At 57.7% G+C, this 57,671-nt stretch carries 49 protein-coding genes and 2 pseudogenes (2 of these 51 cut by a window edge); 30 read left to right on the plus strand and 21 right to left on the minus strand.

Going from position 1 to position 57,671, the window contains the following annotated elements; all coding sequences use genetic code 11:
* Window positions 1–92, minus strand: partial view of an SGNH/GDSL hydrolase family protein gene (locus tag HDE79_RS06790; protein WP_184601205.1) — the 5' portion only. The gene continues 1,261 nt to the left of window position 1, outside the view; only the first 92 of its 1,353 coding nucleotides appear in the window; it begins with the start codon at window positions 90–92; its stop codon lies beyond the left edge, outside the window.
* A 122-nt stretch (window positions 93–214) separates the two neighbouring features.
* On the opposite strand from HDE79_RS06790, the gene HDE79_RS06795 reads away from it, so the two are divergent.
* The 4 genes and pseudogenes from HDE79_RS06795 (at window position 215) to HDE79_RS06810 (ending at window position 2,745) form a co-directional block, all read left to right on the plus strand.
* Window positions 215–571 (plus strand): hypothetical protein, encoded by a 357-nt coding sequence (locus HDE79_RS06795; RefSeq protein WP_184601206.1) that lies wholly within the window; start codon window positions 215–217, stop codon window positions 569–571.
* A 134-nt stretch (window positions 572–705) separates the two neighbouring features.
* Complete coding sequence (locus HDE79_RS06800) at window positions 706–1,611, plus strand: hypothetical protein (RefSeq protein ID WP_184601207.1); 906 nt, start codon at window positions 706–708, stop codon at window positions 1,609–1,611.
* Between the two features lie 403 nt (window positions 1,612–2,014).
* Window positions 2,015–2,383 (plus strand): annotated as a pseudogene (locus HDE79_RS06805) (polymer-forming cytoskeletal protein); the annotation flags it as partial.
* Complete coding sequence (locus tag HDE79_RS06810) at window positions 2,380–2,745, plus strand: hypothetical protein (protein ID WP_184601209.1); 366 nt, start codon at window positions 2,380–2,382, stop codon at window positions 2,743–2,745. The pseudogene HDE79_RS06805 and the gene HDE79_RS06810, both read left to right, overlap by 4 nt.
* A 75-nt stretch (window positions 2,746–2,820) precedes the next feature.
* Here HDE79_RS06810 and HDE79_RS06815 read toward each other — a convergent pair whose 3' ends face one another.
* Together HDE79_RS06815 and HDE79_RS06820 are read right to left on the minus strand one after the other, a co-directional pair.
* Window positions 2,821–3,522 (minus strand): hypothetical protein, encoded by a 702-nt coding sequence (locus tag HDE79_RS06815; protein ID WP_184601210.1) that lies wholly within the window; start codon window positions 3,520–3,522, stop codon window positions 2,821–2,823.
* A gap of 31 nt (window positions 3,523–3,553) precedes the next feature.
* Window positions 3,554–4,300, minus strand: a complete 747-nt coding sequence (locus tag HDE79_RS06820) for a YceI family protein (protein WP_255488316.1) — start codon at window positions 4,298–4,300, stop codon at window positions 3,554–3,556.
* Window positions 4,301–4,427: 127 nt separating this feature from the next.
* On the opposite strand from HDE79_RS06820, the gene HDE79_RS06825 reads away from it, so the two are divergent.
* Together HDE79_RS06825 and HDE79_RS06830 are read left to right on the plus strand one after the other, a co-directional pair.
* The gene (locus HDE79_RS06825; RefSeq protein WP_221440069.1) at window positions 4,428–5,384 is read left to right on the plus strand and encodes a winged helix-turn-helix domain-containing protein; all 957 of its coding nucleotides are present in this window, start codon (window positions 4,428–4,430) and stop codon (window positions 5,382–5,384) included.
* Between the two features lie 142 nt (window positions 5,385–5,526).
* The gene (locus HDE79_RS06830; RefSeq protein ID WP_184601211.1) at window positions 5,527–6,282 is read left to right on the plus strand and encodes a M90 family metallopeptidase; all 756 of its coding nucleotides are present in this window, start codon (window positions 5,527–5,529) and stop codon (window positions 6,280–6,282) included.
* Window positions 6,283–6,457: 175 nt separating this feature from the next.
* On the opposite strand, the gene HDE79_RS06835 is transcribed toward HDE79_RS06830, so the two are convergent.
* The 3 genes from HDE79_RS06835 to HDE79_RS06845 all read right to left on the minus strand — a co-directional run bounded on the left by HDE79_RS06835 (window position 6,458) and on the right by HDE79_RS06845 (window position 8,940).
* Window positions 6,458–7,003 carry an SGNH/GDSL hydrolase family protein gene (locus HDE79_RS06835; protein WP_221440070.1) on the minus strand — a complete coding sequence of 182 codons (546 nt, stop codon included), beginning with the start codon at window positions 7,001–7,003 and terminating at the stop codon, window positions 6,458–6,460.
* Between the two features lie 332 nt (window positions 7,004–7,335).
* Window positions 7,336–7,863, minus strand: a complete 528-nt coding sequence (locus HDE79_RS06840) for a hypothetical protein (RefSeq protein ID WP_184601213.1) — start codon at window positions 7,861–7,863, stop codon at window positions 7,336–7,338.
* Between the two features lie 216 nt (window positions 7,864–8,079).
* Window positions 8,080–8,940 (minus strand): alpha/beta fold hydrolase, encoded by an 861-nt coding sequence (locus HDE79_RS06845; RefSeq protein ID WP_184601214.1) that lies wholly within the window; start codon window positions 8,938–8,940, stop codon window positions 8,080–8,082.
* 329 nt (window positions 8,941–9,269) lie between these two features.
* Between HDE79_RS06845 and HDE79_RS06850 the strand changes: the two genes are divergently transcribed.
* On the plus strand, window positions 9,270–11,213 hold the full coding sequence (locus HDE79_RS06850) for a CocE/NonD family hydrolase (RefSeq protein ID WP_184601215.1): 1,944 nt from the start codon (window positions 9,270–9,272) through the stop codon (window positions 11,211–11,213).
* 111 nt (window positions 11,214–11,324) lie between these two features.
* Here HDE79_RS06850 and HDE79_RS06855 read toward each other — a convergent pair whose 3' ends face one another.
* On the minus strand, window positions 11,325–12,851 hold the full coding sequence (locus HDE79_RS06855) for an alpha-L-arabinofuranosidase C-terminal domain-containing protein (RefSeq protein WP_184601609.1): 1,527 nt from the start codon (window positions 12,849–12,851) through the stop codon (window positions 11,325–11,327).
* Between the two features lie 535 nt (window positions 12,852–13,386).
* Here HDE79_RS06855 and HDE79_RS06860 point away from each other — a divergent pair.
* The gene (locus tag HDE79_RS06860) at window positions 13,387–14,781 is read left to right on the plus strand and encodes a hypothetical protein (protein WP_184601216.1); all 1,395 of its coding nucleotides are present in this window, start codon (window positions 13,387–13,389) and stop codon (window positions 14,779–14,781) included.
* 373 nt (window positions 14,782–15,154) lie between these two features.
* On the opposite strand, the gene HDE79_RS06865 is transcribed toward HDE79_RS06860, so the two are convergent.
* Together HDE79_RS06865 and HDE79_RS06870 are read right to left on the minus strand one after the other, a co-directional pair.
* On the minus strand, window positions 15,155–16,807 hold the full coding sequence (locus HDE79_RS06865; protein ID WP_184601217.1) for a M20/M25/M40 family metallo-hydrolase: 1,653 nt from the start codon (window positions 16,805–16,807) through the stop codon (window positions 15,155–15,157).
* 131 nt (window positions 16,808–16,938) lie between these two features.
* On the minus strand, window positions 16,939–17,133 hold the full coding sequence (locus HDE79_RS06870; protein ID WP_184601218.1) for a hypothetical protein: 195 nt from the start codon (window positions 17,131–17,133) through the stop codon (window positions 16,939–16,941).
* A 427-nt stretch (window positions 17,134–17,560) separates the two neighbouring features.
* On the opposite strand from HDE79_RS06870, the gene HDE79_RS06875 reads away from it, so the two are divergent.
* Complete coding sequence (locus HDE79_RS06875; protein WP_343205921.1) at window positions 17,561–18,520, plus strand: hypothetical protein; 960 nt, start codon at window positions 17,561–17,563, stop codon at window positions 18,518–18,520.
* Window positions 18,521–18,990: 470 nt separating this feature from the next.
* Entirely contained in the window at window positions 18,991–20,520 is a 1,530-nt protein-coding gene (locus tag HDE79_RS06880) for a hypothetical protein (RefSeq protein WP_184601219.1), read from the plus strand.
* 303 nt (window positions 20,521–20,823) lie between these two features.
* Here the strand turns inward: HDE79_RS06880 and HDE79_RS21795 are convergent.
* Window positions 20,824–20,946, minus strand: a pseudogene (locus tag HDE79_RS21795) (IS5/IS1182 family transposase); the annotation flags it as partial.
* Window positions 20,947–21,046: 100 nt separating this feature from the next.
* Here HDE79_RS21795 and HDE79_RS06885 point away from each other — a divergent pair.
* Together HDE79_RS06885 and HDE79_RS06890 are read left to right on the plus strand one after the other, a co-directional pair.
* Window positions 21,047–21,382, plus strand: coding sequence for a transposase (locus HDE79_RS06885; protein ID WP_343205922.1), 336 nt, complete (start codon window positions 21,047–21,049; stop codon window positions 21,380–21,382).
* Between the two features lie 582 nt (window positions 21,383–21,964).
* Window positions 21,965–23,671 carry a hypothetical protein gene (locus HDE79_RS06890; RefSeq protein WP_184601220.1) on the plus strand — a complete coding sequence of 569 codons (1,707 nt, stop codon included), beginning with the start codon at window positions 21,965–21,967 and terminating at the stop codon, window positions 23,669–23,671.
* A 142-nt stretch (window positions 23,672–23,813) separates the two neighbouring features.
* Here HDE79_RS06890 and HDE79_RS06895 read toward each other — a convergent pair whose 3' ends face one another.
* Window positions 23,814–24,839, minus strand: coding sequence for a LysR family transcriptional regulator (locus HDE79_RS06895; RefSeq protein WP_184601221.1), 1,026 nt, complete (start codon window positions 24,837–24,839; stop codon window positions 23,814–23,816).
* Between the two features lie 301 nt (window positions 24,840–25,140).
* On the opposite strand from HDE79_RS06895, the gene HDE79_RS06900 reads away from it, so the two are divergent.
* The 6 genes from HDE79_RS06900 (at window position 25,141) to HDE79_RS06925 (ending at window position 31,200) form a co-directional block, all read left to right on the plus strand.
* Window positions 25,141–27,081 carry a thiamine pyrophosphate-dependent enzyme gene (locus HDE79_RS06900; protein ID WP_184601222.1) on the plus strand — a complete coding sequence of 647 codons (1,941 nt, stop codon included), beginning with the start codon at window positions 25,141–25,143 and terminating at the stop codon, window positions 27,079–27,081.
* Between the two features lie 11 nt (window positions 27,082–27,092).
* A complete protein-coding gene (locus HDE79_RS06905; RefSeq protein WP_221440071.1) occupies window positions 27,093–27,749 on the plus strand; it encodes a c-type cytochrome in 657 nt (218 codons plus the stop codon).
* Window positions 27,750–27,833: 84 nt separating this feature from the next.
* Window positions 27,834–28,070, plus strand: coding sequence for a hypothetical protein (locus tag HDE79_RS06910; protein WP_184601223.1), 237 nt, complete (start codon window positions 27,834–27,836; stop codon window positions 28,068–28,070).
* Window positions 28,071–28,262: 192 nt separating this feature from the next.
* Window positions 28,263–30,254: a CocE/NonD family hydrolase gene (locus tag HDE79_RS06915; protein ID WP_221440072.1), complete on the plus strand. Its 1,992-nt coding sequence runs from the start codon at window positions 28,263–28,265 to the stop codon at window positions 30,252–30,254.
* A gap of 51 nt (window positions 30,255–30,305) precedes the next feature.
* Window positions 30,306–30,731, plus strand: a complete 426-nt coding sequence (locus tag HDE79_RS06920) for a hypothetical protein (protein ID WP_184601224.1) — start codon at window positions 30,306–30,308, stop codon at window positions 30,729–30,731.
* Window positions 30,712–31,200, plus strand: a complete 489-nt coding sequence (locus tag HDE79_RS06925) for a hypothetical protein (RefSeq protein WP_184601225.1) — start codon at window positions 30,712–30,714, stop codon at window positions 31,198–31,200. The genes HDE79_RS06920 and HDE79_RS06925 overlap by 20 nt, the downstream gene beginning before the upstream one ends.
* 85 nt (window positions 31,201–31,285) lie before the next feature.
* Here the strand turns inward: HDE79_RS06925 and HDE79_RS06930 are convergent, their stop codons facing one another.
* Both HDE79_RS06930 and HDE79_RS06935 read right to left on the minus strand, forming a co-directional pair.
* Entirely contained in the window at window positions 31,286–31,510 is a 225-nt protein-coding gene (locus HDE79_RS06930) for a hypothetical protein (protein ID WP_184601226.1), read from the minus strand.
* A gap of 364 nt (window positions 31,511–31,874) precedes the next feature.
* The gene (locus HDE79_RS06935) at window positions 31,875–32,519 is read right to left on the minus strand and encodes a TetR/AcrR family transcriptional regulator (protein WP_184601227.1); all 645 of its coding nucleotides are present in this window, start codon (window positions 32,517–32,519) and stop codon (window positions 31,875–31,877) included.
* Between the two features lie 134 nt (window positions 32,520–32,653).
* On the opposite strand from HDE79_RS06935, the gene HDE79_RS06940 reads away from it, so the two are divergent.
* Window positions 32,654–33,769 (plus strand): FAD-dependent monooxygenase, encoded by a 1,116-nt coding sequence (locus HDE79_RS06940; RefSeq protein ID WP_184601613.1) that lies wholly within the window; start codon window positions 32,654–32,656, stop codon window positions 33,767–33,769.
* Window positions 33,770–34,302: 533 nt separating this feature from the next.
* Here HDE79_RS06940 and HDE79_RS06945 read toward each other — a convergent pair.
* The 3 genes from HDE79_RS06945 to HDE79_RS06955 are packed head-to-tail and all read right to left on the minus strand — an operon-like array spanning window position 34,303 to window position 39,367.
* Window positions 34,303–35,649 (minus strand): tryptophan 7-halogenase, encoded by a 1,347-nt coding sequence (locus HDE79_RS06945; protein WP_184601228.1) that lies wholly within the window; start codon window positions 35,647–35,649, stop codon window positions 34,303–34,305.
* A gap of 13 nt (window positions 35,650–35,662) precedes the next feature.
* Entirely contained in the window at window positions 35,663–37,618 is a 1,956-nt protein-coding gene (locus tag HDE79_RS06950) for a LodA/GoxA family CTQ-dependent oxidase (protein WP_184601229.1), read from the minus strand.
* 21 nt (window positions 37,619–37,639) lie between these two features.
* Window positions 37,640–39,367 (minus strand): hypothetical protein, encoded by a 1,728-nt coding sequence (locus tag HDE79_RS06955; RefSeq protein WP_184601230.1) that lies wholly within the window; start codon window positions 39,365–39,367, stop codon window positions 37,640–37,642.
* 715 nt (window positions 39,368–40,082) lie between these two features.
* Here HDE79_RS06955 and HDE79_RS06960 point away from each other — a divergent pair.
* Window positions 40,083–42,197 carry an amidohydrolase family protein gene (locus tag HDE79_RS06960; RefSeq protein ID WP_184601231.1) on the plus strand — a complete coding sequence of 705 codons (2,115 nt, stop codon included), beginning with the start codon at window positions 40,083–40,085 and terminating at the stop codon, window positions 42,195–42,197.
* 65 nt (window positions 42,198–42,262) lie between these two features.
* Window positions 42,263–42,385 (plus strand): hypothetical protein, encoded by a 123-nt coding sequence (locus HDE79_RS21925; RefSeq protein ID WP_255488317.1) that lies wholly within the window; start codon window positions 42,263–42,265, stop codon window positions 42,383–42,385.
* A 25-nt stretch (window positions 42,386–42,410) separates the two neighbouring features.
* Here the strand turns inward: HDE79_RS21925 and HDE79_RS06965 are convergent, their stop codons facing one another.
* Complete coding sequence (locus tag HDE79_RS06965) at window positions 42,411–42,626, minus strand: hypothetical protein (protein ID WP_184601232.1); 216 nt, start codon at window positions 42,624–42,626, stop codon at window positions 42,411–42,413.
* Window positions 42,627–42,878: 252 nt separating this feature from the next.
* On the opposite strand from HDE79_RS06965, the gene HDE79_RS06970 reads away from it, so the two are divergent.
* The 8 genes from HDE79_RS06970 to HDE79_RS07005 all read left to right on the plus strand — a co-directional run bounded on the left by HDE79_RS06970 (window position 42,879) and on the right by HDE79_RS07005 (window position 51,267).
* The gene (locus tag HDE79_RS06970; protein ID WP_184601233.1) at window positions 42,879–43,157 is read left to right on the plus strand and encodes a helix-turn-helix transcriptional regulator; all 279 of its coding nucleotides are present in this window, start codon (window positions 42,879–42,881) and stop codon (window positions 43,155–43,157) included.
* 50 nt (window positions 43,158–43,207) lie between these two features.
* Window positions 43,208–44,035 (plus strand): restriction endonuclease, encoded by an 828-nt coding sequence (locus tag HDE79_RS06975; RefSeq protein ID WP_343205923.1) that lies wholly within the window; start codon window positions 43,208–43,210, stop codon window positions 44,033–44,035.
* Between the two features lie 85 nt (window positions 44,036–44,120).
* Window positions 44,121–44,411 carry a hypothetical protein gene (locus HDE79_RS06980; protein WP_184601235.1) on the plus strand — a complete coding sequence of 97 codons (291 nt, stop codon included), beginning with the start codon at window positions 44,121–44,123 and terminating at the stop codon, window positions 44,409–44,411.
* Between the two features lie 458 nt (window positions 44,412–44,869).
* Window positions 44,870–46,204 carry a metallophosphoesterase gene (locus tag HDE79_RS06985; protein ID WP_184601236.1) on the plus strand — a complete coding sequence of 445 codons (1,335 nt, stop codon included), beginning with the start codon at window positions 44,870–44,872 and terminating at the stop codon, window positions 46,202–46,204.
* Between the two features lie 24 nt (window positions 46,205–46,228).
* Complete coding sequence (locus tag HDE79_RS06990) at window positions 46,229–47,296, plus strand: GTPase-associated system all-helical protein GASH (RefSeq protein WP_184601237.1); 1,068 nt, start codon at window positions 46,229–46,231, stop codon at window positions 47,294–47,296.
* 5 nt (window positions 47,297–47,301) lie between these two features.
* The gene (locus HDE79_RS06995; RefSeq protein WP_184601238.1) at window positions 47,302–48,339 is read left to right on the plus strand and encodes a hypothetical protein; all 1,038 of its coding nucleotides are present in this window, start codon (window positions 47,302–47,304) and stop codon (window positions 48,337–48,339) included.
* Window position 48,340: 1 nt separating this feature from the next.
* Entirely contained in the window at window positions 48,341–49,198 is an 858-nt protein-coding gene (locus HDE79_RS07000; RefSeq protein ID WP_184601239.1) for an ATP-binding protein, read from the plus strand.
* Window positions 49,199–49,791: 593 nt separating this feature from the next.
* A complete protein-coding gene (locus HDE79_RS07005) occupies window positions 49,792–51,267 on the plus strand; it encodes a hypothetical protein (protein WP_184601240.1) in 1,476 nt (491 codons plus the stop codon).
* A gap of 150 nt (window positions 51,268–51,417) precedes the next feature.
* Here the strand turns inward: HDE79_RS07005 and HDE79_RS07010 are convergent, their stop codons facing one another.
* Window positions 51,418–52,671, minus strand: a complete 1,254-nt coding sequence (locus HDE79_RS07010) for an MFS transporter (RefSeq protein WP_184601241.1) — start codon at window positions 52,669–52,671, stop codon at window positions 51,418–51,420.
* A gap of 110 nt (window positions 52,672–52,781) precedes the next feature.
* On the opposite strand from HDE79_RS07010, the gene HDE79_RS07015 reads away from it, so the two are divergent.
* Window positions 52,782–53,696 (plus strand): LysR family transcriptional regulator, encoded by a 915-nt coding sequence (locus tag HDE79_RS07015; protein WP_184601242.1) that lies wholly within the window; start codon window positions 52,782–52,784, stop codon window positions 53,694–53,696.
* A gap of 191 nt (window positions 53,697–53,887) precedes the next feature.
* Here HDE79_RS07015 and HDE79_RS07020 read toward each other — a convergent pair whose 3' ends face one another.
* From HDE79_RS07020 to HDE79_RS07030, 3 genes are all read right to left on the minus strand, one after another.
* The gene (locus HDE79_RS07020) at window positions 53,888–54,856 is read right to left on the minus strand and encodes a hypothetical protein (RefSeq protein WP_184601243.1); all 969 of its coding nucleotides are present in this window, start codon (window positions 54,854–54,856) and stop codon (window positions 53,888–53,890) included.
* Between the two features lie 123 nt (window positions 54,857–54,979).
* Window positions 54,980–55,141 (minus strand): hypothetical protein, encoded by a 162-nt coding sequence (locus HDE79_RS07025; RefSeq protein WP_184601244.1) that lies wholly within the window; start codon window positions 55,139–55,141, stop codon window positions 54,980–54,982.
* Between the two features lie 140 nt (window positions 55,142–55,281).
* Window positions 55,282–57,671: the 3' portion of a methylmalonyl-CoA mutase family protein gene (locus HDE79_RS07030; RefSeq protein ID WP_184601245.1), read on the minus strand. 1,093 nt of this gene lie beyond the right edge of the window; the window shows 2,390 of its 3,483 coding nt (coding positions 1,094–3,483); its start codon lies beyond the right edge, outside the window; the stop codon is at window positions 55,282–55,284.

Raw genomic sequence — 57,671 nt, forward strand, 5'->3', positions numbered from 1 at the left:
CCTACCGACAAGCCGGTCACGAGTAGTACCAACGCAAGTCGCTTTAGCGCACGCAGCGTCCGGTGATAAAAGTGTTCTCCAGCTTGTTTCATCTGCGGCAACTCTTTCATTCGGGCCAGCTCACTCTGACATCTTTTCCGCTTCGCGTTTAAGACGCCGGCAACCGTTTGGCCATCAAAATCCAATTGCTTCTAGCAATTTCGGAGTGCAGGAGATGTTTCGCCGACTTATATATGCAACGTTTTTAAGCGCCGCTGTTCTTTCAGTGACTTCTTGTGCAGATGAATCTACTGAGAGAGAGCGCATTGTCGAAGCGACGCCGATCGGCGTGAGTTTTGCGAAAGTGCTCAGCTTTTGTAAAAGCAAATATGCGCAATGTAGTAGTTCTGAAACTGCAGGATATTGGAACCAAAAAACTAACAAGAGCGTCGGTGTTAAATCAATATCGTCTGTAACGGATCAGCACAGGTATCTGGTTTTTTTTCAAGCGATGACATCAGTTTATTGGGGCTTTGACAGGGATGGAAAACTGATCGACGTTTGGGTGCGCAAAGTTACAGACGCAATTTGACTTTAAGGCGGCGTCCCTCCGATCAAAGCGGGTCAGAGCCACTTCCGGCATAACCTGCAAGGGCTTTGACCCGCTTAGCTTGCTATGATCGGCCAGCACGGCGCGGGGGCGCCGATCATCAGGGAAGTGAAACCATGACGACACGATCCAAGGGACCGTTGGCCGGTTTTGGCTGGCTGAAGCGCGGCATCAGCGTGAGCTACCGCCATCCAAAACCGCTGTTCGGGGGTGCGGCCTTCCTGCTGCTGGCATGTCTGATGCCGTCACTGGTCACGCTACTGATGGAATTCTATTTGCTGCAGACGGGCACACAACCGAGCCCAGCCACCTTCGGTGGGATCATGGCCGTCTCCATGCTGCTCGGTCTACTGCTCGTGCCGCTCTACGCAGGCTATCTGCAAGTGATCGATGCGGCAGAGCATGGGCGACCGGCACGCGCACGCGCACGCGACATCTTCAAGCCCTATCGACAAGGCGAAGCATTGCGCGTGATCGGCTATGGACTGGCGCTCATTGTTGTCTACATCGCCATTTTGGCAATCGTCATCGCAGCGACGGGAGGCGGCATCGTCAGCTGGTACATGCAAGTGCTGACGGCACAGGCCAGCCATCAGCCGCCGCCAGCGTTGCCCCACGGCTTCGGAATCGCAATCGCACTGTTCGTGGTGCTTGGCATCTTCATGATGGGTTTCTACGCGATCAGCCTTGGCCAGGTCGCGCTGCGCCAGCGCAGCGTGTTCGGTGCCATCGGCGATGGCCTGATCGGCGCGCTGAAGAACCTGCTGCCGCTGCTGGTGTTTGCAGTGAGCCTCGTCCTTGTCTGGATCGTCGCAGCTATCGCCATCGTGATCGTTGCTGCCCTGCTCGCGCTGATTGGCAAGCTTGTCGCGACATGGCTGGTATTCGTGCTGATCGTTCCGCTTTACATCGCCTTCTTGCTCATGATGTTTACGGTGATGTTCGGAGTGATGTATCACCTATGGCGCGATGTGTGCGGCGACGACATCGTGGCCGGCATGGCTCTACCGATCGCCGCTTGATCCGCATTATCCGTTCCCATACGAAGGCGGCCACGGCCGCCTTCGCTATTTGCGCCCAATGCAAGGTGACATGCAAGAAAAAGCGGGCCGATTGAGATGGCCCGGTTAGCTTCTTTTTCCCTCATAAGGATACGAATCGGCCAGTACAACCTGAACCTCTCTGATTTGCGGCGGTTCCCATCGCGGTCGTTTGGGGGTACGGTCACCCTCCGTCTGACCGAAACCGGAGTCCCCCATGGCCCTGTGGAAAGAACCCGTCAAGACCACCACCACCGAAACGCCCGAAGCTACGGACCTGACGCACCGCGCCATCCCGGAGGCAAGACCCGAAGCGGAAACGCCGGTGCAGCCCGCATTCCGTTCAACGCCCACAGCCGCGCCCACACCGAACAAGCCCAAAACCGAATCGCTGATCGCGCCCGATATCACCATCGAGGGCAAAATCGAAGGTGCCGGCCATGTGCGCATCGCCGGCAACTTCAAGGGCGACGTCAACGTCCGCGGCGATCTCACCATCGAGCCCAGCGCCAAGGTGACTGGCAGCGTGCGTGCCGAGAAGGTCACCATCGCGGGCGAACTGATCGGCAACATCGAATCCGCAGTGCATGTGGAATTGCTGCAAACCGGCGCGCTCACCGGCGACCTGAAGGCCGGATCGCTCAGTGTGGCGGCAGGTTCGCGCATGCGTGGCCAGGCGGAGTTCGGCTGGGACGACGCCGCCGATGGCAACAGCGCACACAAGACCCTCGGACACGACGGCAAAACTTCGTGAGCAATGCGTCATCGGGCACGGCCGGGGCAACACGCATCTGCCCGCATTGCCGGGAGACCATCCTGGAAAGTGCGGGCGTGTGTCCCGCGTGCCGCCACAAACTGCGCTTCAGCGAACCCACCAATGCGACTGCGGCACCAGCGTCCACACCACTGCGCGTAGAAGGCAGCTTCCGCAACCCCGCCGACAGCGGTGCGTGGGAATACTCGATGGTGCTGACCATCCGCAACGAACGCGGCGAGGAAATCGCACGCAAGCTGGTCGGCGTCGGTGCCATGCGGCCAGACGAACAACGCACCTTCACGTTAAGCGTCGAAATGAATGCCGCCGTCGCTGGCGGCAAGCGCAGCACATGGCATTGATGTCTGCATCGCACTCTTAGCCGCTAAAGCTTGTCAGAGGCCGTTCCGAGCAGCCATCAACGAGTTGTAACCGCGCTACCCGATAAGCCGGTGCGTAATCGTCAGCCATACCCGCGGCTGGCTCAGAAACAGATACAGAGCCATCGTTTGACCGAGGACGCTCGCGGGGAGCGCGAAGCGATAGACGGGGTGGATGCGCCCCATCGTGAGCAGATCGCGCACCATCCCAAGCAGGATAAAGCTGTCCGCACCAACATAGACCCACTCGATCGGCGCGGTGGCTGGCATGATGCGAGCGAACGCCGCACCGGTAAGCCCGCAGGTGGCGACAAGCATCAGACGACGGTGGAACTCCGGTTTCCTGCGCCAATGAATCGCCAGTCCGAAGGCCGTGGCGAACGCGAGCATGTCGTAGAAAGAAAGCGCAAGAAACGCCGCATCATCGTCGCCATGATGGCCCGCCAAGCACCCCATCGCGATGGCGGTTGCAACACCGGCCACTGGAATGGCAGCACCGAGCACCGCACCCCACCATCCCAGCGCACGATGAAGTCTTGCATTGCGCTGACTGACCAGCGCAGTCTGGAGGATGAAAAAAATCACCCAGCCGGTGAAGATGGCCGCGTGAACATAAAGAATCACGGGGCGCGCGGAGCGCGGGTGCAACAGGCGTGTATCGATCGTCGGGCCGAAGCCGGCAACCACGACCGCAGCAACCAGCAGCGACATGACGAAGTAGAAATATTGATTCAAGAACTTTTCGAGCGTGACCGCCATCGTGCTGCTCCTGCCTTGAGTGCCGGTGCGGCTATGGCTTCTTCGCTGCATCCTGGGCAACCGCGGCTTTTTCCGCCGCTGCCTTGGCAGCCTCTGCCGCCACTACTTTCAGGTGCTCTGTATTCGCCTTCGCTTCGACCGCCTGACTGATGATGTGTATCCGGATCTCGTCACCGACTTGGGGCACGTATTCACCCAGGCCGAAGTCGGAGCGCTTGAGCGTCGCCGTCGCGTTGAAGCCGATCGTAGGTATGTTGCTCCTCGGATTTATACCGATCTTGTTGACGGTGACGTCGAGCGTGACTGACTTGGTCACACCATGCAGACTGAGCTCGCCAGTAACCTTGAGTTGACCGGGTGCGGTGCCCTTCTCGACCTTGGTGCTCTTGAACGTCGCGGTCGGGAACTTGGCTATATCGAAAAAATCTTCCGATCGAAAATCGTCGTCGAGATCCGGCACGCCTGTGTTCAAGCTGGTCAGCGGAATGGTGACCTTCACGGACGACTTGGCCGGGTCCGCCTGATCGAATTCCAGCGTGCCTTCGCCCTGACTGAATTGTGCGGCCGGACTTGAGAAGCCCAGATGGTTCCAGCGAAATACCCCTTGCGTATAGTTCGGTTCAAGCATGTAAGTGGTGGCATAGAGCTGAGCGGATGCGAGAGCAAGCGCGGCGGCAAACACGAAACGACGGATCATGAAGGGCTCCTTGGCTGAAGGGATAGCGACACGCTCGCGCCGGATGAATTCAACCAGCAAGCGACGGGTTACTATGTCCATGCAACTGCTCCTAAGTCCTGAAACGGCGCTGAAATACTTTGAAAACTTCTGAAAAAATGCATCACCGGTCGAGGCTGCACGTTTGAACGAATCACATTTGAACGGGCCAAATTTGAATGGATCACCTTTGAATGGATCAGCCGTGGTACCGCTGCGCATCGGCGACTGGCGGGTTGACCCGGCAGCCGGCCAGATCACGCGGATGGAGCAGGCCGTGCGAGTGGAAGCGCGCACCATGCGTTTGCTGCAGTGCCTTGCCGCGCATCCAGGCGAAGTCGTCAGCATCGACGAGCTGCTGGATCAGGTCTGGTCGGGCGTGATCGTGACGCCGGATTCTGTCTATCAGGCCGTCACGTCACTGCGCCGCCTGCTCGGCGACGACCCCAAGCGGCCGACCTACATTGCGACGGTGCCGCGGCTCGGCTATCGGATGGTGGCCGCGGTCGGCCCGTGCATCGAGCCGTTGCCGGCCGAGCCGACGCCGGCTGATTTGCTGCACGTCGACTTACCATTGGTGCCACCGCCCGGCGCGCATCGACGATGGGGCGCTGGGTTTCGCGCTGGTGCCGTGCTCATTCTCGTGCTCGCCGTTTCGCTGGTCGGCGTCAAGCTCGCGAGCAGGCATGGCAACGTGCCGCCGCCGCAGTCCATCGCCGTGCTGCCTTTTCTCGACCTCACCACGCAGGCAATGAACGAGGAGTATTTCGCCGACGGCATGACCGAAGAACTCATCGATGACTTGAGCAAGATTCCGGGGCTGCGAGTGCCTGGCCCGACATCCTCGTTCTACTTCAAGGACAAGTCATTGCCGGTGGCTGATATCGCGAAAAAGTTGGGTGTTGCTTATGTACTGGATGGCAGTGTGCGTCAATCCGGCAGCACCTTTCGGGTTGCCGCACGGTTGATCCGCGCGGACAACGGCTATGTTGTCTGGACTGAAACCTACGATCGGCCGTTGAACGATCAACCCTCGAGCAAGCAACCTCGGAGCGACATCCTGGCGATCCAGAAAGACATTGCCGCCGAGATGACAAAATCCATGCGCGTGGCTGTCAATAACACCGCATCAGACAGCCACCCCTGAGCCACCGCTTGTGGAAAAGGTGTTGGAAAAGTTATCAGGGACAATTTGGACGCCTGACACCTTTTCCTCGTGTTTTCTTGCTTGAGAAAGTGCACCTTGACCCTGATGCTCTGGACTCTACGACTTCGTCCAGCATGTGGCCATGTTCAACAAAATCAGAAACTGGCGCGTACGGCGCATCGTCGCTCGGCACCCGATCGCCGAATCGCTCTGGCGAGACGCGTTGCAGCGCTGTGCCCCAGCGCGTCGGCTGGGCGCTTCCGATCAGGCTGCGCTGCGCGTGCTGGCAACGTTGTTCCTGGAGAGCAAGTCGCTGGAACCGACCAAGGGGTTGCAGCTTGACGACGCCGACCTTGTCTTGCTCGCGACGCATGCTTGCGTACCCATCCTGAAACTTGGCATGAATTGGTACGACGGTTGGCGCAGCATCATCGTGTACCCGGACGCGTTCATTCCACGTCGTCCAAAAATCGACGCCGCTGGGGTGGTTCATCAGAGCGACACCCTATTGGCCGGTGAGGCATGGGGGCGTGGCCCGGTGATCCTGTCGTGGGCAAATGTGCTGGATGCCGGCAAGAAACCGGGGCGCAACGTGATCATCCACGAAATGGCGCACAAGCTCGACATGCTCAACGGGGACGCCAACGGCTTTCCGCCATTGCATCGGCGCATGGATCGCCGCGTGTGGTCGCAGGTCTTCTCGAGCACCTGGGATCGCCTGAAGGAGGAACAGCGCAACGGAGCCGAGCTGCCGATTGACCCGTATGCGCTTGAAAGCCCGGCCGAGTTTTTTGCGGTGGCCAGTGAACAATTTTTCGAGACACCGGCAACACTGCAAGAGCATTTGCCAGACGTCTATCAACAGCTCGAGCAGTTTTACCGGCAGCACCCGTTCTGAGCGTTCAGTGACAAACAATGAACCTCTCAAGGTTCTACAGGTAGCGTGGCTGCTGGTTCCGGTGATAGTTGAACAGCATTCCGGTGCGGGCTGAACAACGTGCCGGTGTTGGGTACCCTGCAGCCGTTGCCCAATTTTGACCATCCGAAAGATTCGCTATGGGTCGAGAGCGGAATTACTTCAAATACTTTTCAATCGTGCCGACAACTTGCCGACCCTGCAAGCTGGAGCCTTCGGGGTCGAAATGAATGTCATCCAAGTAGAGATTCGGATAACGCAGCATCAGTGCGTATTGATCGTCAACGGCGATAAGATCGCGATTCACGATTTGCAGTGCCTCAGCATTCCTCACCTTGATACGCTTATTTGAAGGACCAAGCGGATCGTCCTTTTTTACCGGAGTCGTGGATGCCCAAATGAGGTGGGCGCCGGAAGCGATCTTTCGAAGCGTCGCAACATAGCTCGGGAAGAATGCTGCGTACTCCTTTTCGGTATAGGACCAGCCGTGCATCCCGTTATTGAAATGAATTACGCTGAATTTCACGCCCTCCAACGCAGCGCACTCGTTCAACTGTATATCCAGGCGCGGATCTCCCAGGCTGGTTGAAGCAGCAAATAAGTAGACATTGGCTCTACCGCTGAGCTCTCGCTGCACCTCGGGGAAGTAGTTGCGAGTAATGGAATCTCCGACCAAGAGAACGTTCGGCAGCTGATGATCCACTTGGGTAGGCCTAACCGCCCAAGTCCATTCGATGACTTCAGGTTGAGAAGTTGACTGCGCCTGGCAGCACGCCGAAATGCACAAAAGTGTGCACAGACTGAGCGCCACCCATATCTTGCAATGATTACGGATCATTTTTTCCTCATGCGTCCGATGGATTGAGAATCCGCGTCAGCTACGCGTTTACAGTGATTAGCCTCACCACTTTTTCAATCCTATACGCAGCTCATACTGAGAGGCAGCACTAGCCGCATTCCATACCCTAGCGACGGCGTCCAAACGCGCTTCCGACAGGACTCCATGGGATGTCCGCTCCGAGTTGAAAGCAGACCTTAGGCTATCTTGCTAGTCAGTCCCGAAGACAGCGGAAGAGTCGATGGCTTCCAAAACAAGAAGTACGCCGCCGGAACGAAGTAAAAGAGGAGCCAATGGCCGGAGAAGCCGCGTAATTCATTTGCTTTGAGCGCAGTGAACTCCGTCGGGGTAAGTTCACGAATTAGCGCGCCATGCTCCATGAGGAGGTATTTCCCATTCTCCACGGTGGGATTGCCGCCTTCGGAATGGAGCAAGAACAAAGCAAAGTTGACAATCGCGTATACAAAGATCGCGCCCCCGAGCACAGCAGCCCACGGAGGCAAGCCTTTCGCCATGCTGAGCAAGGATTGATTGCCAACGAAATCCTTCCGGCTGAAAAAAACGAAAGGGCCGAATACAACGAAAACTCCAGCATGGAGAAGCCAGACAGAGGGAATAGATGACGCAATATCCACACCCATCAACGCCTCAACGTGCACCGCGAGCGAGATCAAAAAACCCGCCAAGGCAGCAAAACCTAGCGCGTACCGAAATAATTGAGTCATCGCATGTTTCCAATCTTTCTGCCTGCCCGCACATTGACCGCGTGCACCACACATCTCACCAACGGGTGGTAAGACCCCTTTCCTCCACGTGACTCTAGCTTCGGCCGGTTACCGTTACAACGAGGTCCGTTCCGGTCGAAAACGGCCACTTAGCGCCAGCTTATCCAAAGACACCTGCACCATGGCTAGTCAGTCGGATCGCAATCGCTTCACAACCTATGATTTCTTACGCAGCCAATTGTCAAAGAAGTCGAGCACACGCACCTTGTAATCGGCCCCGACGTATCCGTACAGGTCAACGTGCCTGGCTCCATGCACTACCCACAACTCCTTTGGTCCTTTCGCTGCATGGAACATCGCGTAGGATTCGGCAATGGTTGTGTCCCGATCGCGGTCACCCACGATCAGCAGCTTGGGCATTGCCAAATGGCCGATATGGTCAATAGGGCGTAGCTGGTCGGGATAAATGTCCAGATGAAGGTGCAAAGTAGATAACAGGAGAGGCGCTAGCCATGGACCCATAGGTCCAAGGTGTATAGCCAGCCGATCCTCCGTTGCCTGCCTGATCGTTGGATAGACCTGTTCCAGTACAACAGCGTCTGCATCCACATCAGGTTCGGCGAGAATCGTCGCAGCACCGCCCATCGATGTACCAATGATGCCTACGCGTTCGCCCGGCAGATGTTGGTGGAGATATCGCAGCGATGCCTTCACGTCCCCCGCCTCGCGGTAGCCGAAAGTAATCGCTTTACCGGGACTTTCACCCGATGCTTGGAAGTCGATCAATAGCACCGCATAGCCAGCTGCATGCAGGAACCTAGCGCGATTGACCATGGCCCGCCGGTCCGCGCGAACACCATGAAGCAAGAGAACCGCACCTTGATTCTTGGTACCCGCGACAAACCAACCGTGGATGGGCTCACCCTCTGCATCAGGAAACATCACTGCCTGAGCGGCGAGGTCAGGGGGTGGCTGTCCAATGGGGCTTTGGCTGGGACCAACGAGAAGTGAACCGGCTATCCACACACCAACAAGCGCCATAAGTGCAATCAGCACCAAAAGAGGAAGCCATTTCACGCGTCGTACGTTATGGGCCATAAGCTATGTGAACCGACGATCCATGTTTCTGAGCCCATAATTTACATCGAGGATCGCATTCGATTGGGGACATTTGGCTGCCAAGATCATGTCCGCTTTGCGTCGAAAGTGCGCCTAACAAAAATGCCAGTACACCCGTTTGTCAGCAATCAGCCCCTTCGGGTGCCGGTCGGGATCAGCGCCCTGTGCACGCCTTATCGGAATCGATGTTCAACTCAACCGGAATTTGCGCGTGACACCGGAACGACTTCCGTAGAAAGTGCACTCTGACCCAAATTTTCTGACGCCCCCAACAGGATCCTCTGCACATGAAAAAAGCCGCCCTGGCCTCGGCGCTGGTTTCGCTCGCCTGCCTCATCTCAGTTGCCTTGCCCGCTGCGCCCGCATTGGGTTCCGATGGTTCGAAGGTCACGCCCGACATGATCCAGACCGCGTCGGACATTCCGGCCGACTGGAAGCAACCGCAGAGCAACTTCGACTACGTCAAGCGCGAGGTGATGATCCCGATGCGCGACGGTGTGAAGCTGCACACCGTGCTGCTAATCCCGAAGGGCGCGCACAACCTGCCGATGCTACTCGAGCGCACGCCATACAACACCGACACCTTCACACCCGACAACAGCCCGCACATGGCCGATGCGGTGTGGTCGGGCGACAAGGACTGGGCTGACGGCAGCACCATCCTGGTGTGGCAGGACATCCGCGGCAAATACGGCTCGGAAGGCAAATACATCATGACGCGCCCGCCGATGGGGCCGCTCAACCCGACCACCACCGACGACACCACCGACGCCTGGGACACCATCGACTGGCTGGTGAAGAACACCAAGGAATCGAATGGCAACGTCGGCATGATCGGCTCGTCCTACGACGGCTGGACGGTGGCCATGGCCCTGCTCCACCCGCACCCTGCGCTGAAGGCCGCCGCGCCGGAAAGCCCGATGATCGACGGCTGGATGGGTGACGACTGGTACCACTACGGCGCCCTGCGTCAGGTGAACCTCGACTACTTCAGCGGCCAGACGAGCAAGCAAGGTGAAGGCGAGAGCATCCCGCGCGACAACTACGACGACTACACCAATTTCCTCGATGCGGGTTCGGCCGGCGCCTATGCGGAGGCCAACGGCTTTCGGCAACTGCCTTGGTGGAACCGCTTCTCGGCACACCCGGCCTACGACGCCTTCTGGCAGAACCAGGCGCTGGACAAGCTGCTCGTCGCGCATCCCTCCGATGTGCCCACCATGTGGCTGCAAGGCCTGTGGGATCAGGAGGATATCTACGGTGCCGTGCATGCCTGGGAAGCGCTCAAGCAGGCCGGGCACGGCGCCAACAACCACCTCGTGATGGGCCCCTGGTGGCACAGCCAGATCAACCGTGACGGCTGGAACATGGGCCCGCTCAAGTGGCCGGGCAACACCACCGCGCAGTTTCGCCAGAACGTGATGATCCCGTGGTTCAACCACTACCTGCGCGGCACGCCGCTGCCCAAGCCACTGCCCGATGCGATGATCTATAACCCGACCGAGCAGCACTGGGACGGCTTCGCCGACTGGAAGGTGGCCAGCAATCAGTCGCTCACCCCACTCTACCTGCAGGCCGACATGGGCCTGGGCTTCGAACAGCCGAACGGCGACGGCGACAGCTACGTCGCCGACCCGGCCAAACCTGTGCCCTACCTGCCACGCCCGATTCCGCAGAAAAACGACCAGTGGCGCACTTGGCTGGTCCACGACCAGCGCTTCGTGACGAACCGGCCCGACGTGCTGTCCTACACCACGCCGGTACTGAGCAAGACCGTGCGACTGGAAGGCGCACCGATCGCCGACCTCTTCGCCCGCACCACCGGCACCGACGGTGACTTCGTGGTCAAACTTATAGACGTCTATCCTGGCACCGATCCGACCGACCCCACCATGGGCGGCTACGAGCTACCGGTGTCGCTCGACATCTTTCGCGGGCGCTATCGCAAGAGCTTCGCCGATCCGTCACCGATCCCGGCAAACCAAGTGCAGGAATACAAGTTCCGGCTGCCCACGGTGAACTATGTGTTCAAACCAGGCCACCGGATCATGGTGCAGATCCAGTCGAGCCTGTTCCCGCTCTACGACCGCAACCCGCAGACCTACGTGCCCAACATCCTGTTCGCCAAACCGTCGGACTACCGCAAGGCGACGGTGACGATCGAGCACGGACCCGATGGACGCAGTGCCGTACTGCTGCCCGTGGTGGAAGGATCGACCAGCAGCGACTGACTGGGCCTTGGCCCGGAAATGAAAGCCGCTGGACAAACGGAAAAGCCCGGTTCGCGAGCGCGCGGACCGGGCCCTGTGAAATCGAGATGCAGTGGGCGCAGCAAGACATGGTCAACGCAGCTGCAGCATCACGATCGACTTGGCCGGCAATACCACGCTCAGCTTGTCGCCCTGAACATGCGCATCGTTGAACGACACCGGCTTCACTGCATTGGGTTGATCAAACGTATTGTGTGAAGTGATCTTTGGCGCGGTCAGAATCTGCCCACCAACGCCCACCGCCTTCAGGCCATCCACCGTTATCTCAACGTTCGCGTCGCGCTCGGGGTCCAGATTGGTCAGCGCGACATAGACATGGCCGTCCTTTGCCCGCACCGCCGAACCATGTACCTCCGGTACAGCGTATCCATCGAGCGTGTAGCTGGGTGTGTCGAGCTGCAACGGCAACTCGGTAGCATCCTGATAAGGCCGATACATCGCAAACACGTGATACGTCGGCGTGAGCAGCATGCGAGCGCCGTCGGTGAGGATCATCGCCTGTAGCACGTTGATCATCTGCGCGATATTGGCCATCCGCACGCGATCGGCATGATGAGTGAAGATGTCGAGCGTCAACGACGCCACCAGGGCATCACGCAAGGTGTTCTGCTGCCGCAAAAACCCGGGATTGGTACCTGGCAGCGGCGCATACCAGGTTCCCCACTCGTCGACCACCAGGGCCACTTTCTTGTCCGGATCGTACTTGTCCATCACCGCACTGTGATGCGTGATCAGGTCATCCATGTGCAGTGCCAGCGACAGGGTTTCAATCCAGCCCTCGTCACCGAAATCGGTCGATGAAGCCAGCGGCGGCCAGCCACCCGGCACGGTGTAGTAATGCAGGCTCAGTCCATCCATGAACTTGGCTGCTTCGCGCATCATCACTTCGGTCCAGTGAACGTCGTCGTTATTGGCACCGGGCGCAATCCTCATGATGGTTTGCCCCGCGGGCACCTTCACGAAGGTCTGATAGCGTCGAAACAGATCCGCGGCATATTCCGCACGCATGTTCCCGCCACAGCCCCACAACTCGTTGCCCACACCGAAATAGGGAACCTCCCAGGGCTTCTCGTGACCATTGGCGGCGCGTTCGCGAGCCAGCGACGATTTGCCCGTAGCCGTCATGTACTCGACCCACTGCGCCATTTCTTCAGGCGCAGCATCACCCACGTTGCCGGCTACATAAGCCTGACTGCCGATGCGCTCGATGAAGTTCATGAATTCCTGCGTGCCGAAAGCATTCGACTCCACCACACCACCCCAATGAGTATTCACCCGCGTCGGTCGCTTGTCGCGCGGCCCAATGCCATCGCGCCAATGGTATTCATCCGCAAAACAACCGCCGGGCCAGCGCACATTGGGTACATGCAGGGCATTCAGCGCCGCGATCACATCGTTGCGATACCCATCGGCGTTAGGGATGCCCGAATCCGGGCCAACCCACAAACCATCATAGATACCGTTGCCCAGATGCTCGGAAAACTGACCGAAAATGTTGCGCGAGACCAGTGCGCCTGGTTCATCGACATGCAGTGTGCCATGCACCGATACGACACCCGCTTGCGCCAGCCCCGTCATCATCAACATCAACATCGCCATCGCCACGCGGACACGGCGCCAGCCGCGCGCAAACTTCTGCTGCATCGTGGATCTCTCCCATAGCGCCGGCGAGGCCATCGCCAAGCTTGAATTTTATTAATACTACAATAGTAAATAGGGGTGGCGAGCAAAAAGGTGTCAGGGACAATTTGAACGCATAGCCATGCAGCTGACATCCGTAACGCAATAGCGCCTGGCGCAGGCTGCAAGTAACGCTGGCGCTCTTCGTCGTCCAGAAAGCGCGGCAGCCGGTTGTTGCCCAATGCACCACATGCGGAGGAATGCCTGCAATATCGTGACGTGGAGGTCGGGCCATGCGCGACAGCATCGCTCGCGAGCCATGCGCACCACGATCAGTGCAAGCCGCGTGTCCGCCTCATCCCAAGAACCATCCTGACGTCGGAAATTGCCCCTGACACCTTTTCTCGCTATTTGTTAAAAACAATAGCCATGTCACAAAAGGTTAGCTGGCACCGTGGAAAATAGCCAAGGATTTTATACTTTTATATAAATAAAATTTACATTGGAGGCTTGCATGAAATCGCGTTCCTTATCGTGTATCAGCCTTATTTCATTACTTGCAGGCAACGCTTATGCGGGAACTATTAATGTGGATTTCACTAAGAATATAGGGACGGTCAATTCTCGGGCGTTCAGCATGGACTCCACCGAATATGGTTCACCGCATGACATCGTGCATGATCAAACTGTATACAACTTGATAGCTGCGTTGCATTTGGATGCAATGCGCATTGATTTACAGAATGGCGGCAATCCCGAGTTAGGCGCCGGTAGTACAAGTGGCCCCGGTGATCCGTGGGTACAGGCCATCGACAGTACTGGAGCGAAGCCGGTCATAAGGCTGCATACCATTGGTGAGGACGACAACGGCGCCGACAGCGGAGGCAGTGCGGCTGACGCACAGGCTATGGTAAGCCGTTATACGGCGAACTATGCCGCTCACGGCCTTTCAAAACCCGTGCAGTATTACATCATCGGCAATGAGACCAACGCGAACGATTCCAGCGGCTCTAATTTCATAGCCTTTGCTGCTGGAATGCGCAGCGCGTCGGGTGGCTTTACGCTGTATATAGGCGGCCCTGCGTGGGGTTGGTATGACGAAGACACCATGACGGGATACTTCGCCAATACCAAGGGCACTGCCGGAGGCCCCGATTTCCTTGACTACCATCAATACGGCAACGGCGGCGACACCGATATGTCCGCGAGCCAGCTGCAGCAGGAATTGAACGGCGGAGGCAGCGATAGCGATGGCGATGTGCTGCAATATGGCACCGTGTCGTATCAGGCGGAAATAGCCAAACTGCAAGGAGATACAGGGTTGCCCATAGAATGCGGCGAATGGAATCTCACTTGGGGGTCTGATCCGGCGCAAGGCCAGCCGTTTAATGCGATATGGGGCGCCAGTGTTATTGGCAATATCGTCAAGGCGGGCGGCATTTCCATGGAATACGGTGATAGTTCGGGCGGACTCATGGGGGTTGTCAGCCAGAACGATACACCGATGCCGCTGTATTACTCTTACTACATGTTTACCGGAGGCGCCCTTTTCCAGCATTTCGGGACGAACATGGTACTGACGAGTGTTACCGGGGATACCACTGTTAATGTGCAGGGTTCCAATGTTGTGCAGAACAACACCCTGGAAGTATTCGCGTCAAATAACCCGAAAAACATCGTGGTAATTAACAAAGACCCAAACAATACAGAGACGGGTACCGTTAACCTGACCGGCTATGGCTCAGGGACTATGAATGCGTGGCAGACCACGGGAGATGGGCTGCCGGCCCAAATCGCAACCAACGTTGCAATTACCGACGGGACGTTTACGTATAGCCTGCCTCCTTATTCGGTAACCACCTTCGTCCTTGGAAGCGGCACAACAAATGGGGCCGATCGCAATAGGTGAACCTGACAGCCTCAATTCCATGGGCAGTTTAATTAGTCATCCGCAGGAAACGGGGACGGAAGTAGCTAAATCATCCACCTTGCAGCAAAGACCAACGCAAGGCGACCGCGACGCTGACAAATGGAAAAAGCTAAACCCAGCGTTCGGCTTAACTGCCTTCCTCCCCTTTGTCTCAGCGTGTGGTCGCAGCAGCCGATTGCTGCCCGGCTGCACCACGTGCGGAGGAATGCTTGCGATATCGTGACGTGGAGGTCGGGCCATGCGCGACAGCATCGCTCGCGAGCCATGCGCACCACGATCAATGCAAGCCGTGTATCCGCCTCATCCCAAGAGCCATACTGATGTCAGAGATTGTCCCTGACACCTTTTCTGCTCAGTTTATTTTCTGGCCGCCGGGATGGGATTCGAAGCGCGGCGGCGTGGCCTCGTCGGCGAATTTCCAGGCGCTTAGATAGGCGAGCTTGAGGATTTTCGCCATCTTCGGATAGTCGATCTTTTCGGCAGTGTCGGTGGGGTGGTGGTAGTCCGGGTGGAAGCCGGTGAACCACCAGAACGCCGGCACGTTGTGCAGCACGAATGGGAACTGGTCGGAGCGGAAGAACACATTGAGGGCGTATTCGTGATCGAAGCGGTCGTCCAGCACCAAGCCCACCTGCTGATTCTGTTTGGCCACGGTGCGCTGGTAGTCGGGGCTGTAGGCGGCGCCGATCAGATTGAGGCGGTTACTGGTATCGGCTGGCACCTGGATCAGGCCATCGGTCTGCAGACTGGGCTTCTCATCACGGCCGATCATGTCGAAATTGATCATCGCACGCGTGGTGTCCAGTGGGCGCAGCGGATGGGCCGCCAGATAGTAGGCGCCGAGCAGTCCGCGCTCTTCGCCGGCGAATACCGCGAACAGGATCGAACGCTTGGGCTTGATCGGGTTGCTGGCGAAGGCATGGGCCAGAGTCACCACGCCCACCGTGCCCGAGGCATTGTCGTCGGCACCGTGCCAGATCTTGCCGTCGCTTTCACCGTCGTGATCGTGATGGGCACTGATGATGACGGTTTCCGGCGCCAGCTTGGGATCGCCACCCTCGACCAGGCCGACCACGTTCCAGGTAATACCTTCGCGCCGCGAACTGTTGTGCAAGTGCAAGCTGATCGCGGTATCCGTCAACGCCAGCGAGTGCGATTTGAGATCCTTGTCGATGGCGTTCTGCAAGACGGCCGGCGTACTGCCGCTGGTCGCCAGAAGCTGGCTGGACACCTCGGCGGAAATCACCATGCTGGGAATGTGCAACGCGTTGTCAACCAGCGCCTGGGCGGGGATCGGGTTGGCTGCATGTTCGGCCTGGTGGCCGATGCGAACGCGGATCTCCTGGGCAGAAGGATGGTTATGCGATGGCTCGGGGGCTATCAGCACAGCAACGGCACCGTGTTCCTGCGCATTGAGTACCTTGACGTAACCGGTGGCATAGCGGGTGTTGCCGGTGCCATTGAAGATCGAGCTGGGGTCGGTTTCCTGCGGCTCGTGATCGAACACCACCACCACTTTGCCCTTCACGTCGAGGCCAGCGTAATCGTCATAGCCAAGCTCCGGCGCTGTGATGCCGTAGCCAGCGAACACCACCGGTGCATCGACGACATCGCGATCCTCGGGGAACGCGCCCGAAACGTCAGGGGTCTTCCACTGCGTGCTTTGGCCTTGGCGCTTGAGCGTGAGGCGCGTGGCCTGGGCGTCGGGCCGGTATTCGATCAACGGCACCGCCTGCAGATAACTGGGGCGACCCTGGCCATCGGTAGCCGCCGGCGTGAGCCCGGCTTTGGCAAATTCCGAAGCGATCCACTGCACAGCGACATCGTCGCCGGGCTGCAACGAAAGCCGGCCATGCAGAGCGTCGGAGGCGAGAAAGCCGATGTCGGCCCGCAGGTCGATCTCGCGGATCTGTGCGAGTCCAGGCTGTTCGCCCGCAGGTACCGCGGCAAACGCCGTAGCGGATAGACACGCGGCAAGCGCGAAGGCGAAGAAGGTGCGAGGCATGGAATCTCCAGAAAGATGTGGACGTCTGGACGTCCAGAGGTAGGACCATGCAGACTGCCATGTTGCCAGCGCATGGACAACCCGAGACAATCGTCGCTCAGGTACTGACGACCCAGCCACGACATCATCCGCTACACCCCGCCATCTGATGAAGGCGTCACGAGCCCTAACCCGGTTATTTGCTCCTGTTTTCCAGCCACCTCGGTCTCCACCGCCTTCTGCGCAAGTTCCTTGATCTTGAGCACGCGCAACTGCTCTGACTTTTGAGTCCTTCGCGAGCCTCTCGCGGTCACCTCAAAGGCCAGATTTGGCTGGTGCTCGTGCATCGTCGCTATCCGCTTGGACCAAAATCCAAAATCGGACGGTCGGAGCGGACTTTCCCGCATGCGCGGCTGACAGGCGCAGACAGACGATGCGAAACGTAGACGGCACACCAAAGATGCCGATCAGGCGTCGATTAAATCCTGGTAACTCCAACCCGCCCCCTTTTTTGCAGCGAAAGTGCACCCATGTTTGTGTACCAGTTTCCGAATCAAGGGAACCCTGAATGAAAGAACCTGTCTACCGTGGTTAGCCGCGACACGCGCTGACGGTATGCGCAGGTTTCGTGTAAGTAATTGGCTTGAATAAGGCAGTGTCATCGAACGTTCCGGGCAGGTCCTACATCCGCAAGAGAAGGATCGCGCGCGCGGTCTGGCGTTACTCGACAGCGAAACGCGCGAGACCCTGGGTCGCAAGCGCTGGCGACAGCCAGTGCTGACGCGCCCGGTGCTGACGCTCGTGCTGGCGTTGGTATTGGTACTGCACGCACTGTTCGCGTTGGTGCTGTGGTACGAGATGCAACCCAGGTTGCCGCAGCTGGCGGTGGCGCCTGTCGATAGCGAGAGCGAGCAGGCACTGGTAATACGTCTGATCGATCATTCCAGCGAGCCGCGCGTCGCGCCGCCACCTGAGCCACCCTCGCCGCCCACGTTGGTGCCGCCTCGGCAGGTGGCGATTCCGCGCGTTCGCCCCGTGACGCACGAGAAGCCGCGAAGTGATGCGATGGTCGTGCAGGATCATGAAGCGGCACCTGCGCCAGCGGCCTCGGTAGCCACGCCGTCCGCTTCCAGTTTGTTCGCGAAAGACGGCTCGGTGCGGATGGCGCCCGCGGCGCCGACCACCTATGCAACAACCAACGCCAAGGCCGCACCGCCCAAGCCGGCGGACGATCGCCAGATCATGCAGCACGACTACAACCAGATGCACACCAAGACCACCCGCTTCGAGAAATATTTCCCACCGCCGAACGAGACGGCCGGCGGTAAGGTGAGTCGTCATATAGGCGATGCGATCCAGGCGATCGCCGCAAGCATCTGCGATCCGAAGAAACCTGGTTTCAACCCGCTATGCGGCACGCCGCCCATACCGCCCTCACCCAAGGACGGCGACGAGCGCCTCAACCTGCCGTCGCGGTCGCTGGCCGACGATCCGAATCCACCCAAGCCGCCGCCGCTGTCGACCTGTTTCGCCGAGTACAGGGAGACCAGGCCGCTGTCGTATGGCTGCCCCATCAACACGCCTGATCTGGCCTTCAAAGCCGACGTGCGCGAATGCATCGATCTGTACCGTGCAGGCAGATACCTCAAGCCATATTGCCCCGCCGATACGCCCAAGCGCGCAGCGGCCGAGTTGGCGTCGCCAGCGGCTTCCTCGAGCATAGGTTCGCATTGAGCGCTGTCGACCACACGTAGCAGCGGGTCTCAAAAAGCCGAGACGGCCATCCGAAACCATCTTCAATAACGACGCGCCTGGGCCAGGCTGATTTCCACGCCATGGTCGGAGCCAAAACTCAACGCCTGGCCGGCTTCGGCTCCCGAATTAAAGCGGGTCAGAGCCCGCTTCGCGAGGCGACGATGCAAGGGCACGGACTGGCTCTGATTTATCTAGCTCGCGCATTATCTGACGCCGAGAACAGGCGAGCGCCGATCAAAGCACCGGATCGGCCCTAAACGTCCAATTAATAATCAAGTTATGCCATATTTTTTGACATTCTGTCACGTGGATTTAACGTTAGATTGAATTTGCGTAGATACCGCCAGCACAAAAGGTGAAGGTGTCAATTCTCCATTGGCAGATCGTCGTCAGAAAGACGTGGACTCCGAAAGCGGCTTTGGCGGATCTCTTATTTTTGGGATTTTTGCATGTCAGGCACTAGCAGGGGCGATTCATTGGGCGACGATTTTCGGAGTGACGGCAGGAGGCGCTCGTTTCTTATTGATTGGATTGGGCTATTTGTCTTCGTTAGCGTCTGGTTACGGACGTTTAATCAAGCATATGTCAACGGCGACGACGTTGTGCACCTTGGTCAAAAGTATGGAATACCTGCTTTCCTTCCGCACTTTGCGAACGGTTGGATTCCGAACAGGGCAATGGATTCGTATGGGAGGAATCTGCTGGGTCGTGTTTTTGACGCCATGTTTTTCCCGCTAAAAGATATCTTTGGAATAGATTTTTTTCATTTCTATAAATTCTTCTGTGCCACATTATTTGCCATTTTTGTTTTTTGCGTATATCGATACATTATAAGACTACTTGGCCGAAACGCCATTTACAAAAAAGAAGGAATGTCTATTACTTCCGGAAACACTGTGCTTGTTCATGGCTCCATCGCCATTTTTATCATGATAGTTCTGCAATGGTTTAATCAGGTATTTTGGATATGCTATCAGATGCCTTCATTTTTAGGCTTTGTTATTATGGCCGAAATTTGGATGCGCTCGCCTGCCACAAGCAGTGTTGAATGCGGCAGAGAATTCCATCCATTATTTTTTGCTTTGGTATTTTTGGTATCATTTTCCCTGGAAGCTTATAACGCAATAATTTTAGCATTCGTATTTTTTACTTTTATAAATAATTGGAATTTCAAAAAACGATCTACTCACCTGAAAGAGTATTTTTTGGTTTTGCAAGTGCTTGCGGCATTATCTCTCGTCGCTTTGATGATCATGCAATTATTCTCACGAAGAGCGAGTTTGACTGCAAAGGAAAGTGTGGCTGGTCAGTTTATTCTTTTGATTGAATCGCCTCATTCTTTATCTATAGAAAATAGGCTTTACCTTCTAGCAATTGCTTATTCCTTCATATCTTCGGCTTTATTGGTGTTGATAGTTTATAAAAAAGGAAAGGCCGCATATAACATTGCGGATGTCGAATCCTATATATCGACGCAAATAAAGAGATTGGAATTCCGGAAGAATTTTTTAATTTTTCTATTTGGAACCGTTAATTCGTCTATCGGAATAGTTGCTTTCGTATCGTTGAGAACCGGGCAGAATTACTTTAGTTTTCTAGTTTATCCATGGGCCGGGTTTTTGTTGATATCTGCTTTTTCTGCCATTTGGTTTTTTGCGGAAATACTGATTGCCTGGCCAGACGGAATTTCTCAGCGGTTGCTGCGAAATGTTTTTCTGATGGTGCTTGTTTCGAGCGGATTAATTTCTTCGATTGGAAATGCCCCGCAAAAATATCGGGATTCACAGATGATTTATCGCGCTTATGATGCGGCTGAAAAATCCAGCGGCGGTGTTTTCGTTAGCGGGTTGGACGTCGAAACTATTCCGATGGAGCATCGTCCGCTGCCAACGGAAAATTCACCCGATTGGTTTCTGGATGATTACAAGTCGTTTTTCAATAAGTATTACGGGCACGATAGTAATGTGCGGTTTAAGTAGACATCTATCAGGGCATGAGCAAAAACAGGGCCAGGTTCACTTACGATCGTTTGAATCGGCGTGAGGCGGGCGATGCGCGGGCCTGACGCCAGCGAAGCGTTGGGTCTTGGCTTCGCCATCGCGCGAAAGTCATCGCGACCAAGGCCCGTTGTTGTTGCAGGTAGATTCGGATGGCTTTCAGGTCGTCGTCGGACAGGGCTTCGTGTAGCAGCTGGCGGTAGGCTGCGGCGCGCGCTTTCGGTTTAGCGGCGAGCGTGGTGTATGCGGATGCGGCGAGAGAATGGCCTCTTCGCGAAGGTCGAAATGGCAGGGGCGCCCACCTTCGGACCGCGCCTTCGGATAGAACGGTTCAATCACCACGCACAGCTCTGACCAAGGTACGACCTTGTCCATCTCGGCCAAGAACACATCTTGTCGAGTGGCCAGCCGGACGGGCCATTTGACTGCACGCTTGCGGGCATTGAACGGTAGCCCTGACCTGATGCCATTAGCATGCTGAGCCAACTCACCTCAGCCGACGCCCACCATGGCCAGACTGCCTCGAATCGATCTGCCCGGCATCCCACGGCACATCGTACAACGCGGAAACGACCGGCAGGCCTGCTTCGCTGCCGACGTCGATTACGGACAATACATGCAGGAGCTACGCGAAGCCGCGCTCAAGCACCACTGCGCGGTTCATGCCTTCGTGCTGATGACCAATCATGTCCATCTGCTGATAGCGCCCTCCGGTGTTAGCTCCATCTCCTGCATGATGCAAGCGGTCGGGCGACGGTACGTCGGTAGCTTCAATGCGCGCTACAGGAATACCTCAACCTGGGATCCAATCCCGCCGCGCGCCAAACCGCCTATCGCGAACTAATCGGCGAACATTTGGATGAACCACAGCTCACCGCCTTGCGCCAACACACTCAGCAACAACGCGCCTGGGGCAGCGACCGCTTCCGCCAGCAGATCGAAGCGCTAACCCAGCGAGCCGCAAGCGTCAGGCCGCGCGGTCGCCAAAAAAACCATCCGACACTCCGTGAAAATGAACCTGGCCCCTTTTTTGGGTCAAATATCAGGTCGACGTCCATGTCAGCAGGCTCGACGCGTCGGTTGTCGACCTCGCCTCGTCAACGATCCACTGGACGAAAAGGTCGATGCTCCTGCGAGGCGTGACCGATACCGCATGGCAGGCAACGCCACAATCGGACAACACGGCGAACGGCGCAACGAGGCGACCACTCTCCAGTTCGGATAGCGCAAGATCGGGTGCGCTGACGCCCCCATATTGTCGGCCGTCGCTTCCAGCGCGGTCATCGCATGTGCAAAATGATGACCGTAGGACTCGTCGGGAACGGTAATATGCGCGAATTGCGCCCACATCTTGATTAATTTCTCTGGGCGACTGGGCGTTTGTGACCTAACTACGGAGCGCTTTATCTTGATGGAGCATGACTGAGTGAGATTTATCGACTCGTTGAAAGCGTTACTTGATCGGGTGCCTCTCTATCCGTTTCTGTTTCTCTTCCCAATGTTATTGTTTGCGCACAACTCCCATGCTTTCTTGCATGCTGAATTCTGGGGTGAAGATGGCCCGGTGTGGTATGCCGAGGCGCGTGATCTTGGAGTGGCTTCGCTCTTGCACGCTGATGGAGGCTATCTCAACTCAGTTCAGCGTCTTGCAGCGATAGCTGCACAGCCATTTCCGCTGGCTTGGGGGCCCACGCTGTTCGTGCTGTTTGCGCTTTGCATGCAGTCAGCGCCAGCGATATTTTTGTTGAGTCAACGCATGGCCAACGCGTGGCCGGATAAGCTTTCGCGCTCAATGTTTGCATTGCTCTTTGTCCTCATGCCAAACGCCCCGGAAACCGCGCTAAATGTCACTGACTCTCAGTGGTATCTGGCTATCCTGGCTTTTTTGGTATTGGTTAGCGATGCTCCTAAAAGCAAAATTGCACATCTATTCGACTCGGCGGTACTGTTTATTTCAGGCCTGAGTGGACCTTTTTGTGTCCTGTTTTTCCCAATAGGATTTCTAAGGGTTTTCAGGGGCGACGCTGTGAATCGCCAAGCAAGAATATGGCGAGTTATTATTCTCGGCATCACGTCATGCGTTCAGATTTTGTTGATTCTTGGTCTGTCGCACGCCGAACGAGAAACGGGGCCACTAGGCGCAAGCGCAGAATTACTCGTAAAGATTCTCGCTATGGTCCCGCTCGGAGCGACGGTTGGCTATACAGGCATCGTGGCGCTTCTGCAACAATCGATATTTGTTGGAAATTCGATTCCTTTTTTGATTGCTATCACCGGATTTTTGATATTTGCTATTAGCTTTCTTCGTGGTCCGACCATACTTAGAGAATTTATTTTCTTTGCGGCGGCGATGTTTGCACTGGCTTTATTTAAGCCATTGATTTCAATGTCAATGCCGCAATGGCCGATGATATTGACACCGCCTGCTGGCAACCGTTACTTTCTTTATCCGATGCTTGCGTGGTGGGGCGCCCTGTTTGTAATTGCATCACTCAAAAATCTCTTTGTTAGAGGAATGGCTCTTACTCTTCTCGCTACCACGGTTATTTTTGCCATACCATCGGACTGGGGCGACCTGTTCAAGCTTCCAGAGACGGACTTCGTGGCACGCGCACATCAGCTTGATGCCTCACAGCGGGGCACCATAGTGGAACTGCCTGTGCACCCCCCCTCCGTAAAAATGAGGTTGGCTCAAAATCGCGATCCTTTGGCCAGTGCTGAAATTGCTATAGATGAACATGAATTGGATCTGGCAAGATCCACTAAGGGATTATGTTCGCTCGATATCGTGAATGGGAAAGTTGTAAGTAATAAGTATCTCAGCGCCAATCCTTTGGACGTTCTTAGCTTTACCGGATGGGGAGTGCCGGGTAAGAAAACTAAAACGACTCGAGCGCTATTGGTACTTATTGGGCAGTCATCACATTATGCGTTTTCCACATCACTGGGGATCTTTCGGCCTGACGTAGTGGCTAACTTAAACGCACCGAAGGCTTTGAAAAGCGGCTATTCGTCGGCGATTTCTTTTGATAATATTCCTATGGGCAATTATTCATTAAATGTTTTGATCGCTAGTCAATCCACAGAAGAATTGTGTGATACGGGTTTTCGTATCAATGTAGAGCCGAAATAGAAACTGGACTTTTTTTATTGAAAATTCGAGTGATACGTGCCCCCTTTTTTACGCCAGCTGACGTCGTTCAATTCCTTCTGACTCCGGTTTCTGTCCCCCGGTTGCCGAGAAATATGCGTCCCGACTCGGAACGGGTCAAATATCAGGTCGACGTCCGTGTCAGCAGGCTCGACGCATCGGTTGTCGACCTCGCCTCGTCGACGATCCACTGGACGAAAAGGTCGATGCTCCTGCGAGGCGAGGCCGATACCGCATGGTAGGCAACGCCACAATCGGACAACACGGCGAACGGCGCAACGAGGCGACCACTCTCCAGTTCGGATAGCGCAAGATCGGGTGCGCTGACGACCACCCCCATATTGTCGGCCGCCGCTTCCAGCGCGGTCATCGCATGTGCAAAATGGTGACCGTGGGACTCGTCGGGGACGGTAATATGCGCGAATTGCGCCCACATCTTCCAGTACGACTCGCCGCCACGCACCACACCTCTGTCGTCATATAACAAAGGCAGCGAGACAAGTTGCTCGGGCCGATTCAAGTCGATGCGCGATGCCAAAGAGGGGGATAACAATGGCGTGAGCGTGAGCGGCAGAATCTGTGTCACATCAAGATTCGTGTATTGCCCATCTCCTAGCAACAGCACCACGTCCACTTCGGCCAACCATTGGCGAATATTGTTCGCTTCCATCGCCTGCTGGGTCCACGCAAGTCCGAAGCCATGCATACGCGACACGATTCGCACGTCGATATCGGCATATTGAACGAGGAAACGGTGCAGCCGCGGCATCAGCCAGCGGTTGGCGAAGGAAGGTGGGCAATCAATGGTTAGCGGTTCCTTGTCCTTGAAACGGCCAAGCAGCTCGATGGATTCGCGCATGATCCGGAAGCTCTCCCGGAGCTTCGGCAGGCAAGCGCGACCTGCCGGCGTGAGCACCAACCCTCCTTTCGTGCGCTCGAAAAGGGATATGCCGAGGTGCGCTTCGAGTGCATTGACTTGGAAGCCGACTGCTGCCGGCGTGACATGCATGTCCGCGGCGGCCCTGGTGAAACTCAGGTGACGGGCCGCCGACTCGAATGCCTTCAGCGCATTGAGGGGAGGCAGCGTTGTGGTCATTGTCTCGCTTGGAGTGATTGAGACCGCATAGCTTTTCTCCAACGCGTCGCTCAAGGAAATCTAGCGAACCGCACAAGGATTTCTCATGTGACCGCGCAGTATCAGGTACCTACACTGCACAGGCTCGGGTAGGGGTTTTCGGACGCAGCCGATTCTTGCACAGAAAATCCTCGCTCAGCTGCCTCGATTCCCAGGCAGGTAGATCCCGTTATCTATACGGAACTGAATGCATCGGTCTAGTCGGAGGTCAATCGCGACTTCCGCGCCCGAGCTAATGGCTGCGTCCGCCAGCTATCGGGGCGCGCGACACACAGCATGCATGGTCCGGTTTCATCAATAGGAAAGGAATGACAGTGTGACTGGCCGACGAAAGTTTCTGAAAGATGCTCTCATCACTGGCACGGCTACTTTGCTTGTGAAACCGAACGTCGGCGCCGCGCAACCCGCTGCTGTGAACAAGGGGCCGGCAGTGGGCAGGCCGTCCCCTGCACTGGTGGCAGCCGAAACTGAGGCGCCTTCACTAAACGAAGCGCCCGCCACCGACGCGGCGCACATCGGTAACCCGGGTTCGGATTTCATGGTCGATCTACTCCGGATCGCCAACATCGACTATGTCGCAGCCATGCCAGGGTCGACCTTCCGGGGCATTCATGAATCGATCGTCAATTACGCCGGCGACACGCATCCACAGCTGATTGTTTGCACGCACGAGGAAGCATCGGCCGCCATTGCGCATGGATACGCCAAGGTCGCGGGCAAGCCGATGGCATGTCTCGTCCACAGTACGGTTGGCCTGCAACATGCCTCGATGGCGATATACAACGCGTGGTGCGACCGCGTGCCGATGATGGTGCTGGCAGGCAACATGGCAGACGCCGCAAAACGCCGCCCAGGCGTGGAGTGGTATCACACGGCCCAGGATCTCGGTGCACTCGTGCGCGACTACACGAAGTGGGACGACTATCCCATGTCACTTCAGGCTTACGCCGAGTCGTTCATGCGCGCTTATACGATGTCGGTCACGTCGCCCATGGAGCCGGTGCTGATGGTGCTGGATACCGAGCTGCAGGAGCAGCCCATTGCCGATCCGCGCGATATCCGTGTACCGCCGCTACGCGAGCCTTCACCGCCCGTGGGGAGTCCCGATGCGCTTGCCGCTGCAGCCTCGCTGATATGCAACGCAAAGGCGCCGGTCATCGTGGCCGATCGAGCCGTCAGGACGCAGGCCGCCATGGACATGCTGGTGAAGCTTGCGGAGTCGCTCAATGCGCCCGTCATCGATCTGCTTGGGCGCATGAACTTTCCGACGAACCACTACCTCAACCATTCTTCGCTGCAGGCGAAACTGCTCAAAGAAGCGGATGTCATCCTGGCGCTGGAGGTCGGCGATGTATGGGGGCTGACGGAGACCGTGCCCGACACCATCAGCCGTCCATCAACGCCGCGCGCTAAAAGCGACGTCAAGGTCATCAGCATTTCCACCGCTTACCTGTATGGCAAGTCGAACATGCAGGACGCGGAACGCTATTACGCGCCCACCTTGCCCATTGCCGGCGATGCGGAGGCGTCGCTACCCGAACTGCTGCATGCCGTGCTCACGACGATGACGCCGGCGCAACGCAACGCCGCTGGTGCACGGACGGAGCCGATGCGGCAGGCGTTTGAAAAAATGCGGAACAACGCACGCGAAGCCGCGACGTTGGCATGGGACGGCAGTCCCGTGAGTACCGCGCGCTTGTGTCAGGAAGTCTGGAACGCCATCCGGCACGAGGACTGGGCGCTGGTGTCTCCACCAAACCCCATCAGCATGTGGCCGCAGCGGCTGTGGGATTTCACCAAGGCCTATCAGTTCATCGGTTCCGGAGGCGGTTACGGCGTCGGCTACGGCGCGCCCGCCGCGGTGGGCGCCGCCCTGGCGCATCGCGACGCTGGCCGCATTGCCGTCAACATCCAGACCGATGGCGATCTGATGGTTCTTCCGGGCGTACTGTGGACCGCGGCCCATCACAGCGTGCCGTTACTCACGGTGATGCACAACAACCGGGCCTGGCATCAGGAGACGATGCACATCCAGCGAATGAGCAGTCGCCGCGACCGGCATCCTGAAAGAGGAACGATCGGTACGGTACTTCACGATCCGCCGATCGACTATGCGGCGATGGCGAAAAGCATGGGCATGTGGGCCGAAGGTCCTATATCGAACCCCGCCGATCTCGGCCCTGCCCTCGCACGCGCGATGGCGCAGGTGAAGAGCGGCAAGCCTGCACTGGTGGATGTGCTGACCCAACCCAGGTAACGGAACCGTCGATGCAAGCTCATTCTGTTTCAACCCTCCGCATTGCAATGGCCGCCGTAATCGCGCTCGCCTGCACATGGCCCACGTTGTCGCATGCCGATTCGGCCAGCGAGATCAAAGCCGGACGCGCGCTCTTCATGCAGAAAGGCTGCTACGAATGCCACGACACATTCGGCCAGGGCAGTATCACAACCGGACCTGCACTGGCGCCGCACCCCATACCGCTCCCGGCAATGCAAGCCTACGTGCGGGCCCCCAAAGACCAGATGCCGGTCTTCAGCAAGAAGATCCTGTCGGATGACGACATCTCGAAGATCCATGCCTATCTCGCTTCCCTGCCGCCGAGTCGGCCGGCCGACAGCATTGCCCTGTTGAACACCAGCACATCGTCGACCAGGACACCTGACAACAGTTCATCCACGTCCCGAACGGCACATTTGCCAGCGCATGGTGCATCGATCTATGCCGCGAATTGCGCTGCATGCCATGGCCAGAACGGCGAAGGGGGCGTCGGTCCCGCGCTGATCGACCTGTCAAACCGCTATAAAACAGCCGATATCGAAGCGCGCATTCGGGAACCGAAGGGCATCATGCCGCGCCTGTATCCGAAGCCGCTGAGCGCCGAGGACGTAAAGGATGTTGCAGGCTACGTGGAATCCCTGAAATGAACGATGCACCTTCTCCGTCCCGGTTTCGTGGGTAGCCCCGAGTCCACCAAGCAAGCCCTGTAGCGCCCTTCCCATAGAGTACCCGTGCAGGTCGCGCTGGCGATCCTCGTCGTCCAGAAAACACGGCAGACGATGGTCCCCACCCTGGACTACGCGCTGTGGAATGCCGCCAAGTTCGAAACGCGAAAGTCGGGCCATGTCCGACAGGATCACTCGCTGCCCGCTCCGCGACGATCAGTGCAAGTCGCGTCCCACCTCACCCCAGGAGCCAATGCGCTGTCAGAAATTGTCCCTGACACTTTCTTCCTGTTTTTTTACTGACATCGTTTTTGGAGCAAGCAAGACCTAGCCACAAACTGTCAAAGCGACCCCATTTTCCGCAGTGCCACGGAGATGTGCGATAACGAGCAATACGACTGCGCATTTCGGCCCACGTGCTGACTCGCCGCTGGCGCCACTTCACAGCAGCGCGAAGCTGCCCGACACTCGTGCTACGACTTTGGGAAAAACACGATGCGTAAGACGAAACAGGGTTCCGCCCTGGCTGCGGCCATGGCTTCATTGGGGTTTACCGTTTTGAGTGCAATGCCGGCGATGGCGCAGCAGAAGCCCGATCCGCAGGCTGAGCTGATCGCCAAGCGCAACGCCGTGGAAAGCGAACTCGAAAAGGTCGCCATCATCGATCGCAAGGTGATGGTGAAGATGCGCGACGGCAAGCTGATGGCCGCCGATATCTACCGACCCAGGAGCGGCGGCAAGGTGCCGATCATCTTTTCCCGTACGCCGTACAACTTCAATTTCTGGGACGTGAAGCTCGGGGCGCCGCGCGACATGACCCAGGCCCTCACGGCAGTCAAGCACGGCTACGCGCTGGTGGAAATGCAGGAACGCGGGCATTTCTTCTCGCAGGGTAATTACGACATCCTCGGCATGCCGCTCAGCGATGCCCGTGACGAGTTGAAGTGGATGTCCTCGCAACCTTGGTCCAACGGCAACGTAGGCACGACCGGTTGTTCGTCCACCGCCGAGTGGCAGCTGGCGGCGGTGGCGCAGAATGATCCCTCACTGGTCACCTTCAACGTGCAGGGCTTTGGCGCTGGAGTGGGCAAGGTGGGTCCGTATGACGAGCAAGGTAACTGGTATCGCGGTGGCGCGATGCAGATGCTGTTTATCTCCTGGATCTACGACTACGGCATCCAGAACCAGGTGCGGCCGCTGTTTCCCGCCAATACCAGCCAGGCCGAGTTGATCAACGCCTCACACTTCTTCGACCTGGCCCCGCAGATGCCTGCGGTGGATTGGGATAAGGCGTTCTGGCATCTGCCCGAGCAGGACATCATCAAGGCCGTGGGCGGGCCGCCGGGCATTTACGACACCAGGATGCCGGTGGCCACCGGCGGCAACATGGTGGTGCGCGCACCGAATGATCCAGCCTGGAACAAGGGCGGGTTATGGCACGAGGGCGAAAAGATCAACAAGCCCGGCCTGTGGTTCATGAGCTGGTTCGACGTGTCGGTGTCGCCCAACCTTGCCGCGTACAACGAGGTACGCAAGACCGCCGACAAAGCCGTGGCCGACCAGCAATACGCAGTGATCGCACCGGTGTTGCATTGCGCCTATAACCGCGCCACCGAGCACACCATGGTCGGCGACATGGACATGGGCGACGCGCGTTTCAATTACGACGACCTCGTCTATGGTTGGTTCGACCACTACCTCAAGGGCAAAGATAGCCCCATGCTCGATAAGCAGCCCAAGGTGATGTACTACGTGATGGGCGCCAATCGCTGGAAGAACGCACAAAGCTGGCCGCCGGCCGGCACCACCACGCAGGAGTTGTACTTCGGCAGCGCCGGCAGCGCCAATACGTTGTACGGGGATGGCAAGCTCCAAGCGGCAGCTCCGGACAGCAATCAGCCGGACCGCTTTGTGTACGACCCGGCCAACCCGGTGCCGACGCTGGGCGGCGGCGGCTGCTGCCAGGGCAAGGTGAAATTCGGCTCGTACGATCAGCGCGAACAGGAAGCGCGTAACGACATCCTGGTCTATCAAACCGACGCGCTGACGAAGGGCGTGGAATTGAGCGGCCCGCTCACGGTCACGTTATATGTGGATTCCAGCGCCAAGGACACCGACTTCACCTTCAAGCTGATCGACGTGTCCCCGGATGGGCGCGCGCTCAACATCACCGAAAACATCCAGCGCATGCGCTACCGCAATGGCTACGACAAACCCTTGGTTTGGATGCAGCCTGGCAAGGTAACCAAGGTGACGTTCCAGCCGATCGAGACCGCGTATTACTTCAAGCCCGGACACCGCATGCGTGTGGATGTATCGAGCAGCAACTTTCCGCGCTTCGACCGCAACCTCAATACGGGTGGCAACAATTACGACGAAGATCACGGCGTGATCGCGCACAACGCCGTGCACCACGATGCACAGTATCCCTCCAAGATCAGTCTGACGGTGATGCCGGATGCCGAGCCGGCGGGAGCTTCTGACTGACCGTGTATATGCTCAAAGGGGCGCTAAAAGAAGTCGGAGGCAATTATTCTAATGAAATCCCGCCGCCTCTTTTTAACTGCCGAATTTTTTGCTCGGGCATATTCAACGATCGATGCGATCGCGTTGGTAGAGGACGCGTGGGCGTTTAACGAGATCGATCGCATTTTGCAAAAGTTCGGGTATAGAGCTCGGGGGGACGTCGCTGCACCACGTGCTACGGAATACCAGCAAATTCGAAACGCGGTAGTCGGACCATGCCCAACAGCATCACTCGCCGCCCGCAACCCGACGATCAGCGTAAGCCGCATCTCGCCCTCGCCCCAGCAACCCGCTGCCTGTAAGAAATTGTCACTGACACTTTTTTGCTCTTTTGTTATTTGGAGAACATGGCACCATGTCGTTGGCAAGAAAGGTACGGACGAGATGCTCACCACGCGTGGTTGCATCGCAGATTGGCGTGCTGTCGGATTCCTATGAGCTTGAAATGCGCACGGTGATTTTCAGTGGGATAATTGGTGAAATCGGGGAGTCCGGCCGGTATAAGGGCGGACTCTCGTTCACCTTGGGGGAACCACCAGTGGCGTTCTACTCGCCGGGAGGCTCAGGAGGTGCTCTTTTCAGCCCAGGCGACTATGTTGCGATTGCTGCCAGGCGGACCTTCGTGCCGGGTGCGCAGTATGTCGCGCTGGCATATAGGAACTGGGGAACCAAGGGCTCCAGCCAGATCATCGGGACCGTCTGGCCATCGCTCTGTCTCGGGATCGGGGCAATGGGTGCCTATTTTGCCTATGAGGGTGCACTGAAAGATCCAATGGGTCGCGAGATCTTCCTGCCGATGCTAGCTGCGGGAATCTTCGGGTTCTTCAGGCTGGTCACCATGCTCCGCGCCGCGCGTCTGCTAGATAGGACGTCAATGCCTTCAACTATGCGATTGAGCCGACTGTGATGCATCAAAGCAGATCAGAGCCCATTCCGATGCTCCTTAAAGTGGTTGCACCTATTGCTCTGCTACTGCTACCGGTGCGCGCCAATCAAAGCTCTGGTACGTCCCCCGACTCAAACAACACTCGCGGTCTGCCGTAGTCTCCGCTGTCTTCGTCTACGTCCATGCTGTAGGCGACGACACCGGCATGCTTGTCGGCCAGCAGCCCTGCCCTGCGCGCCGCCTCATCAGCCGTTTTGAACTGCAGGACTTGGCTCGGTTTCAAGCCATTCTTCACCCGGTCGAAGGGCTGCACTACGTGGATCGTTTCCATATTTGCTCCTAGGTTGAAGCAAGTATGACGGGTTGATATATCGGCACGACAAAGGTCAGAGTCGCCTTTCATGAGAAAGCTCACTCTGGCCCAGTTTCGATTTAACTTCCTCCGTCCCGGTTTCCGGGTTTCCGCGCTTTTTTTTCGCGAGCCTTCTTTGTGAGCTGCTGAAGCGTTGTGCTACCTCCCTGTGCGTTGAGCCGTCTGATGCCCGAAGGCCTGCGCGGGCGAGTCATCGGAGCGACTTGGCATAGTCGCTTCAAACACGATTACGACGAAACTCTTTGGTGGCGGGAGGCTTCGCGTTACCGCCGGGTCAAACGCTGTCAGAAATTGTCCCTGACACCTTTTTTTCAGAGGACGATCAATCACTGGCGTAAGGGGTGCCCGCCATCATCGTCGCCAGCCCGATGGCGCCTTTATCCACGATCGCCAGTAAAACCTTGTGTGCTGCAGCGGTTTGCCGGGTTTTTTGATAAGTCTTATGGGCCTCCAACATGGCAACACCCCACGTGGCGACCTGGATGCCGGCGACGAGATGAGCTTCCGGGTCGCCAGGTGCGCGGCCAACCGATTCCGCCATAGCCACCGACACTTCTCGGACGAGCTCGTCGCGGATCGTGCGAGCCCGGGCTTTCAGCGTTTCACTGGCCTCTATGGTCTCGATAAACAGCTGGCTCTGATCGCAAAACTCGACATACGGCCTGCGTTTCGCCACCGCGTGATGGGCAAACGCACGCAGCGCATCGATGGGCGAAAGCTTTGAATCCCTGGTGTGCAATGCCTGGATGAGTTCTTCCCGACCTTCCGCATCGAGGTCAAAAAACATGTCTTCCTTTCGCGGGAAATGATTGAACACCGTCATCCGGCTGACATCGGCCGCTTCCGCAATTTCGTCCACCGTGACCCGGTCGAAGCCTCGCTCGAAAAACAGGCGCGTGGCGACGTCCGAGATCGAGGTTCGGGTTGCAAGGCGCTTGCGCGTTCGACGGGCCGGAGGCGTTGACATCAGGACTCATACCCTTAAGAATTATACTTAGTATAATTTTAGACTTATTTTACATAATACGCGATTGCCTTCTACGGCGTTGGTTGGCCGTCGCAGATGATGCCCCGCCTAACCCAACCTATGGAACCTCATCAATGAATCGGAGTGTCCTGATTTGCGGCGCCAGCTTTGCTGGCCTTTCGACGGCTTATTGGATGGCGACATTCGGCTACCGGGTCACCGTGGTCGAGATAGCTTCGGGGCCCAAGAAGGGTGGCACACCCGTCAATATCCAGGACCGAACCATCGACATCGTCAAGCGCATGGGTCTTCTTGATCAGATCCGCGAGCAGGCCTTGAAGATGGAGGTCATGGAGTTCAAGAACGCCGCCGATATCACGGAGCGATCAAGCGTTCGCCCGCAACTTACAGGGAACGACGCACACGACGAATATGAGATCGAGCGCGACGTGCTGCTCGAGATGCTCTTCGACGCGGTCAAGGACAAAGTCGAGTTTATGTTCGGCGACTCCATCCAGTCATTGAACGACGAAACGCACCAGATTGCCGTGAGCTTTAAGGGCGGCGAGCAGCGTTCGTTCGACCTGGTCGTCGGTTGCGACGGCGTCCACTCCACGGTTCGACGGCTTTGCTTCGGCGACGAAGCGCAGTTCCTGCGTTACTTGGGCGCCTATTTTTCGATCACTATCGTGGATCAGTCGCTGATCCCCGACAACACGACGCAAATGTATAACGAGCCTGGCATAGCGGTCATGCTCAATGCCTACAACCAGAAAACTGACATCTGTCTGTGTTTTCAGTCAGAGGATGAAATTCCTTATGACTATCGCAATGAGGATGAGCAGCGTCGAATCATTACGGAGCGATTTGCCGACGTGGGCTGGCGTACGCCTGAATTGCTCGCCCAGGTGCGTCGCTCCGACAGCTTTTATTTCGACAAGCTGTGCCACACGACCATGCCCTCGTGGACGAAGGGCAGGATCGCCCTGGTCGGTGATGCCGCTTATTGTCCCTCCCCGGCCGCCGGTCGCGGCGGGTCACTGGCCATCGACGGCGCGGCGGCGCTGGCCGACGCGTTCGTAGCGTGCTCTGGCGATTTCGAGCAAGCGTTCGAGCAATACAACCGATCGTTTCGACCGTTCGTCGAGCAGATCCAGGCCGAGGTGATCGAGGTCGGGCTCGATTTCTTTATTCCGCGCACCGCCGAAGCGATTCGAGCGAGAAATGCGGGCACGGGGCCGATGGTTTAGCGAGGCGCCTCCCTACGCTCCTGACAACACTGGCCAGACCGACTCTATAACGACCTTCCCACAAAGTGCCTGTGCGTCGATGGCGTGTATTGAACTGTCCGACATACTGTCGCCAAGTTTCTGCATCAGCCGTGCAACGTCAGATATCGGCTTCTATCCTCGTCGTCGAGAAAACACGGCAGACGATTGTTGCCGCGTTGAACAACGTGTTGCGGAATGCCTGGAAGATCAAGTCATGGTTGGCGTGCCATTTCGCCAGTGACCGGATTGGTTGAAAGCGATGGCAAGCGCATAGTCGCGTCAGCGCTGCGCTATACAGAGTTCTGGGAAGTGAACCTGCCCCCTTAGTTGCTCCGGCGATATCGCGAACACGGCCGTCCGCGCCTGTTGCATTTATCTTTTTATTTCAGATATCTGAAAAGCAGATATAGAGTCCACAGTCCTAATGTCAGCGACGTCGAACGTGGCTCACGCCGGATAGACCTGTTGCAGTTGGCAGTGTTTCAAACCTTGCCGAAGTTTCGCGCACACTGCTACAAACCGAAGACGCCGCCGTCCGAGGCCTGAACCGCAAGGTGTCCCGATTCGACCAGATATCGCATGGCCTGGATCAAGCGGTAATCGGAGAAGCGCCTCTGAAGAGCACCGCGGACCAGGCGAACGGCTTCGTGGGCGCGCCTTGCCTCGTCGCCGAAGGCTGCGAGAATCTGCTCGAGCACTTCGGAGCTGACGATCCGGTTCGGAATTTTTTTTCGAAGCCCCGATCTTTGAAGAACCCAATCGGGGTGGATACCGATCCAGTCCTGGCGCTGTTTCCAGAATGGGTCCTTTTTCCAGCGCGATTCGAGCCCGTAATAGTGATGGCGCTGGGCCAGATACTGATCGAAGCCCGACTCGATATTCCGGCAGTAAGCGTCTATTTCGCCCGATTCACCTCCCAACCAAGAATCGATCGCCCCCGCCGCGGCCAGGCTGCCGCCAAGCGCCTTCGCGATGCCCAACGAGGACAGCGGGTCGTACGCCGAAGCGGCGTCTCCCACGGCAAGCCATCCCTTTTCGGAGCCGGCGAAGTCCAGCATGCTCGAATCGGCGACGACGACCCGGGTGCCGACCAGCTTCGAGGATGCGCTCAACAAGCGCCCGATGTGGGGCGCGCGTGACAGCAGCGGCAGCAGCCGGTCCGGCTGCGTCAACCGGTTTGCCTTGATCTGCGCCTTGTCGGTGAAATACGCCGTGACGAAACGTTCCGCAGGAAGCGCGGCCGCATAGCACCAGCCACTCTCCACGCTCTCCACCAGCGTGTGGTGGGGGAAGACCTCGGGCCGGCCCTCCCACAGGGCGTAGACGGCATGCAATTCGTCGAATCGTATACGCGGCACGCCGAGGCCGGCCGCAACGGCTGAGCGCCTGCCGGTCGCATCGACGACGAAGCGGCAGCGAATCACCGCGCCGTTCCGCGTCGACAGCAACCAGCGTCCGTCGGCGCCGCTGTCGAGGCGGGAATACGACGATTCGACGATATGGACACCGCCCCTGCGGGCCTTGTCGAGCAGGGACAGATCGAAAGCCGCGCGATCCAGCAGCCATCCCTTACCCGAGGCCTTGAACAGGTAGTCGTTATAGGCGAGCGTCGAGTCTCCCCAGGCCGAACAGACGCCATTGGATGGCAGGTGCGGCGTGCGCCGCAACTCCTCCAGGATGCCGAGTTTCTCCGCCAGCTCCCGGGCCTGAGGCTGCAATGTTTCGCCGACTGGAAACAACCGGGCTTCGGCCTTGTGGATCAGCGCGATGCTCAGAGGGCGGCGATTGCGCAGGGCGATGGCCGTCCCGCACCCGGCAACGCCGCCCCCCACGATTCCGACATCGCACTCGGTCAACATGACGCCGGGCGCTTCAGGGCTTGTAGTCCTTGATCGGTTTGTCCAGGCGCGAGACTTCCCAGTAGCGCGGCGCTGGCGCCGGCTGATTGCTCTCGACGATGAAGCCCAGGTACTTCCAGCAGGTCACCATCTGGATGTCCGATCGCAGGATGCCGTCGTTGCCGTCGTCGACGAAGTCGCGCGTCCACATCACCTGCTGTGTGGGTGTGTCCTTTGGAAACACGGCGTAAGGTCTTTGCGCGGGCCACCACCAATAGTTGGCGACGTTTTCGCCGGCCGTCTGGTTGGGCGGTTCGCCATACTTGTTCACGCCAACGTTGCTGATGTCCTGCAGCGAACACTCGTTGAAATCCGCCTGCCAGGGTTGAGCCATGTATTTGGTCAGGTCGCCCGGCTCGAGCGTTTCGTTGCTGTAATCTCCAGAACTTCCTTTGGTGAGCGACGGGACCAAAGCACTCTCGCCATTAATTCGGAAGAAGTCCGAAGGCCCGAAGGGACTCGGCAACGGCTGGTAGATCGTCGGGCTGCGGGTGATCCAGGTGATTTCGATGCCTGGCGAAAAAGCGCCGCCGACGCAATTGGACAAAGCCGCCTTGTCGAGCGCGGGCCCCGGGCCGAGCTTGGGTAACGGCTCTTTGGTATAGATGCCGTTGCTGTACTGGGATAGAAAGAAGTATTGGGTTTCGGTAAGCCCGAGGTACTTCGAGATGGTGATATTGGAGATCGGATTGTCGCCGGCCAAGTACGGCATCAATCCGGACTGGTTCTCGCCGACGTTGTTGGGCTTATCGCCCGGATCACTGAGACCGCGCTGGCGGATGTAGTCGAAGATCTGATCCTGGAAGGTGTCCGGATCGGCGGACTGAGTCACACGATGCTGCTGCGTGCCTCTCCCTGGAATGTTGCAGACGTACTGATAGATGTCCGGGCGACTCAGGATGGGCAGAATCTCGTCGGGATAACTGGGCTTGTAGGTGGGATCGAACCCGTTGCCGGCGTGTAGTGCCGGATTCACGAACATCTTGCGTACGAAGACGTCGTACATGTTGTCGTACATCGTGACCTGGTTCAGCACCTGTGGCGCGTACGCCGGTGGCGCCGCAATGACCCAAGCAGTGCCGGCCGGGCTCTGCCCGCCGGTCGCGAAATGAACTTCTGCGGACACGATGCCATCGCAGGTGTCGTCGAACCAGCCCTCGTTGTTGGCGTAGTGCGTGATGCGAACGCCGTCAGCGGAGGTCGTCCCTGAGTTGCCGTCGCCCGGCAAGAAAATGAGACCTAGATCGTCATCCAAAACGATAGCGCCCAGATGAGAGATCGGATTCGGCTTCAAGGTTGATAGAAAGGGGTAGTCAGAAGGCGAAAGAGTCAAATCGCTGCGCTCCTCTACCGAAGAAACTTCTCCGTAGGCGGCGAGGATTAGCTGGCGACGATTGGCGTCGTTGATCGTTGCAGGATCGTCGCTCGTGTTTAAAGAAAGGTTGTAGCGCAGTGGATTCGACGGCGCCTCAGGGTTTGTCGGCTTACCCGTCGGCTTGCCCGGTATGTAAGGATTGGCTTTGTTGTTGGCGTCATAGCCCTTGTCGTTGACGAACGCATAGGGCGCCGTCGACACAGGGGTAGAGTCCGAAGGGTACGGGCCTTGCGCGGACCCCGTTTGCTGATCGAACTGGAACCAGCTCGCTTTCTTGTTCGCCACAGAAATGGACCAGCTGATCGCAACGACGCCATTCTGACCTCGGGTGACTTCCACACCATGCGGATGCAGCTCGTCGTAGCGAAATACCTTGAAGCGGACGGCTTGCTTCAGCAGCTTGCTATCTTTGTCGCGGAACGCATCTATGTTGGTCGATGCGCTGGAGTAGATCGTGGGCAGACCGCCGGCGGTTTCCGGCGCAAGATAATATTCCGGGCTGTCCCCGACACGGGCGATGCCGATCGCCGGATGGATCTTGTAGTACGCCGTCATGATGTTTCTCCCTGGTTCTCATCAGAACTTGTATTCCTTCCTCCGAGCGGCCAGCGCCGCTTGAGAGAAGTCCGGCGTTTCGGGCTCGATTTCCGGGCCTTCGAACAACATGAAGCTGAAGTCGGTGCCGCCGACCTGGGCATTGCCGTGGCAACCCATGCAACCGCCCATGTTGTAGTGGGCGAATTGCATCTTGGCGCTGTTTGCGATCAACACGTTCGTGAACGGGGTGCCGGTGGCGGTGAAGTCGGTCGTCTGCCCGTCAGAAGACAGGTCGTCATTGGTCAGCCGGCCGGAGAAATTCTGGAGGGTGTAGTTGGTCTCGACGACGATGTTGGCCTGCCGATAGGTCGAGGCCAGCCGATTGGGGTTGCTGTCGTTGATATCGGCGGCGCTGAACGGCTGGAACTGCACGTTGATGAGCTTGTAATAAGGCCAGGGTGAGTTCGTCACATTGTTGGCCTGGTCGTATACCTGAATCTTCTGCTGAGCCTCCTTGTTGACATCGACGATCTGCTGGGGGATCGGGTACCTGCGGTTGTTCACGCAGATGCCGCCATGACCGTCCGTTGCTTGCGGCAAGCCGGGCGCACTGTTCTTGTAGAAGAGGTGGCCGTTGCCACTCGGATTGCAAAAGGCTCCTTTTGCGGTAGTCGTGACCGGGTTCGGGTAATCCGTATGGGAAATTTCCGGCGTCGTCGGACTGCCGTTCGGCGTCGCTCCACCGACAGTGCTCTCGATCGGATTGCCAAAAACATTCGTGATGTTGTCGGCCTGCTCGAACGTTGCGAACGTGAAGTAGTGGGGCGTGCTCGGCGACCTCTGCACGATATGCAGCGCCACCATCCCCCAGCCGGCTTCGTCGTTGTAGCAAATCTTGCCGGCTTTCTTCTCATAAAAGCGCACCGGCGCACTGTAAAACCTGCCGCTGGCGAGTTCGGCCTTCGTCAACAACCGCCAGGCGGATTTCACCATGACGGTATCGCTCGGGAACTCGATGAAGCCGCTCCCGTCCGCCGGCGGTTTGTCGTTTGCGACAGCGTTCTTGAAATTGGTGACATCCTGGAAATACGTGCCGCCGTGGTTGAAGTAGCTGTGCTCGTTGATGTACTCCGAATACATGCTGTTGCCCTTGGCCAGGAAGCGGATCAGCTTCGGCACCGAATTGCCGGTCGGCGGGTAGTCGTCGGAGGCATCGCCGTCGAACATGAAGTTCAGACCGATCTGCGAAATCTCGTCGAGATTGATCCAGGGCGGGACGCCGGGGTCCGGGCTCTGATTGCAGGACTGGATTTTCTTTTTATAGTAGTACTGCGGCGTTGCGTTGTAGTGGAAGGTGACTTTGCCGGTGCCTGGATCCTGCGTCGCGCCGGGCGGAAGGGAATCCTGCCAGGGGAACAACTCGACCCTGGAGCGGTAGGTTTGCCAGATCAGGGGCTGTCCGGTCGTCCCGAATGGCAAGACGGACGGCTTCTCCCGATTAGTGCCGTCCTGTGGCACGGCCGGCCAATTCAGCGCGATGAACTGGTTCCAAGCGAACTGCGCGGCCTGCGTCAGGGTCGCATTGGCCGCGCCGACCGGAATGTCGCTAGGCCTGGTCGACATGACCACAACGCCTGGATCCGCATCTCGGGCCGAAGCCTGTTTTTCCGTCGCCGCGATATCCTGCTTTTTTTCGGCCTTGCCACTAGAGCAACAAGCCAGCAGCAGACAAACGGGCAACGTAAAGCTCACGAGCATTTTTTTCATGGCTTTCCCCTACACCAATCAGGTATTGGTTTGCGAACTGCCTCGGATGTCGATGCCTGGTGCTCTTCTGGCGCCCGGGTTGAATTCGATCCGGCATGTCACGATCGGTCTGCCGACTTGTTTGTCCCCGATTGCCGCCTGCGGTGCCCCCTAGGGTCCGATCAGAGTCCTTGTCGGCACTCGACCGGCGAAGTGAGCGAATTACGTAATTTTTTCCCCTGCCTTGCCCCTTGGCCATTCAACCACGCAGCCCAAGCAAACTCACCTGTAAAGATCTACAGGTAGGGCACCCGGTCAATGCGGGGGATCTGGCTACTGCTGGCTACTAGAAGAATGGAGTCTTCAGGGACATTTTGATTGTCCCGGTGGCGTGAGCAAGAGTGTCGGAAATTATCCCTTTTTCAAATAACCCACTCTCACCCTGGTTTTCCCGGGCAATCCATCGTGTCGATGGACAAAACCCATCACCCACCGAGCGGCCGTCTGGATGGCCGTTTTAAAATTCAATAGATCAGAGCATCCCTAAGGGAGATCGTCGAGATGCCAACGTTGAGCGGGATCGAAGAAGCATCATAGTCAAGCATCGAGATGCCATCCGCTTCTGTCGACTATGTCGACGGCATCGCAAGCGCACTTGTTGCCGGATTGGTGCATTCCGCATGGGCGGGTCGGAGTTACATCCCCTAACACGCCATTTCGTCGTCAGGGGATAACCATGAAAGTAGAGGGATTCTACCGGTCGATTGCGGCCGCCCTACTCGCGCTTGTCATCCTTGCAAGCATGGCCATCACCAGTTGCAGTACCGATGGCTCCGCCTCGAAGCGAGCCGTCAAGACAGGTGTGTCGCCAACGACGGATAGTCCTTCGGCGATGGCCAGCCCCGGCGTGGCGGCCCTGGTCATCTACAACGCCAACGTCGTGACCATGGACGACAACAACGCTTCCGCTCAGGGTGTCGCGGTCGGGCCCGCCGGCCGGATCATGAAGGTGGGCACCAACGCGCAGGTGCTAGGGCTGGCCGACAAGAATACGCAGCAGGTGGACCTCCGCGGCGCGACGGTGTTGCCGGGCTTTATCGACCCGCATTCGCATATGGCTGGTTATGCGATGTACAACGATCCAGAGCACTGGACCGATGTCTCCAACATCAACGTGCTCTTCAAGCCTTTGCCGGGCACGCCCGGATGCCTCGACGCGAAGGATTACCAGCACTGCTTCGTGCCGGTGCAGACGCAGCAGGATGTGACGGCGCGGATCAAGGCGGCCGTGGCGAAGATTCGGCAATCGGGTTCGCAGATCGATCCGCTGCCGGTGCTAGCATTCAACTATGACGCATCACGCCTGGGCCATGGCGCCGGCTGCAGCAAGCCGGATGGCCTCGGCCTCGATTGCGAGACCTTCGAAAACGGTCTGGCACGGCCGCAGCTCGATGCCATCGCACAGGACATCCCGATCTACGTCACCAGCGAGTCGGGGCATATTTCCTACGTCAACACCAGGGCGTTGCAGATGCTCAATATCTGCAACACCTCTGTGGCATCCGGTGGGTGCCATGCGCCCACCACCAATCCCACTGTCGAGTCCCAGCTTGCCGAGAAGGGGCAGCTCGATGAGGATCTGTCGCTGTACGCCACCGGCAAGATGCAGGGATTGGTGCTCAACCGCTATCCCACCCTGGCCGAAACCTTGTTGCAGAAGGCCGCCACGATCTATGCGCAACATGGCTATACGCTGGCCCAGGAAGGTGCCGCGACGATCGACGATATCGGGCTCTACAACAAAGTCCTGCAGAACTGCCTGCCGACGAAGTGTCCCTTCCCGCTGTCAGCGGCCATGGTGGCCTATGACGACAGCAGTCCCGATTTTTCGTCCATCGTCGCCACCGGTGTGGCGGGCAGAACCCTGGTGGGCAGCAACCCACTGCTCACCGTGGCGATGCTGAAAAGCTTCACCGACGGATCGCCGCAAGGCTATACCGCCTTTCTCAACTCGCCTTACATGCAGGTGTTCACGCCGTTCACCAACGGCGGCATCTTCCAGCAGCCGTATGTCGGCCTGCCCGACCTGAGCGAGCAGCAGATTCAGCAGCGCCTGTACGCCGCGCATGCCGCCGGCTTCCCGATGCTGATCCACCAGATCGGTGATGCCGCGATCGGCAATGCGGTGCGCGCGGTGATGGCCTCGGCCACCAAGGACCATTCGGTGCCGCCGCCGGGCACGCACGACGTGATGCTGCATGCGCCGATGATCACCACGGCACAGCTCGATCAGTTGAAGACGCTGAACCCGGGCGTGGTGGTCAGCATCATGTCGACCAATGTGTATTACTACGGCCTGCCGGAATGCCAGCAGGTGCTCGGCCCGCAGCGCACGATGAACATCTACCCTGCCCGCGCGGTGCGCGACCGCGGCCTGCATCTCACCTTGCATAGCGATACGCCGGTGACGCCACCTTACCCGCTGTTCGAGATCTGGGTGGGTGTAACGCGGCAGACCCAGCAGCCCTCGTGGTACCCGAACCGCAACACGCAGACGTGTCCTCTGATCTTCGCCAACAACTCGGCTTACCCGGGCGACGAGCGCATCAGCATCCTGGATGGCATCAAGGCGTTCACCACCAATGCCGCCTGGCAATACGGCATGACCGATCGTGGCAGCCTCGCGACCAGCAACGTCGCCGACATGGTGATCCTGTCGAGCAATCCGCTCGATCCCTCGGTCATCGCCAATCCCAACCTGCTGCAGAACATCCGCACCTTGGCCACGGTGAGCTACGGCCGCTACATCCCCAACCCGACCGCCAATCAACCGCCGGTTTGGCCGAACTAAGAACGAGGTCAGATTGGACTACCCCTGATTTCTCGGAGACCACAAAGCTTAAGGACATTCCTTGCATGGAGGTGTTCAATGGAAAAGCGTCAGCGGTCCATACCAGCGTTCCAACGCGCAGCGGCCGAGTCGTCGACGCCAGCGACTTCCGCGAGCGTGAGTTCGCACTGAGCATGGTCGAAACCTGACCCGGTTGTCTCTACTCGTTTCCGCTCAGAGTTTCTGTGCTTCGATCCGATCGAAGACCTCCCGTACGGCAAGCGCCGCGTTGAAGACGACCTCACCCAGGGTCGACACGGTCTGCGGATGCAGGGGCTCTTCGCAACCGACCGTGATCACGTCGCCATGGGCCGTGATCGTCCGAAGCAGCGTGTTGAGCTCGTCGAGCTGGTCGACGGTGACTCCGAAAACAAGGCGTTCTTCCGTCATGACATCCCTCCTCCGGTGATATCGCGGACACGGCCGTCCGCTCGATAAATTGATCCACGCGCCATAGGGAACGGAGATAACTGTCCAAATCTAGCCGCCTCCGCCCTAAGGTTTCCCGCCTGCTCAATGGTCGACACAGGGCCATTCACCAACGGATCGCGCCTAGGCGACCACCCGCAAGCGTGCACGGATTCAGTATAACGTGACTTATAGTCCGTAGATCAATAGTCCACCAAAAGCGATTGTTTAGCGGTGGACATCACCTCATACGTTGGCCCCGCTTTCCGATTGCTGCGTGAGCGTTGCGAGCTCAGCCAGGAAGAACTCGCGCTACGCGCGGGGCTCGATCGCACCTATGTCAGCGGCATCGAACGCGGCCGCCGCAATCCTTCGCTGAAATCCATGCAGCGAATCGCTGCGGAGCTTGGTGCGGCGCTGGACGAAGTATTCGCACTCGCCCGCGAACTGGCAGAAGGAAACGAGGCCGTGTCCAAACCAAAGCGAGTTCGCGGCAACAATCGAAGTCTCTAGACACTGAAAATTCGCGGTAAGGTCTGCACGACGCACATGACTCAGGGGGAGTGATGGCAAAGCGCAAGGAAGGCGGCATCGAGCTACTGGCTTCGATGCCATGGCCCGTCGGTTTCGTGCTGGGCATCGTTGCCTATGTGGCGATTCGCTACGGTATAGGCTGGTACATGTCGACGGTGAACAATCCCGTCTGGCAGGCCATGGGCAGACAACTTTCTGCTGGGGCCTATGCACTGTTTGCATGGATCACATTAATTCTGTGTTGGATAGGTGCGCTCGCTTCTTTCACGGGTGGCCGCCGGCGAAAGCATCTTCTGGAAAGGCAGACCGGACTCGAAAGCCTGCGCGCGATGAGCTGGCGTGAGTTCGAAATGCTGGCAGGCGAAGCTTTTCGTCGCCAAGGCTATGCGATACAAGAAACCGGCTTGGGCGGCGCCGATGGCGGCATCGATCTGATTCTGCGCAAGGATGGCAAAACCACGCTCGTGCAGTGCAAGCAATGGAAGACACAGCGTGTCGACGTCAAGGTCGTGCGGGAGATGTTTGGTCTGCTGGCGCATCATGGCGCCGCTGCAGTAAAGATCGTCGCGGTGGGTGACTACACCGCGGACGCGCAGCGCTTTGCACAAGGCAAACCGATTGAGCTGATTCATGGTGAGGCTTTGCTTGCGATGGTACGCGGAGTTCAGACGTCGACGCCGGCCAAAGCAACGGCGACAACGCCCATCGTTACGAGCACACCAGAACCGAAGTCCATATCCAATCCAGCATGCCCAAAATGCGGCGCAGATATGGTTCAGCGGTCGAACCGTCAAACTAAAGATCATTTTTTGGGTTGTGCGAAATATCCAGCTTGCCGCGGCACCAGAACGGTTTGATCCAAATAAATAACTCTGAGGTGGCCCGGATTTTTCGGACACCTTTTTTCCCGATACCTTTTTGCGTCACGATAGGAACAACGGAATGAACGACGAAAAGCCCTCCCGCACGCCGGACTACACGCAAGCCGACTACGATCATGCGCTAGCCAATGTGGCGAAGCAGAAGCAAATACGAAGCGACGCAACTGCGAAAGAAGGAACATCTCATCTGGACAATTACAATGTCCCAATTAACATCGCCAAGGAAGACTTAAAGAAAGTGAGAGACGCCATGGTGGCTGCCGGTACGCTGCCACCGGATACACCAGAAGTAGTTATGGAGATGCACTCCTCACAATATAACGATACCTGGAGCGGGCGCCGCGACGAATAGAGCGCCACGGCTGATCGATCAGACCAAACAAACCAAAAAGCGGGGCCATGTTCACTTACGAATCTGCGATAAGTGAACCTAGCCCCGTTTCCGCTTTACTCACAACAATTCAAACGACTGTAAGTGAACCTGACGCTGTTTTTCCCACCTAGCTGGCACGCGTCAACTCTCAACTCCACATGATCGAACATAAAGTGTACCCTGACTCTAGTCTGGGGAGCGGGGGGCCAAATAACAGGTGAGAAAAGATCAAGCCTACTGCGGCCTGGCCAAGGTGCAGGTAGTTGCATCATGGCCTGTCATGGACATGACCTTCTCCATAAGGGATTGATCGGCGTCATCGTACTGGCGGGAAAATTTTGCTCATCGCCAGTTGAGGTCAGTAATAAAGAGCAAATCGTCTGCGGGTTTCTGGCCAGTGGAACATTTGTCGTGAAAATAGAGAATCGGAATCTCATATGCGTCTACTGCATCTATCGGATATCCATTTCCGCGAGCCGGACTGTCTGTCGTCGGCGACGGATGAAAGCGCTCCCTTTCGCGCACGCCTGACACAGGATGTTATTGGCTTGTGTCTCGCAGACTCCACCGGCGTCGATGCCATCCTGGTGGGCGGAGACATCGCCTATCAGGGACACCCCGAAGAATATGTTGCCGCCGAAAATTGGTTACGCGCACTAGCCATAGAATGCAACTGCCCGCCCGAGCGCATTTACGTCGTACCCGGTAACCATGACGTCGATCGCCGTGTCTGCGAGGAGTCGCAGAATTTAGTTAACGCGCAGTCTGCAATTGCAAGAGCAGATTCGGGCGTCAGGGAGCAAACGTTCCGCACCCAACTGCGAGACCTTGGTGCCAGCAACGCGCTCTTTGAGTCCCTTGGTGCCTACAACGAGTTCGCTGCCAAGTTTGGCTGCAATGTGTATCCAAAAAATCCTTACTGGAAATACGATCTGGAACTGGGCGGAGACGTAAAGCTTCGCTTGTACGGCTTGACGTCCACGCTAATCTCTGGGCTTGGCCAGCGGGACAATGCGCCAGGCCGGCTCTACCTCAGTCGCCTTCAAACTGCACTGATACCTGAGCCCAATACGGTCAGTATGGTGCTGTGTCATCATCCACCGGCGTGGTTCTTGGATGCGGACAACGTTGAAGATGACGTTAATAACAGGGCAATGATCCAGGTGTTTGGCCACAAGCATAGGCAGCGATGTGCTCGTCTGCCTGAGTACATCCGATTCTCGGCCGGCGCCGTGTATCCAGATCGAAACGAGCTTGATTGGAAGCCGGGTTACAACCTTATTGATGTCGAGATTACGGGAAGCGGTGCAGATCGAAAGTTGCAGCTACGTGCCCAAGTGCGCCACTTGCAGACGACCCCTGAGACGTTTGTACCGCTTCTAACGAATGAGAAAGAGAGTACTTGGACGCACCAACTATCGTTTAAGGATGTGGGTCCGTTAGTCTTTCGGCGGGTTCCCACCACGGCCGCAGAGCCCAGTTCTCCAAATATCTCGCCCCCCCTCGTCGGCCTCGTAGCTGATACGACGCAGGCCGTTCAGGACGCAGAGGTGGCTATGAGCAACCTGAGTACAAAGGATCTCGTTTTCAGATTTTGGGAGCTTTCCAAAAGCCAGAAGCGAGACATCGCCACCAAACTGAATTTAATCACCGATGCGGATCTCGATATACCTGCGCCGGAACGCTACACACGTGCGCTAGCGCTAGCTGCTCAACGCGGACAGCTCGACGACGTGGCGCAAGAGATAAACAGGATCGAATCGGAAGAATAGACACCCGAAGTGATAGGAGGAAATGTGCTCTCAGATTTCAGCCGTTGGTATGAAGCAGTCACCCTGCAACATGATGAGAAGCTTTTGGGAGCGCGATGGGCAGCGGTTGAACTCGCCGCTCAAAAGCCAACGCGCCCTGCGTTGGAAGCTTTGGTCCGATTGGCGTTCCGGTCCCGGCAGTCCGCATCGACCTCAGAGCTCGCAACATTAAAGAGCACGCTTGCGGGCGAAGCCGGGCCTGTGGGTGAAGAGGAGCTTAACCTGCTTGCGGCGGCCACACTCGCGGTCATTCTAAGCAAAGCGGATAGCTCCGCGGCATTGGCTGCAACCCTCATCCGGACTACGCACCTTGGTGGTCTTCGTGTCGTGACCCAGCCCATGGATCTGATTGGGATGGCAACTAACACAATGCGCTCCATTTCAGATACCTCTCGAAGGCGCCAAGTTCTGAAGACTGCGTCATCTGCAACAATCAATTTCGCCCCCGTTGAGGCGCTGGAAGCGGTGAAGACGTTCGATCAGGAGCACATAGAAAAGGCTTTTGTAGGGCTCGTGCAATCGACGAAACTGGTCCTTCAGACCTTAGCGAAGCAGCAACTTCAGTACGAGCAAGCTGTTAGCTCTTACGTCCGTATCCAGGACGAAGAGCTCGATATGTTGTGGTGGCTTCACGGCAGCAGCAGTTTCTCGATGAGTATTCCGTTCTCCGAGATACCAGCCCTATCTCGCCCACTGGTTTTGGCAAAGGAGTTGGCCGACATGACAGCCACCCTACCAGGCCCCTTGGGAATCCAAGCGTTGTTGTCGCGTGCTGGAGTTGCCGCAGACGTGCCCGTAAATGTGCAGGAAAGCGTGCAGAACTTAGCCATTGAATGGCTCAGGACAGCACTGCCAGAAGCAAATAGCCCGAATGTGTCTCCGGTAACTACTCCGATCCACGAGGCAATGAAACGCCGCGCGGAGGTGCATGGAGACGATTCCTGGATGGGCGTCTGGGCAAGCGTGTGCGATGTGAAGTCCGACGAGAGGCTATGTGCCCTAAGCTTCGCAGAGCTTGCCTATTATGAGCGCTTGCTGATTCATGGTGGCTGACGGCCATGGCAACCAACGAAAAGGACCTGTCACCGATACGCTGCGCCAATCCTGATTGCCGCGTCGCGACCGACGGTAAGTGCGTGGAAGGTTTTCCGGAGTTGGCAACCTGTCCACAGTATGGCAAGGACCCCATCGACAAGCTTTCGGTTGAGTCGAGCGTAGAGGTGTCCAAGGATGGGTTGAGCCTGCCGCTTTCGACCACGCTCGATGTCAGAGAGGCAAACGAGCTTTTTGCTGACCGACTTACCAATCTGATCGCAATTATCGGCCCACATGAAGCCGGCAAGACCAGCTTGATAGCGGGTTTGTACGATTTGTTCCAAGGCGGCCCCGTTGGCGATATAGCATTCGCAACATCGAATACTTTGCACTCCTTTGAACAGATATGTCACGACTCCCGAGCCGCATCGCGGAGGAAAACGCCTCACATTGAACGGACTAACCGTGGGGAGGTGCGGTTCTATCATTTGGAGTTAGTCGATCAACTCGCTGGTGCGAGGGCAGTTATGCTACTGGCCGACAGAGCTGGCGAGGAATACTCGGACACAAGAGAAGACCCTGATTCTGCCGTAGGGCTCCCCGAGCTGTCGCGAGCCGACACCATAACTATGTTGGTCGACGGGGCAAAGCTGCTCGACAGCGGTCATCGCCACAACGTTCGCTCTGAGGTCAGGCTGACGCTGCAGGCATTTTTAGATGCGGGAGTCATCCGCCCTTGGCAGAGGCTCGCAGTGGTCCTTACAAAGATTGATGCCATACACAGCAGTGGGAATGGCCGCGCCCAAGCTTTGGAATACTTCGCGAGTATCGTCCAGGCGGTCACAGAAAATTTTGGCGGTTATTTCGCAAATATCAGCTCCTTTCAGGTTGCTGCCTCACCGGCGTCTGGAGGCGCCAAGCGAGGAGAGGGCTTGCTTGAGCTTTTAAAATTTTGGTTAGCACCTGGACTGCGCTACGAGCCCAAAGAGGTCCGGCGGATTGACATCCTGCCGAGCCGAGCATTTGGCCGCCTGCAATTTGCAAGTGCGGGGACGAATTAGCATGAGCGGGAAATCGTTGGCGGTGCTCGGTCTGCCCGGATCGGGCAAGACTACGTTTCTCGCCGCTCTGTGGCACGTTGTCACTGAGCGAGAAATAGACGTAAAACTAAAATTCGTGACGTTGCGTGCTGGAAATTCTGCTCACCTCGTCAAGATCGCTGAACGTTGGCGGCAGGCGAAAAGCCAAGAAAGGACGGCCACAGACGGTGATCAACTGGTTTCGATGAGCCTTAAAGCGGAGAACCGAGACCCCGACGTCGTCGTATTCCCTGATCTAGCAGGTGAGTCCTTCCGCGATATGTGGGAGGAGCGACAATGCACTATGGAATTGGCAACGCACTTCGGCAGTGAAGGGATACTTCTATTTGTACATGCTGACAAGATCAACGCGCCTGGCTGGGTCGCTGATTTGAAGCAACAGTGCGAGGTACTTGGACTCAATTATGATCCCGATGGTGTAGTGCCATGGAATCCAAGACTGGCCCCTACTCAAGTGCAGCTAGTTGATTTGCTTCAAATGCTTCAGTCGGAACCTTTAGACATAGGGCCCAGGCGCCTGGCTATCATATTGTCCGCATGGGACAAGGTTCGAGCGGAACGTCGCTCGCCCGAAGACTATTTGAAGCAGGAGCTGCCCCTTTTATTTCAGTTCCTCAATTACGGATTAGATACAGAATGGTCTTGGCGCATCTATGGTGTAAGTGCTCAGGGGGGGGATTACGATGGTGACAAGAAGACCAGTCCGGACGCGGAGCCTCTGAGGAATATCGATTGTCCTTCCAAGCGCATAGCGGTTGTTTATGGGGGCGAGGAGTCGCATGACCTCACTGACCCGCTTTGCTGGGTTCTGGGGTCGTAAATTCTGTGATAACCAAAGTTCATCAAGCTCTACACGGCTACTCGGACGGGCACCGCCAACTTGTGTCGTCCCTCCAGCTTGGTGCAAGAGATGCGAAGCTTCTCCTCGTAATGAGCGACGTGTCAGGTCCTGGTGTAACGTCTGAGGGCATCAACTATATAACTGGCTACCCGTTACAGGAAGCCGGCGTGTACGCCCTCGCTATGACCTGGCCCGCGTCGGAAATGCCGAGGCCAGGATCCGTCTGGACACATACGCTGTTTATCAGCTTTGGTGACTTGGCCAGAATCACCCAACCATCGCAAATCGCATCGTATTTCAAGCGACCGGAAAAATATAATCTTCATCCATACAGCCAATCGATATCTATCAACTTCGGCGAAGATAGGGATGAGGAGAAGCTGGGTGAAGCTGAGCTCGTGTGGCTTAGGCAAGTCTTGTACGCACTATACGGAGCCCCTCGGGATCGCATCTTGGCGCGCCGCCCTCCATCTTTGGATGCGGATCGGCTAGTACTTAGGTCTTGGGATCAACAGTGGCCACGCTTGCGTCGCACATTTCGCTTTTGTACTTTGACGTCAAAGGATCGCTCCTTGGACAGCGCAATCTTCGACCTTCAGCTCGTGTCGACCAATGGTCCCATTGGTCGTACAAGGTTGCCCGGAACTTTAGATGTATCCGATATTGCTGTGTTTCCCACTGACGAATGGTTGAGCGGCCTTGTCGCTGACGTTGATGATCCAAATGTCACGGGTCTGAGGGATCTGCTAAGACTCTTGGGAACGGACATTCTTGGAGGGCGCGAGGTCATGCGCCCTCTCTGTCAGTTCCGCAACATTTTGGATCGAAGCCCGTGGGAAGGTGCTCTTGATGACGCTATCTCGTTTATCACCAAAGACTCGTCTCTAGGCACGTCTAAACTCGCCAAGCGTCATATTGCGGACACTGCGCTTGGGCATCCTCGCTCGATCAGCGAGCGAGCCATGCGATTTCTTCTGGATCATCTTTCGCTTGTTGATGATAAGACCCTTTTCCGGAAAAAGGATGCTCTTGGTCATGCGCTCTGGGAGCGCCACCCGGCGCTGCTGTTTGAATTGTTGGATGGTGATAGCGAGTTACAACCTTTCGCTTATCAGATCGTCGGCGAGCTTCCAGTGGACGAGCTCGTGTGCCGATGGCCTTCTGATGAAGAGACTCAAGAAAGGGTTCTCCGATTACGCCAAGACGTGGTTACCGAGCCCGCGTTTTGGTCGGCGATAGAAGTTTGGCCAAAAGCACTTAACGGGCTCGGAGCGGAGCTCAAAAGCGCGGCCGCTACCGCAATGGTGCAGGGTTTAGAGAATGAGCAGCTTATAGCTGCTGGAATGAAGGCGATAGGTGAGCTCGCTTCCTTAAAGGCGCTCGAAATTCTTGTTGCGGCCAGCACACCAGTGAAGTCTGCCCGAACTTGGGTGAGGGCTGCCTGCAAGAACCTCTCTGCCGTTGCTATGTTTCTTAGCGAATCCGTGATGACGTCCGGATTCGTGCTCCAATCTATTGCGTACGAATTGCCGACCGATGCCGTACCGAACGCCTCCGGCCAGGACCCTTGGGTCCAGGCCCTGTCGAGACTCCGACAAAGCGAGAATGCTCTGCCCGTTCAGTTATGCGCGTACGGTTTTCGTCGTGCATTGGGCCGGAGCTCACGAAGTAAGGAAGAGCTGTTTCAGCTGACTTTTGAGCAGCTGCATGGTGCCGCGCGCAATTCTGAACTGGGCGAACCCGATTGGGAGCTGATAGAGAATCTCCTTCCATGGGCCTCCGCAGATCTACGCTGGGATCGTTGCCTTCGTATTAGAAAGGCCTTAGCTAACGCCTACGTGGCACGCCATCTCTGGGCAGGAGCATTCGCTTGGGTCGCCGAGTCAGAAGATCTATTTCAGCTCGTGTTGAAAGAGGTTGTTGACGAATGGGGAGGGCAACGTTTCCTGCGCGAAGTGCAAGCCTCACTACGCAACAAACAAGATGACTTCAGCAAACAACGCCGTCGTCTTATACGCGAGTTTTTGAAATCGACGGAGCGAAGTTAGTGAGGCTCGCCGCTGGGAATAACCGGCGTAGAAGCGCCGACAACGAAAAACCCAACGACTGTCGGCGCGATCGAGAAGACACGCCCGCGCCGGACCTCGGGCTGTGACCACGCAACCACGACTCGACTAGCCCGGCCTTCCGCAACGCGCCTAATGGCGCAGCGTGCGCGCCATGACGTCGCCGGCAAAGGCCAACGCCACGAACCACAGGCATAGCGCGCAAATACCCGTCCAACCCGCCATGGCCCATGCCACGCCGGCACCAGCGGCACCGACGCTGCCACCGACGAAGAACACGCCCACAAACAAACCGTTGAGCCGACTGCGCGCCTCGGGCATCAGCATGTTGACCGCGCGGCGGCCGATCGTCTGGTCACCCACGGCGCCGGCATCGATCATGATCGCGGCGAGGACGAGCAAACCTAACGCAAGGTATGGATGGGCGCGAATGTCGAACCCGAACCACCCGGCACCGGCGATGCCGGCGAGCACGATGCCGGCGAGCAGCACGACATGCGCGATGCGCATGCCCACCACGCCGTGGCCCATGTCGCCGGCACGACCTGCCAGTGGTGCGACCACCGTGCCGGCGACACCGGCCAGCGCGAAGGCCGCGGCAGCATTCGCACTCAAGGCGAACGGCGGTTGCACCAGCAGCACCGCCACACCGGTCCAGAACGCCGAAAACGCTGCCATCACAAAAGCCGCCGACACGGCATATCGCCGAAGCACGCGCTCGCGCTGCCACAAGGCCAAAAGCGACCGGATCAGCACGCCGTAGCTATGCCCAAAATCGGGCCGACGCTGCGGCAGCTTGAGCAGAAGCATCACCGCCACCAAGGCATCGAGTACGCCCATCAACACATAGAACGATCGCCAGCCAAAATGGCCCGCCACCGTGCTGGCGAGCGGGCGCGAAAACAAAATGCCCAGCATCACCCCGCTCATCACGCTACCGACGGCGCTGCCGCGATGATCGGGATGAGCCATGGAGGCGGCCAGCGGCACCAGCACCTGGATGGCGCACGACGTAGTACCGGCCACGCACGCGGCGAGCAGAAACACGGACGCATTCGGCGCGAGGCCTGCCAGCGCCAGCATCACCGCACAGACGAAGAGTGTGCTTACCGTCAGGCGACGGTTCTCCGTGAGATCCGCCAGCGGCACTAGAAACACCATGCCTACCGCATAGCCCAGCTGGGGCAGCGTGGCCACCAGACCCGATAGCGCGGGCGGAATACCCAGGCTGTGCGCGATGGGCGCAGTCAGCGGCTGGGCGGCGGAGAGGTTCACGATCATCACGCTGACGGCGAACGCGAATAGCAGCGTCATGCCAGGTGTGAGAGGGACAACCTGTTCGACGGGGGCGGGAGCGGTGAGTACGGCGTTGGCATCGGTAGACATGAGCGGCATTTGCGGCGACGAGGGCGCTGAGGTTAAATACCCCGGGCCCATGCAGCAATTGAATAATAATCATAAAGACTATGTGCAAATCACATATCTGAGAGTCGCCGATGAATACCCATGATTTGACCGCCTTCATCGCCGTGGTAGATGCGGGCTCCATCGTGCAGGCAGCCAACCGCTTGCATCTGACCCAGCCGGCCGTTACGCGTCGCGTGCAGTCACTGGAGGCCTTGCTCGGCGTCGAGCTGCTAGACCGGCAATCCAAACCGCTGCGGCCGTCGTCGGCAGGTAGAGAGGTCTACGCCAAGGGACGTCAGCTGTTACGCGCCGAAAGCGAATTGATGGCAGCGGTCAACCCGGCCGTGGAGCCGGAGGGCGAATTGCGGCTCGGCATGGCGCCGTATCTCGCGGACATGATGCTGGCCACGCCGGTCGACAGGCTGCGCGAGGCCTTCCCGCGGCTGGCACTGCGCATCCAGACCAGTTGGTCGCCAACGCTGACCGCATCGCTGGAGGGCGACCAACTCGATGCCGCCGTGGTCGGTTACGCCAACGGTGCTACGCCACCCGCCTCGTTTATCGCGACCTCACTCGCATCGCAGCCGATTCGCATCGTCGCCGCGCCTTCCCTGGGGTTGCCAGCGAAGCTTGACGTGCGCGGCCTGGCGGGCTTCTCCTGGGTGCTCAGCCAGAGCGGTTGCGGCATGCGCTCGGCACTGCGCAGCGCGCTGGGTATCGCCGGCATACCGTTCGACGTCACGGTCGAAGCGACGGGCTCGGAATTGCAGTTGTCGCTGGTGGCGCGCGGCGCCGGCCTGGGCATGGTCACCGCCGAACTGCTCGAACGCAGCGCCTATCGGCATCGGCTCAAGGTCCTCACCGTGGCCGATTTCCGACCCGAAATCGTTGCGTGGCTGGTGCACCGCCCCCTGCCCCCAAGGCTGGTAGCGCCCGTCGCACTCTTGCTCGAGGAGTTACAAAAACTACCGATGGCACGACCGGCAAAAAAGCGACGCGCTTAGCGCTTGCACAAGATCAGATGAGTGTTTCGACGCGCATGCATCGACACTTGATCTGCATCAAACGCTTGATTATCGAACGCCGACGGTTGTGGATGACGAAGTCATGAGTGCTTAATTTAATTAACATGTCCGAAAAAGCCGGGCCACCTCAACCTGACCCTGTTTTTTCGCGAAGCGCCGTAGCGGTCAACTCAAAAAACGACCGCTGCGGGTCCCACGCTACTTCCGGTGCCGGGGATATTTTTTTGGCCGGACCAGGCCTTGGGATTTAAGGGATCCGAAGTCGTTGCGCACCAAAGCGACGTATCGCCCGACACGCCTTTCCACGCCATAAAAAGCTCGCCTTGATAGACGGCAAGACTCGGGCCGTGAGATGTACCGAATCCGCCGGTCTGCGCCACGGGTGCCCAAGAATCCGTCGCGGCATTGTAAACCGACGCATGGATGCCGTCGTCATTCGTGCCACCTTTGAAGCATATGACCGGAACGCCGTTAAAAATGGTCATCGCCGGCGCAATCGTTGAAGCTGCTCCAGGTATCCCTTTGTTCCCCTGCCAGTGAAGGCCATCTTGAGACGTTGCGTAGTAGAGATTATCGTTGCTGCCTTCGCCACGCCAGACCATCAACAGCGTGCCAGAAAAATTAACGATCGCTGGCGTCGAGCCCGATTGGATCGGTTGGCCGCTATTCTCGAGCTCCGTCAGGAATTGTGACGACCAGACGTTGAAGCTCTGGCTGTAGTTACTGCACCAAATACGCGTGTCGCTGCCGTCCCCATTCCAGACCATAAGTGCGCCATTGCCCCAGGGCGCGAGTGCAGGTGCCCAGGACGTTGCGGTCCCAGGGACCAACTGCGTTCCGATTAAGTTGGGCCAGCTTTGGCAATAGCCCGAACTCAAATTGTCACTATGTCCTGAACCCGGACCGGGGAGAATGACATCATCTGCAGCAGCCACAAGGATGCGATCTGACAAAGCAAGCAAAGCAGGTTTGCTAGAGCACAACACAGGTAGCGCTTGTTGCGGGCCAAGGGAAGTTTGTTCCGTACGGAAAACTTGTTGCGGCTGATCGAAGTCGGGCACCTGTGTTGAACAGCGTATGGTCCAAAGCGTCGTGTCATCGTCATCGGAACCCTTCCAAGCAAGATAGAGGTTTGGCATTGATCAGCACTCCGGCTAAGTTTGCGTGATTAAACCCTCTACCCCATCTTTAAGATGGAACCATGATTTGATCCTATCTGTGATGCGACCCACAAAATCGATTATTTGGTCTGCATAATCGACTCAAAAGTCGCGCGCCGGGATCACATTAACGGCTCGCCCCTTTCGTTCTAGTAGTGATGCGCTCAGTTTCTTTAGAACATCAAACGCGCCGGACGAGCCGCCGGAGAAACGTAGCCACAGCCGATAGCCGCCCTTTGACTCGACTGCTTTCAATTTAATCATTGTCGGCTCCCGGAATTCGGCTCAACAATTCGATGTATCTCGGGTTTCCTTGGGTCTTCCCCGCGAGCACCCGCCACTCACCCTGCCCTCTCTCCCAAAAAGGGGACTGCCGCCCGAAGGGGAGAGGGTTCAAGCTGGCTTTACATGTTGCGGCGGTATTCGCCGCCCACGTCGTACAGCGCGTGCGAGATCTGGCCCAGCGAGTTGTACTTCACCGCCTCGATCAGCTGCTCGAACACGTTGCGGCGATCGCGCGCCGTCCCCTGCAACACCTTGAGGCTATCGGATGCCAGCGCGTTGCGCGCTTCGCCGTAGCGTTTGACGTTGGCGATCTGGGCGCCCTTCTCTTCTTCGGTCGAACGGATGAGTTCGATCTCGGTGGCGATTTCGCCGCCGTGATCCTTCGGCAGGAAGGTGTTGACGCCGATGAGTGGCAGCGAGCCGTCGTGCTTTTTGTGCTCGTAGTACATCGACTCTTCCTGGATCTTGCCGCGCTGGTACATGGTATCCATGGCGCCGAGCACGCCGCCGCGCTCGCTGATCGCCTCGAACTCCTTGTACACGGCCTCTTCCACCAGGTCGGTGAGCGCGTCGACCACGTAGCTGCCCTGCCACGGGTTCTCGTTGAAGTTGAGGCCGAGCTCCTTGTTGATGATCATCTGGATGGCCACGGCACGGCGCACGCTTTCTTCGGTGGGCGTGGTGATGGCTTCGTCGTAGGCGTTGGTGTGCAAGCTGTTGCAGTTGTCGAACAGCGCGTACATGGCCTGCAGCGTAGTGCGGATATCGTTGAACTGGATCTCCTGCGCGTGCAGGGAGCGGCCTGAGGTCTGGATGTGGTACTTCATCATCTGGCTGCGTGCGCTGGCACCGTAGCGCTCGCGCATGGCGCGCGCCCAGATACGCCGGGCCACGCGGCCGATAACGGTGTACTCCGGGTCCATGCCGTTGGAGAAAAAGAAGCTGAGGTTGGGCGCGAAGTCGTCCACCTTCATGCCGCGCGCGAGGTAGTACTCGACGATGGTGAAGCCGTTGCTCAGGGTGAAGGCGAGCTGGCTGATCGGGTTGGCCCCGGCTTCGGCGATGTGATACCCGCTGATCGACACCGAGTAGAAGTTGCGCACCTTGTGGTCGACGAAATACTGCTGGATGTCGCCCATCATGCGCAGCGCGAATTCGGTGGAGAAGATGCAGGTGTTCTGCGCCTGGTCCTCTTTCAGAATGTCGGCCTGCACGGTGCCGCGCACGTTCTGCAAGGTGTGCTGCTTGATGCGTGCGTAGGTGTCGGCATCGACCAGCTCGTCGCCGGAGACGCCGAGCAGGCCCAACCCCAATCCATCGTTGCCTTTGGGCAGTTCGCCGAGGTACTGCGGGCGCTGCACGTGTTGATAGATGGCGGCGATTTTCTTTTCGGCATCGGCCCAGCGGGTGGGATCTTCGCGCAGGTATTTTTCGACGTTCTGGTCGATGGCGGTGTTCATGAACATCGCCAGGATCATCGGCGCGGGGCCGTTGATGGTCATGGAGACGGAGGTGCTGGGCGCGCTGAGGTCGAAGCCGGAGTAGAGCTTCTTCATGTCGTCGAGCGTGGCGATGTTGACGCCGGAGTTGCCGATCTTGCCGTAGATGTCCGGGCGCGGCGCCGGGTCTTCCCCGTACAGGGTGACCGAGTCGAACGCGGTGGACAGGCGCGTGGCCGCACCGCCCTGGCTCAGGTAATGGAAGCGGCGGTTGGTGCGCTCGGGCGTGCCTTCGCCGGCAAACATGCGGGTGGGATCTTCGCCGCTGCGGCGGTATGGATACACGCCACCGGTATAGGGGTAATGGCCGGGCAGATTTTCGCGGCCGAGAAAGCTGACGAGTTCGCCCCAGTCTTTCGATTTGGGCGGCGAGACTTTCGGAATTTTCTGGTGACTGAGCGACTCGCGATAGTTATCGACGCGGATCACTTTGTCGCGCACGGTGTACTCGTTGAACTCGACGGTCACGGATTCGAACAGCGCCGGCCATGCGCGCAGTTGTTCGATCGCCTCCTTGCTGAGTTCGCCCAGCGCGGCGTTGTAGCGCTGGCGCAAGGTGAGCAGGCTGCGGTCGACCGCTTGGCTGTCGTTGCCGATATGCGACAACAAATCCGTGGAGTGGTAGAGGTCGAGCGCGTGCGGTAGTTTGCTGTCGCCGAGTTCTTTCAGTGACTCGTAGTAGTGCTGCGCCTTGCTGGCAAACTCGGCCTGCTTCTGGATGCCGGCGTTGATGCTGCGGCCCTGCTCCGCGATTTCCGCCAGATAACGCACGCGTTGGCCGGGAATGAGCACGGTGGCGCGCGGTTCTTTCAGCGTGGTGTCGAGCTGCGGCGACCACTTGTCGGCCGGCAGCTTGAGCTTGTCGCGCATCAGCCGGCACAGGTTGGCGAACATCCAGGTGACGCCGGGATCGTTGAACTGGCTGGCGATGGTGGGATACACCGGCACCTCGTCGTCCTTCAAGGCGAAGGCGGTGCGGTTACGCTTCCACTGCTTGCGCACGTCGCGCA

Source organism: Rhodanobacter sp. MP1X3 (assembly GCF_014207165.1).
Taxonomy (GTDB): domain Bacteria; phylum Pseudomonadota; class Gammaproteobacteria; order Xanthomonadales; family Rhodanobacteraceae; genus Rhodanobacter.

Bases quoted from the DNA above. Each gene is read 5' to 3' on its own strand.
- HDE79_RS06795 (WP_184601206.1), top strand. From the start codon at position 215: ATGTTTCGCCGACTTATATATGCAACGTTTTTAAGCGCCGCTGTTCTT.
- HDE79_RS06800 (WP_184601207.1), top strand. From the start codon at position 706: ATGACGACACGATCCAAGGGACCGTTGGCCGGTTTTGGCTGGCTGAAG.
- HDE79_RS06815 (WP_184601210.1), bottom strand. From the start codon at position 3,522: ATGGCGGTCACGCTCGAAAAGTTCTTGAATCAATATTTCTACTTCGTC.
- HDE79_RS06820 (WP_255488316.1), bottom strand. From the start codon at position 4,300: ATGGACATAGTAACCCGTCGCTTGCTGGTTGAATTCATCCGGCGCGAG.
- HDE79_RS06830 (WP_184601211.1), top strand. From the start codon at position 5,527: ATGTTCAACAAAATCAGAAACTGGCGCGTACGGCGCATCGTCGCTCGG.
- HDE79_RS06840 (WP_184601213.1), bottom strand. From the start codon at position 7,863: ATGACTCAATTATTTCGGTACGCGCTAGGTTTTGCTGCCTTGGCGGGT.
- HDE79_RS06850 (WP_184601215.1), top strand. From the start codon at position 9,270: ATGAAAAAAGCCGCCCTGGCCTCGGCGCTGGTTTCGCTCGCCTGCCTC.
- HDE79_RS06855 (WP_184601609.1), bottom strand. From the start codon at position 12,851: ATGGCGATGTTGATGTTGATGATGACGGGGCTGGCGCAAGCGGGTGTC.
- HDE79_RS06860 (WP_184601216.1), top strand. From the start codon at position 13,387: ATGAAATCGCGTTCCTTATCGTGTATCAGCCTTATTTCATTACTTGCA.
- HDE79_RS06865 (WP_184601217.1), bottom strand. From the start codon at position 16,807: ATGCCTCGCACCTTCTTCGCCTTCGCGCTTGCCGCGTGTCTATCCGCT.
- HDE79_RS06870 (WP_184601218.1), bottom strand. From the start codon at position 17,133: ATGCACGAGCACCAGCCAAATCTGGCCTTTGAGGTGACCGCGAGAGGC.
- HDE79_RS06880 (WP_184601219.1), top strand. From the start codon at position 18,991: ATGTCAGGCACTAGCAGGGGCGATTCATTGGGCGACGATTTTCGGAGT.
- HDE79_RS06885 (WP_343205922.1), top strand. From the start codon at position 21,047: ATGGCCAGACTGCCTCGAATCGATCTGCCCGGCATCCCACGGCACATC.
- HDE79_RS06905 (WP_221440071.1), top strand. From the start codon at position 27,093: ATGCAAGCTCATTCTGTTTCAACCCTCCGCATTGCAATGGCCGCCGTA.
- HDE79_RS06915 (WP_221440072.1), top strand. From the start codon at position 28,263: ATGCGTAAGACGAAACAGGGTTCCGCCCTGGCTGCGGCCATGGCTTCA.
- HDE79_RS06920 (WP_184601224.1), top strand. From the start codon at position 30,306: ATGAAATCCCGCCGCCTCTTTTTAACTGCCGAATTTTTTGCTCGGGCA.
- HDE79_RS06930 (WP_184601226.1), bottom strand. From the start codon at position 31,510: ATGGAAACGATCCACGTAGTGCAGCCCTTCGACCGGGTGAAGAATGGC.
- HDE79_RS06935 (WP_184601227.1), bottom strand. From the start codon at position 32,519: ATGTCAACGCCTCCGGCCCGTCGAACGCGCAAGCGCCTTGCAACCCGA.
- HDE79_RS06940 (WP_184601613.1), top strand. From the start codon at position 32,654: ATGAATCGGAGTGTCCTGATTTGCGGCGCCAGCTTTGCTGGCCTTTCG.
- HDE79_RS06945 (WP_184601228.1), bottom strand. From the start codon at position 35,649: ATGTTGACCGAGTGCGATGTCGGAATCGTGGGGGGCGGCGTTGCCGGG.
- HDE79_RS06950 (WP_184601229.1), bottom strand. From the start codon at position 37,618: ATGACGGCGTACTACAAGATCCATCCGGCGATCGGCATCGCCCGTGTC.
- HDE79_RS06955 (WP_184601230.1), bottom strand. From the start codon at position 39,367: ATGAAAAAAATGCTCGTGAGCTTTACGTTGCCCGTTTGTCTGCTGCTG.
- HDE79_RS06960 (WP_184601231.1), top strand. From the start codon at position 40,083: ATGAAAGTAGAGGGATTCTACCGGTCGATTGCGGCCGCCCTACTCGCG.
- HDE79_RS21925 (WP_255488317.1), top strand. From the start codon at position 42,263: ATGGAGGTGTTCAATGGAAAAGCGTCAGCGGTCCATACCAGCGTTCCA.
- HDE79_RS06965 (WP_184601232.1), bottom strand. From the start codon at position 42,626: ATGACGGAAGAACGCCTTGTTTTCGGAGTCACCGTCGACCAGCTCGAC.
- HDE79_RS06980 (WP_184601235.1), top strand. From the start codon at position 44,121: ATGAACGACGAAAAGCCCTCCCGCACGCCGGACTACACGCAAGCCGAC.
- HDE79_RS06985 (WP_184601236.1), top strand. From the start codon at position 44,870: ATGCGTCTACTGCATCTATCGGATATCCATTTCCGCGAGCCGGACTGT.
- HDE79_RS06995 (WP_184601238.1), top strand. From the start codon at position 47,302: ATGGCAACCAACGAAAAGGACCTGTCACCGATACGCTGCGCCAATCCT.
- HDE79_RS07000 (WP_184601239.1), top strand. From the start codon at position 48,341: ATGAGCGGGAAATCGTTGGCGGTGCTCGGTCTGCCCGGATCGGGCAAG.
- HDE79_RS07010 (WP_184601241.1), bottom strand. From the start codon at position 52,671: ATGTCTACCGATGCCAACGCCGTACTCACCGCTCCCGCCCCCGTCGAA.
- HDE79_RS07015 (WP_184601242.1), top strand. From the start codon at position 52,782: ATGAATACCCATGATTTGACCGCCTTCATCGCCGTGGTAGATGCGGGC.
- HDE79_RS07020 (WP_184601243.1), bottom strand. From the start codon at position 54,856: ATGCCAAACCTCTATCTTGCTTGGAAGGGTTCCGATGACGATGACACG.
- HDE79_RS07025 (WP_184601244.1), bottom strand. From the start codon at position 55,141: ATGATTAAATTGAAAGCAGTCGAGTCAAAGGGCGGCTATCGGCTGTGG.